Annotated in this window: 42 protein-coding genes and 2 pseudogenes (2 of these 44 running past the window's edge); 13 read left to right on the plus strand and 31 right to left on the minus strand. The window is 72.7% G+C overall.

The genetic code is table 11. From position 1 onward, the window contains the following. From AB0I22_RS19110 to AB0I22_RS19120, 3 genes are all read left to right on the plus strand, one after another. Positions 1–947 carry the 3' portion of a bifunctional FO biosynthesis protein CofGH gene (locus AB0I22_RS19110; protein ID WP_363131973.1) on the plus strand. 1,654 nt of this gene lie to the left of the window's left edge, so the window shows 947 of its 2,601 coding nt (coding positions 1,655–2,601); its start codon lies beyond the left edge, outside the window; its stop codon occupies positions 945–947. Positions 948–1,274: 327 nt separating this feature from the next. Next, on the plus strand, positions 1,275–2,174 hold the full coding sequence (locus AB0I22_RS19115; RefSeq protein WP_363131974.1) for a hypothetical protein: 900 nt from the start codon (positions 1,275–1,277) through the stop codon (positions 2,172–2,174). Positions 2,175–2,488: 314 nt separating this feature from the next. Next, positions 2,489–3,814, plus strand: coding sequence for a hypothetical protein (locus tag AB0I22_RS19120; protein WP_363131975.1), 1,326 nt, complete (start codon positions 2,489–2,491; stop codon positions 3,812–3,814). 21 nt (positions 3,815–3,835) lie between these two features. Here AB0I22_RS19120 and AB0I22_RS19125 read toward each other — a convergent pair whose 3' ends face one another. Next, the gene (locus AB0I22_RS19125) at positions 3,836–4,093 is read right to left on the minus strand and encodes a hypothetical protein (RefSeq protein ID WP_363131976.1); all 258 of its coding nucleotides are present in this window, start codon (positions 4,091–4,093) and stop codon (positions 3,836–3,838) included. A 221-nt stretch (positions 4,094–4,314) separates the two neighbouring features. Here AB0I22_RS19125 and AB0I22_RS19130 point away from each other — a divergent pair, with 221 nt between their 5' ends. Then, entirely contained in the window at positions 4,315–5,433 is a 1,119-nt protein-coding gene (locus AB0I22_RS19130) for an ADP-ribosylglycohydrolase family protein (protein ID WP_363131977.1), read from the plus strand. A 259-nt stretch (positions 5,434–5,692) separates the two neighbouring features. Here the strand turns inward: AB0I22_RS19130 and AB0I22_RS19135 are convergent, their stop codons facing one another. The 3 genes from AB0I22_RS19135 to AB0I22_RS19145 form a co-directional block, all read right to left on the minus strand. Continuing rightward, the gene (locus AB0I22_RS19135) at positions 5,693–6,163 is read right to left on the minus strand and encodes an NUDIX domain-containing protein (RefSeq protein ID WP_363131978.1); all 471 of its coding nucleotides are present in this window, start codon (positions 6,161–6,163) and stop codon (positions 5,693–5,695) included. A 166-nt stretch (positions 6,164–6,329) separates the two neighbouring features. Further along, entirely contained in the window at positions 6,330–7,883 is a 1,554-nt protein-coding gene (locus AB0I22_RS19140) for a sodium:solute symporter family protein (RefSeq protein WP_363131979.1), read from the minus strand. A gap of 388 nt (positions 7,884–8,271) precedes the next feature. Next, on the minus strand, positions 8,272–9,054 hold the full coding sequence (locus AB0I22_RS19145; protein ID WP_363131980.1) for an SDR family oxidoreductase: 783 nt from the start codon (positions 9,052–9,054) through the stop codon (positions 8,272–8,274). A gap of 129 nt (positions 9,055–9,183) precedes the next feature. Between AB0I22_RS19145 and AB0I22_RS19150 the strand changes: the two genes are divergently transcribed. Next, positions 9,184–10,026, plus strand: coding sequence for a hypothetical protein (locus AB0I22_RS19150; RefSeq protein WP_363131981.1), 843 nt, complete (start codon positions 9,184–9,186; stop codon positions 10,024–10,026). Between the two features lie 271 nt (positions 10,027–10,297). Here the strand turns inward: AB0I22_RS19150 and AB0I22_RS19155 are convergent, their stop codons facing one another. From AB0I22_RS19155 to AB0I22_RS19165, 3 genes are all read right to left on the minus strand, one after another. Continuing rightward, a complete protein-coding gene (locus tag AB0I22_RS19155) occupies positions 10,298–10,504 on the minus strand; it encodes a DUF397 domain-containing protein (RefSeq protein WP_363131982.1) in 207 nt (68 codons plus the stop codon). Between the two features lie 192 nt (positions 10,505–10,696). Next, positions 10,697–11,560: a helix-turn-helix transcriptional regulator gene (locus tag AB0I22_RS19160; protein ID WP_363131983.1), complete on the minus strand. Its 864-nt coding sequence runs from the start codon at positions 11,558–11,560 to the stop codon at positions 10,697–10,699. A gap of 465 nt (positions 11,561–12,025) precedes the next feature. Beyond that, entirely contained in the window at positions 12,026–12,805 is a 780-nt protein-coding gene (locus AB0I22_RS19165) for a GPP34 family phosphoprotein (RefSeq protein WP_363131984.1), read from the minus strand. Positions 12,806–13,051: 246 nt separating this feature from the next. On the opposite strand from AB0I22_RS19165, the gene AB0I22_RS19170 reads away from it, so the two are divergent. Together AB0I22_RS19170 and AB0I22_RS19175 are read left to right on the plus strand one after the other, a co-directional pair. Next, a complete protein-coding gene (locus tag AB0I22_RS19170) occupies positions 13,052–15,622 on the plus strand; it encodes a D-alanyl-D-alanine carboxypeptidase (RefSeq protein WP_363131985.1) in 2,571 nt (856 codons plus the stop codon). A 183-nt stretch (positions 15,623–15,805) separates the two neighbouring features. Further along, positions 15,806–17,728 (plus strand): MFS transporter, encoded by a 1,923-nt coding sequence (locus AB0I22_RS19175; RefSeq protein ID WP_363131986.1) that lies wholly within the window; start codon positions 15,806–15,808, stop codon positions 17,726–17,728. 15 nt (positions 17,729–17,743) lie between these two features. On the opposite strand, the gene AB0I22_RS19180 is transcribed toward AB0I22_RS19175, so the two are convergent. The 6 genes from AB0I22_RS19180 to AB0I22_RS19205 form a co-directional block, all read right to left on the minus strand. Continuing rightward, positions 17,744–19,018 (minus strand): ABC transporter substrate-binding protein, encoded by a 1,275-nt coding sequence (locus AB0I22_RS19180; protein ID WP_363131987.1) that lies wholly within the window; start codon positions 19,016–19,018, stop codon positions 17,744–17,746. Beyond that, the gene (locus AB0I22_RS19185; protein WP_363131988.1) at positions 19,015–19,947 is read right to left on the minus strand and encodes a hypothetical protein; all 933 of its coding nucleotides are present in this window, start codon (positions 19,945–19,947) and stop codon (positions 19,015–19,017) included. Before AB0I22_RS19185 ends, AB0I22_RS19180 begins: the two co-directional genes overlap by 4 nt. Then, positions 19,944–21,374 (minus strand): VWA domain-containing protein, encoded by a 1,431-nt coding sequence (locus AB0I22_RS19190; RefSeq protein ID WP_363131989.1) that lies wholly within the window; start codon positions 21,372–21,374, stop codon positions 19,944–19,946. The genes AB0I22_RS19185 and AB0I22_RS19190 overlap by 4 nt, the downstream gene beginning before the upstream one ends. Positions 21,375–21,394: 20 nt before the next feature. Further along, the gene (locus AB0I22_RS19195) at positions 21,395–23,854 is read right to left on the minus strand and encodes a tetratricopeptide repeat protein (protein WP_363131990.1); all 2,460 of its coding nucleotides are present in this window, start codon (positions 23,852–23,854) and stop codon (positions 21,395–21,397) included. 25 nt (positions 23,855–23,879) lie between these two features. Further along, positions 23,880–25,733, minus strand: a complete 1,854-nt coding sequence (locus tag AB0I22_RS19200; protein WP_363131991.1) for a serine protease — start codon at positions 25,731–25,733, stop codon at positions 23,880–23,882. A 120-nt stretch (positions 25,734–25,853) separates the two neighbouring features. Further along, a complete protein-coding gene (locus AB0I22_RS19205) occupies positions 25,854–26,492 on the minus strand; it encodes a C39 family peptidase (protein ID WP_363131992.1) in 639 nt (212 codons plus the stop codon). A gap of 354 nt (positions 26,493–26,846) precedes the next feature. On the opposite strand from AB0I22_RS19205, the gene AB0I22_RS19210 reads away from it, so the two are divergent. Continuing rightward, positions 26,847–27,986: a class I SAM-dependent methyltransferase gene (locus AB0I22_RS19210; protein WP_363131993.1), complete on the plus strand. Its 1,140-nt coding sequence runs from the start codon at positions 26,847–26,849 to the stop codon at positions 27,984–27,986. 416 nt (positions 27,987–28,402) lie between these two features. Here the strand turns inward: AB0I22_RS19210 and recQ are convergent, their stop codons facing one another. Then, on the minus strand, positions 28,403–30,505 hold the full coding sequence (gene recQ, locus AB0I22_RS19215; RefSeq protein ID WP_363131994.1) for a DNA helicase RecQ: 2,103 nt from the start codon (positions 30,503–30,505) through the stop codon (positions 28,403–28,405). A gap of 160 nt (positions 30,506–30,665) precedes the next feature. Between recQ and AB0I22_RS19220 the strand changes: the two genes are divergently transcribed. Together AB0I22_RS19220 and AB0I22_RS19225 are read left to right on the plus strand one after the other, a co-directional pair. Further along, positions 30,666–30,992: a hypothetical protein gene (locus AB0I22_RS19220; protein ID WP_363131995.1), complete on the plus strand. Its 327-nt coding sequence runs from the start codon at positions 30,666–30,668 to the stop codon at positions 30,990–30,992. Positions 30,993–31,110: 118 nt separating this feature from the next. Continuing rightward, the gene (locus tag AB0I22_RS19225; RefSeq protein ID WP_363131996.1) at positions 31,111–31,713 is read left to right on the plus strand and encodes a GNAT family N-acetyltransferase; all 603 of its coding nucleotides are present in this window, start codon (positions 31,111–31,113) and stop codon (positions 31,711–31,713) included. 45 nt (positions 31,714–31,758) lie between these two features. On the opposite strand, the pseudogene AB0I22_RS19230 reads toward AB0I22_RS19225, so the two are convergent. Both AB0I22_RS19230 and AB0I22_RS19235 read right to left on the minus strand, forming a co-directional pair. Continuing rightward, positions 31,759–32,275, minus strand: a pseudogene (locus AB0I22_RS19230) (GNAT family N-acetyltransferase). Further along, complete coding sequence (locus tag AB0I22_RS19235) at positions 32,272–33,264, minus strand: hypothetical protein (RefSeq protein WP_363131997.1); 993 nt, start codon at positions 33,262–33,264, stop codon at positions 32,272–32,274. The pseudogene AB0I22_RS19230 and the gene AB0I22_RS19235 overlap by 4 nt, the downstream one beginning before the upstream one ends. Positions 33,265–33,786: 522 nt before the next feature. Here AB0I22_RS19235 and AB0I22_RS19240 point away from each other — a divergent pair. Further along, positions 33,787–34,233 (plus strand): ATP-binding protein, encoded by a 447-nt coding sequence (locus AB0I22_RS19240; protein WP_363131998.1) that lies wholly within the window; start codon positions 33,787–33,789, stop codon positions 34,231–34,233. A gap of 306 nt (positions 34,234–34,539) precedes the next feature. Here the strand turns inward: AB0I22_RS19240 and AB0I22_RS19245 are convergent, their stop codons facing one another. Next, entirely contained in the window at positions 34,540–34,788 is a 249-nt protein-coding gene (locus AB0I22_RS19245; RefSeq protein WP_363131999.1) for a hypothetical protein, read from the minus strand. A gap of 74 nt (positions 34,789–34,862) precedes the next feature. Here AB0I22_RS19245 and AB0I22_RS19250 point away from each other — a divergent pair. Then, positions 34,863–35,186 (plus strand): annotated as a pseudogene (locus AB0I22_RS19250) (ATP-binding protein); the annotation flags it as partial. On the opposite strand, the gene AB0I22_RS19255 reads toward AB0I22_RS19250, so the two are convergent. The 12 genes from AB0I22_RS19255 to AB0I22_RS19310 form a co-directional block, all read right to left on the minus strand. Continuing rightward, entirely contained in the window at positions 35,183–35,617 is a 435-nt protein-coding gene (locus AB0I22_RS19255) for a helix-turn-helix domain-containing protein (RefSeq protein ID WP_363132000.1), read from the minus strand. The pseudogene AB0I22_RS19250 and the gene AB0I22_RS19255 sit on opposite strands and share 4 nt — an antisense overlap. Before the next feature lie 324 nt (positions 35,618–35,941). Beyond that, on the minus strand, positions 35,942–37,048 hold the full coding sequence (locus AB0I22_RS19260; RefSeq protein ID WP_363132001.1) for a thiopeptide maturation pyridine synthase: 1,107 nt from the start codon (positions 37,046–37,048) through the stop codon (positions 35,942–35,944). Next, positions 37,045–39,459, minus strand: coding sequence for a lantibiotic dehydratase (locus AB0I22_RS19265; protein ID WP_363132002.1), 2,415 nt, complete (start codon positions 39,457–39,459; stop codon positions 37,045–37,047). Before AB0I22_RS19265 ends, AB0I22_RS19260 begins: the two co-directional genes overlap by 4 nt. After that, complete coding sequence (locus AB0I22_RS19270; RefSeq protein WP_363132003.1) at positions 39,456–41,837, minus strand: TOMM precursor leader peptide-binding protein; 2,382 nt, start codon at positions 41,835–41,837, stop codon at positions 39,456–39,458. Before AB0I22_RS19270 ends, AB0I22_RS19265 begins: the two co-directional genes overlap by 4 nt. Before the next feature lie 13 nt (positions 41,838–41,850). Beyond that, positions 41,851–43,380, minus strand: a complete 1,530-nt coding sequence (locus tag AB0I22_RS19275) for a nitroreductase family protein (RefSeq protein WP_363132004.1) — start codon at positions 43,378–43,380, stop codon at positions 41,851–41,853. 3 nt (positions 43,381–43,383) lie between these two features. Continuing rightward, a complete protein-coding gene (locus tag AB0I22_RS19280; protein ID WP_363132005.1) occupies positions 43,384–44,373 on the minus strand; it encodes a lantibiotic dehydratase C-terminal domain-containing protein in 990 nt (329 codons plus the stop codon). Then, a complete protein-coding gene (locus AB0I22_RS19285; protein ID WP_363132006.1) occupies positions 44,366–47,173 on the minus strand; it encodes a lantibiotic dehydratase in 2,808 nt (935 codons plus the stop codon). Before AB0I22_RS19285 ends, AB0I22_RS19280 begins: the two co-directional genes overlap by 8 nt. Further along, positions 47,173–48,876 (minus strand): SagB family peptide dehydrogenase, encoded by a 1,704-nt coding sequence (locus AB0I22_RS19290; RefSeq protein ID WP_363132007.1) that lies wholly within the window; start codon positions 48,874–48,876, stop codon positions 47,173–47,175. The genes AB0I22_RS19285 and AB0I22_RS19290 overlap by 1 nt, the downstream gene beginning before the upstream one ends. Beyond that, positions 48,873–50,612 (minus strand): TOMM precursor leader peptide-binding protein, encoded by a 1,740-nt coding sequence (locus AB0I22_RS19295; protein ID WP_363132008.1) that lies wholly within the window; start codon positions 50,610–50,612, stop codon positions 48,873–48,875. The genes AB0I22_RS19290 and AB0I22_RS19295 overlap by 4 nt, the downstream gene beginning before the upstream one ends. Next, on the minus strand, positions 50,605–52,674 hold the full coding sequence (locus AB0I22_RS19300) for a hypothetical protein (protein WP_363132009.1): 2,070 nt from the start codon (positions 52,672–52,674) through the stop codon (positions 50,605–50,607). Before AB0I22_RS19300 ends, AB0I22_RS19295 begins: the two co-directional genes overlap by 8 nt. A 119-nt stretch (positions 52,675–52,793) precedes the next feature. Next, positions 52,794–52,961 (minus strand): thiomuracin/GE37468 family thiazolyl RiPP peptide, encoded by a 168-nt coding sequence (locus AB0I22_RS19305; RefSeq protein WP_106980492.1) that lies wholly within the window; start codon positions 52,959–52,961, stop codon positions 52,794–52,796. A 21-nt stretch (positions 52,962–52,982) separates the two neighbouring features. Continuing rightward, positions 52,983–54,047: an LLM class flavin-dependent oxidoreductase gene (locus AB0I22_RS19310; protein ID WP_363132010.1), complete on the minus strand. Its 1,065-nt coding sequence runs from the start codon at positions 54,045–54,047 to the stop codon at positions 52,983–52,985. 360 nt (positions 54,048–54,407) lie between these two features. Here AB0I22_RS19310 and AB0I22_RS19315 point away from each other — a divergent pair, with 360 nt between their 5' ends. Next, the gene (locus AB0I22_RS19315) at positions 54,408–56,462 is read left to right on the plus strand and encodes a radical SAM protein (protein WP_363132011.1); all 2,055 of its coding nucleotides are present in this window, start codon (positions 54,408–54,410) and stop codon (positions 56,460–56,462) included. Between the two features lie 15 nt (positions 56,463–56,477). Here AB0I22_RS19315 and AB0I22_RS19320 read toward each other — a convergent pair whose 3' ends face one another. Together AB0I22_RS19320 and AB0I22_RS19325 are read right to left on the minus strand one after the other, a co-directional pair. Beyond that, positions 56,478–57,080 carry a response regulator transcription factor gene (locus AB0I22_RS19320; RefSeq protein ID WP_363132012.1) on the minus strand — a complete coding sequence of 201 codons (603 nt, stop codon included), beginning with the start codon at positions 57,078–57,080 and terminating at the stop codon, positions 56,478–56,480. Continuing rightward, positions 57,077–57,671: the 3' portion of a sensor histidine kinase gene (locus AB0I22_RS19325; RefSeq protein ID WP_363132013.1), read on the minus strand. It continues 557 nt past the right edge of the window; 595 of the gene's 1,152 nt are visible here — the last part of the coding sequence; its start codon lies beyond the right edge, outside the window; it ends in the stop codon at positions 57,077–57,079. The genes AB0I22_RS19320 and AB0I22_RS19325 overlap by 4 nt, the downstream gene beginning before the upstream one ends.

The raw sequence follows: 57,671 nt of genomic DNA on the forward strand, positions 1-57,671 counted from the left end.
TCTGCGCCTTCGCCCAGCGCCGCACCGACGCCGACGCGTACACCCTCTCCCTCTCGCAGGTCGCCGACCGCGCCGAGCAGGCGTGGGAGGTCGGCGCGACCGAGGTGTGCATGCAGGGCGGCATCCACCCGGACCTGCCGGGCACCGCCTACTTCGACATCGCGCGCGCCGTGAAGGAGCGCGTGCCGGGGATGCACGTCCACGCCTTCTCCCCGATGGAGATCGTCAACGGCGCGTCCCGTACCGGGATGTCGATCCGCGAGTGGCTGGCCGCGGCCAAGGAGGCGGGGCTCGACTCCATCCCCGGCACCGCCGCCGAGATCCTCGACGACGAGGTCCGCTGGGTCCTCACCAAGGGCAAGCTGCCCGCCGCCACGTGGATAGAGGTCGTCAAGACGGCGCACGAGCTGGGCATCCGCTCGTCCTCCACGATGATGTACGGGCATGTGGACCAGCCGCGCCACTGGCTGGGGCACTTCCGGACGCTGGCGGAGATTCAGCGGGAGACGGGCGGTTTCACCGAGTTCGTCACTCTCCCCTTCATCCACACCAACGCCCCCGTCTACCTCGCGGGCATCTCCCGCCCTGGCCCCACCACCCGTGACAACCGCGCGGTCACGGCCATGGCCCGGGTCCTGCTGCACCCGCACATCACCAACATCCAGACCAGCTGGGTCAAGCTCGGCACGGAGGGCGCCGCCGAGATGCTCCGCTCCGGCGCGAACGACCTCGGCGGCACGCTGATGGAGGAGACCATCTCCCGGATGGCCGGTTCCTCCTACGGTTCGTACCGCTCGATCCAGGACCTCGTCGCCATCGCCGATGCCGCGGGACGCCCGTCCCGTGTCCGTACGACGCTCTACGGGGAAGTGCCCGAGGAGCGGCAGACGGCGGCGCGCGCCTCCGACGGCCACCTGCCGGAGCTGCTGCCGGTGCTGGGGGACTAGGGACCGCTGTGGCGGCTGCGGCGGTTACGGTTCCGTTGCCGTGCACAAACTGGCTGGAAACCGATGGGTGCATAAGGTGTGCGGATGTCTTGGCCGCAGAATCCGCAGAATCCTCAACAGCCCGATCAGCCTCAGCAGCCGCCGCAGGCCCCACAACAACCTCAGCAACTCCCGCCCCAGCCCCCGCCCCCACAACAGCCTCCGCAGCAGCCTTCGCCGCAGCCGCAGGGTTTCGGCCCGCCGCCGGTGTGGGGGCCGGGAGCTCCGGCGTACGGGCCCCCGGGCCAGGCGCCCGGCCTCGGCGGCCCCGGCCCCGCCGGCCCTGGCATGGGCGCCGCCGGTGTTCCGGGCCCCGGCGGTCCCGCCGGTCCCGGTGCTCCGGGTCCCGGTTCGCAGCCGCCCGGCGGCAGCGGCAAGAAGGGGCTGCTCGCGGCCGTAGGCGCGGTGGTGGCGCTCGCGGTCATCGGCGGCGGGGTGTTCCTGCTGACCAGCGGGGGCGACGACAAGAAGTCCGACGAGGCCGGGGACAAGCCGAAGTCATCCGCCTCCGCCTCCCAGGCCCCGGCCGGCGGCGGGAAAGGCCCCTCGGGCGCGCCGTCGGGCGCGCCCGACGAGGCCACCGGCGACAAGCCGATGGTCACGGGCTGGCAGACGCAGACCCGCGACGAGCACCACTTCCGCTACGACGTGCCCGGCAAGGCCGACAAGTGGCAGACCTTCTCGCCGGACCAGGCCCTCGCCTACAACGACGACCAGGGCAAGCCGATCGTCGTGATGACCGGCACGTCCAACTACCGCGAGGGCGGCTGCGCCTCGACCGCGAACCCCAAGGCGTTCGGCGAGGCGGGCAAGGGCCAGCTCGCCACCGTCGGCACCACGGGCGGCTCCAAAGCGGGCTCCCTCACCGAGAACGCCCGCAACTGGGCCGGAAACTGGGGCTTCGCCGCGTACGGCGGCCCCGGCAACAAGCCGAAGGTGAAGGTCGGCCCCGCCAAGCCGTGGAAGCACAACGGCATCGACGGCTACACCGCCACCGCCGAGGTCACCATCGCCAACCGCGCCAGCAAGTGCGTACCGGCCACCGCCGTCGCGCACAGCATCGCCCAGAAGCTGCCGGACGGCACCATTCACGGCTGGGTGATCTACGCGGACCAGGGCGTCCCCAACGCCCTGTCCAAGGACCAGATCACCAAGATCATGAACACGGTCCGCCCGACGGCCCCTTGACCCCCGTCACCTGTTCCGGGGACGCCGCCCCGGAACAGGTGACGCGTCTCCGCACCGCCGTCGCCCCTGTTCGCGCCCGGAACTCAAGGCGCAGGATTCGGTGCCCGGGATCCGAGCGGTCCCATTGGAACGGTGAGGGAAGATAACCCTCCTACCCAACCCCAAGTAGGCGGTGGACCAGGGGATATGACTTTTGGTGATCGAGTCGCCACGGAGGGATGTGAGCGTGTACGGTGCCGCTCAATGAACGACCCCCGGAGGCGTTGGCGCGCCTGTCGGGGGTCTGTCCACGAGAGATCGACTCAAGGATCCCCATGGCTTCCCCAGACTTTAGCGCCAACGCCTCCGCGACGGACCTTCGCCCCCGGATGGCGGCAGTCGGTTACGGCAAGCGCGCCATTTCCGGCCAAGGTCCCCGCAAGGCGAGCGATTTCGCGCATCTGCCCAAGCGGGAGGCGGCCATCGCCTCGTACATCGACCGGGTGCCCGACGGCACCTGCATCTCCATCAAGGCGCTGGCGGCGCAGCTCGACTACGGGCAGTGCGCCCTCGGCACGGCCCTGCGGCGGCTGGCGCTGGAGGGACACCTGAGGCGGTTCACGGAGCGCCTGGAGGGCGGAAAGCACGTCACCCGCACGTACTTCTCACGAGCGCCGCGCAGCGACGCGTGGTGGGCGGCCTGCCAGCGCGGGCAGGACATGGACGGCTGGCAGGAGCCCCAGGCCCGCCCCCCGTTCGTCCCCGAGGCGGAGAGCGTGCCCGTCCCCGAGGCGGTCGTGGAGACCGTGCCACGGGCGCAGCGCGCTTACGCACTGCTGATGCGGCTCGGCGAGCACGACCGTCGGCTGATGCTCTCCGCCGCCGAATGCCGGGCGCTCCAGCCGCTGGTCGAGGAGTGGCTCAAACGCGATCTGTCCGGGACGTACTTCACGACGCAGATGGTGTCGGGGCTGCCCCCTGAGGTGGGCGCGCCCAAGCGGTTCCTCGAAAAGCGCATCGAGATGAAGATGCCACCCGTACGAGAGGCCCCTCGGCGCACTCCGTTGCTCCTTGAGTGTGTCGTCTGCCGGGCCCCCGGCCGCGCGGAGGCGCTGACGGGCGGCGTGTGCGACGGCTGCTACGGGGGAGTGGAGGGCACGCCTCCGCCGGTGCGGGTCGGGGTGGACAGGGGCGTTCCGGCTGTGGCGAGCGATAGGGCGGTGGCGGAAGGCCGGGCGGCACCGGGCGTTCCGGCCGCACCGGCCGGCCCGTCGGTGGCGGCCGGCCCGTCGGCGGCGAGCGGCCCGCCGGTGGCGAGCGGTGTGACGGTGGTGAGCGGTGTGACGGTGGTGAGCGGTGTGACGGTGGCGAGCGGAGTGACGGCTCGGAGTGGTATGGCGGCCCCGGGCGGAACGGCCGCCTCCGGCAAGGCCACCCCAGGCAAGACGGCCTTCAGCCGGACGGCCCCCGGCAAGGCGGCCTCGATCAAGATCGCCTCGCACTTGGTGGACTCCCTCCCGGACACGTTCCTCCTGAACCGGGCGGTCGTGGACCCCACGGCCCTCGACCGGACGGCCCTGGCACGGGTCGACGCCTACGTGCACCGGCGCGCGTCCGACATCCGCGAGGCCATGCGTGAACGCCGGGCCCGCGCCCAGTAGCGGGGCCGCCCGCCGCCCGCCTCATCCCCCCTCGTTCTCCGTTTCGTGCTGCAAGATGCACTGCTGCCAGCGCGCGAGGGCCTCCTCGCGGTCGCCGCCGCTCTCCTGGGTGGCGGAGATGAGGGCGTCGGCGGCCATCGCCGCCAGCCGGACCGCGATCCGGGAGACGTCGCGGGCGTCCAGCGGCTTGAGGAGCTCCACCGCGCCGTCGCTGTCGCCCGCGAGGGCGCAGGCGACCACGGCCATGGTGATGCGGTCACTCTCGAACGAGTCGGACATACCCAGAGCATGCCCGCCTCCGGGCGCGCTGATCGTCCGGGCGCACTGTCGCCCGTACCGCAGATCGGCCGGAAGCGACCGGTGGCGGTCTATTAAAGTGCTGAGGCGGTTCGGTACCTGACAAGTGCCGGGCGTACGTCATACGGCTGACCATGGCCGATGGAGACAGCCGGCGGGACGGGAACAGCCGACAGAACCAGCCGACGCAAGGAGGCGAAGGCGTGAGCGCGAGCGCGACTACAGCCATATGGGGCCGCGTCGAGCAGCAGGACTTCCGCAGCCGGGTGCGCGGCGCGCTGCTCGGCGGTGCGATCGGGGACGCCCTGGGCGCGGGCATCGAGTTCAACTCCCTGGCCGACATCCGCGCGAAGCACGGTGCGGAGGGCGTCACCGACTACGTACCGGCGTACGGGCGGCGCGGGGCCGTCACCGATGACACCCAGATGACGCTCTTCACGGTGGACGGGCTGATCCGGGCGCAGGTGCGGCGCGACACGGGCGCCTGGCATCCGCCGACCGACGTGCACCGCGCCTATCTGCGGTGGGCGGCCACCCAGCGGGACTGGGGGCCCGACGAGCGCGAGCCGGACGCCGGCTGGCTCGCCCGCGAGGAGTGGCTGTACGCGCAGCGCGCGCCGGGCCGCGCGTGTCTGTCGGGGCTGGGCGACGAGACGATGGGGACGGTGGAGCAGCCGAAGAACCCGGACTCGAAGGGGTGCGGGGCCGTGATGCGGTCCGCGCCGTTCGGGCTGCTGGTCGGCTGGGAGCCGGACTTGGTCTTCCAGCTCGCCGTGGAATGCGGTGCGCAGACGCACGGGCACCCCACCGGCTATCTGGCGGCGGGCGCGTTCGCCGTCATCATGCACGGGCTGGCGCGCGGTGAGTCGCTGGACGGTTCGGTGCAGCGGGCGCTGGCCCTGCTCGCCGCGCGCCCGGGTCACGAGGAGACGACGGACGCGCTCAAGCAGGCGCTCGGGGCCGTACGGCAGGGGCTGCCCTCGCCGGAGCGCGTCGAGTCGCTGGGCGAGGGGTGGACGGCCGAGGAGGCGCTGTCGATGGGCCTCTACTGCGCGCTGGTCGCCGAGGACGTACGCCATGGGCTGCTGCTGGCCGTCAACCACGGCGGCGACTCGGACTCCACGGGCTCCATCTGCGGCAACCTCCTCGGGGCGATGCACGGCGAGACGGCGCTGCCGCCGGGCTGGCTCGCTGAGCTGGAGGGCCGGGCCACGGTGCTGGAGCTGGCGGACGACTTCGCGATGGAGATGACGCAGGGCGCGGCGCTGCACGGCCCGGCGGGTTCGACGGCGGCGTGGCTGGAGCGGTACCCGCGCGCGTAGAACGGCCCAGGTCGACGATGCCTTGTCCGACGCCGGTGCGGGGCGGTGCCCGCGCGCGTAGAACGGCCGGGTGAGCAGCAAGTCGACGTGCTCGCGTAGCAGAGCGGTACCCGCGCGCGTAGAACGGCCTTGTTCCAGCGAGGTCGCGGCCCGCTCGTGCACGAGCGGTACCCGCGCTCGTAGGCGGCCCCATATGTGCCGGGAGTTTGCACGGACCAAGACGAGCGGCACCCGCACGCGTAGAACGGCCGGTCTCCGGCTACCGGTTGCCGCCGCTCGTCGTGGTCCAGCGCGGATCGGCGCGCCCCAGCCACGCGTCCTGTTCGTCGGCCAGCGGCTGTACGAGCGGCAGCGGGCGGAACCGGCAGGCGAAGGCGAGGCCGGCGTCGCCTCCGTCGCCGGTGACGTGATGGGTCCAGGCGTCGGCGGTGTCGGCCGGGGCCTGTAGGTGGAAGAAGGTGGTCCGGCGCGGCTGCCCGGTGTCGGGGTGCGGCTTGTCCTCTACCGCGAGCCGCCGCACCACGGCGGCGGTCGGCAGTCCGGTCTCCTCGGCGACCTCGCGGAGGACGGCTTCCTCCGCCGCTTCGCCGGGACGGACCCCTCCGGCGGGCACTTGGGTGCCCGCCTCCGGTATGCCGATGTGGTCGAAGACCAGGAGTTCGGGGACGGTGTGGTGCCGGATCACGTACGCGGCGACACGGATTCGCGGGCGGGGCCGGGGGAGGGGCATCCCGGCAGTATCGGCGGTCCGGTCCTCTCCCGCCGCTGATTTCCCCGCCGGACCGCTGGAGACCGAGCAGGTGGCGGCGGAGTACGTGCCGGGGCGGTTGCCGCGTACGGGCCCGGCACGTGCCCCGACGCGCCGGGGAGAAGCGTTCGTGGCGCGCCTTCCCGGGCTACTCCGCCGACCTCGCCACCGTACGGTCCGCACGGTCCTGTTCGGGCGTAGCCGCCGCCGCGACCCCGGCCCCGTCGTCGTCGGTGTTGATCTTCGCGATGACGGCGTCCCGCTCCGGGGTGTCCTCCGGCTTGATGAAGCCGATGAGGATGAAGAGGACCAGCGAGGTCGCCACCGGCGTCACGATCTGCACCTGGAGCGAGAGCCCGCCGATGCCGTAGTTCGTCAGCCAGAAGCCGAAGAGGCCGACGGCCCAGCTGATCAGGGCGGCGGTCGGGCCGGACTTACGGAACGGGCGCAGGAGCCCCAGCATGAAGGGGATCGCGATCGGGCCCATCAGTCCGGCGACCCACTTGATGACGATGGTGATGATGTCCTTGAAGGCGGGCGAGTTGACCTGGGTCGCGATGGCCATGGACAGCGCCAGGAACGACACCGTCGTCACGCGGGCCGCGATCAGCCCGGTCCGCGAGGTCCACTGGCGCGCCCTGCGGGAGAGTACGGGCGCGATGTCGCGGGTGAAGACGGCGGCGATGGCGTTGGCGTCGGAGGAGCACATGGCCATCGTGTGGGAGAAGAAGCCGACGACGACGAGGCCCAGCAGGCCGTGCGGCAGCAGTTGTTCGGTGAGCAGCGCGTAGGAGTCGGAGGCGTCCGGCTTCTTGGCGTGGACGAGGAGCGGCGCCACCCACATCGGGAAGAAGAGGACCACCGGCCAGACGAGCCACAGGGCCGCCGACAGCCAGGCGGAGCGCCGGGCGGCGTGGGCGCTGGAGGTGGCCATGTAGCGCTGCGCCTGGTTCCACATGCCGCCGTTGTACTCGAAGGTCTTGATGAAGAGGTACGCGAGGAGGAACGTCACCGTGTACGGCCCGGCCGTCGGGTGGGTGTGGCCGGCCGGGAGCTTGTCCCATACGGTCCACAGCGCGCTGAACCCGCCGAGTTTGCCCAGCACGGTGACGAGCATCGCCACTCCGGCCAGCAACTGGATGATGAACTGCCCCAGTTCCGTCAGCGCGTCGGCCCACAGGCCGCCGACCGTGCAGTAGACGGCCGTGATGACGCCGGTGACGAGGATTCCCTGGTTGAGGGAGGCGCCGGTGAAGACGGACAGCAGCGTCGCGATGGCCGCCCATTTGGCGCCCACGTCCACGATCTTCAGCAGTACGCCCGACCAGGCGAGGGCCTGCTGGGTGGGCAGGTTGTAGCGGTTCTTGAGGTATTCGAGCGGCGAGGCGACGTGCAGGCGTGAGCGCAGCCGGTTGAGGCGGGGTGCGAAGAGGTTGGCTCCGATGGCGATGCCGACGGCGATCGGGAGCGACCAGGTGACGAAGGAAGTGATGCCGTACGTATAGGAGATGCCCGCGTAGCCGGTGAACATCACGGCGCTGTAGCCGGACATGTGGTGCGAGATGCCGGACAGCCACCAGGGCATCTTGCCGCCGGCGGTGAAGAAGTCGCTCACGTCGCCCACGCGCTTGTGGGACCAGACGCCGATGGCGACCATCACGCCGAAGTAGCAGACGAGTACGGCCCAGTCGAAACTGTTCATGCCCCCTCCAGGGGTCCGCCTTGTGAACGGGAGCGCGCTTCGTCAGTACGTCCGTACAGGCGGCGCCCCCGTGCGGGAGCGGGGACTTCCGGGATTGAACCGCTTGTCCGGGTGGCCGGTCAAGGGTGTTCACGGTCAGGGATGTGAACGCAGGTCAGAAAGCAGAACGTTTTTGCTCGTTCTTGACCTCCTGGGGCGTTGTCCCGAACGTGACCCCGACCACACGATGGGCGGGCACTTCGTCAGTGGTGATCCGCCGGTCGGCCGGGCCGGCGGCGGTGACGTACGGGATGCGGTATCCGGTGCGGACCGGAAGCGAGGGGAGGGAGGGGAGGGAGAGGGGAGGATGTAGTCGTGCGTGAGCTGAGGGGCCCTCGGGCGGCCGCTGTCAGCGCATCAGTTCGCCGGCGTTGACCAGCAGCGACTGCCCGGTGATCGCGCGCGCCCGGTCGGAGGCCAGGAAGGCCGCGGCCTCCGCCACGTCCCCGTCCGTCGCCAGCTCCGGCAGTGCCATGCGGCCGGCCAGCCGGCGCAGTACGTCCGCCTCCGGGATGCCCTCGGTGAGCGCCGCGTGCCGTACGTACGCGCGTACCGGCGGGCCCCACATCCAGCCGGGCTGCACGGTGTTCACCCGTATCCGGTGCGGGCCCAGCTCGCGGGCGAGCGAGTACATGGCCGAGACGAGCGCGCCCTTCGAGGCGGCGTAGGCGGCCTGCCGCACCTGGGTGGGGGCCGCGACCGAGGACTGGGTGCCGATCAGCACGACCGAGCCGCCGCGCTCCTTGAGGGCGGGCAGGCAGGCGCGGGTCATGCGCAGCGCGCCGAGCAGGTTCACGTCGAGCACCTGCCGCCAGGCGTCGAAGTCGGCGTCCTCCAGGCCGCCGAAGTGGCTGTCCAGGGCCGCGACATGGACGACGGCGTCGATGCCGCCGAACCGCTCCACGGCGAGCGCGGCGAGGGCGCCGCACTGCTCCTCGTCCGCCACGTCCGTCGCCCGCCAGGCGCTGCGCAGGCCGTCCGGGTTCAGCTCGTCGGCGCATTTGGCCAGTTGGGACTCCGTGCGCGCGCCGAGCGTGACGGTGGCGCCGTCGCGTACGCAGGCCGCGGCCACCTGATGGCCGAGGCCGGCGCCGACGCCGCAGATCACGACGGACTTCCCGGTCAGTGGCATGGGCCCTCCCGGCTCGCGGCACACGATGTGACGGGCAGTCAGGTTAGAGGGTCCGGGCCGGGAATGGCAGAGGGCGTGCGGTGTGCGATGACCATCCCCATCTGACGCAGCATCAGCTATAGCTGTGCCATGACAGACGACACCCGCGGCGAGCTCTACGGACAGCTCGCCGCCACCGGCCCGTACGGCGTACGCCCCGGGCACGCCCTGATCACCATGGTCGAGCCCCACCCGGGCCACGAACACGCCTACAACCGCTGGTACGAGGACGACCACTACATCGCCGGGGCGATGGCGATGCCCTGGATCTACGCGGGCCGCCGCTGGGTCGCCACCCGCGACCTCCAGGCCCTGCGCTACCCGCCGGAATCGGCCGTCGCGAACCCCGTCACCGCCGGCTGCTACCTCTCCACCTACTGGATCACCGAGGGCCGCTACGACGACCACATGCGGTGGACCGTCGGCATCAACAAACGGCTGAATAGCGACGGCCGCGTGTACCAGGACCGTACGCACGTCTTCACGGCCTTCCAGGACCACGAGGCGACCGTGTACCGGGACGGCGCGGCCGGGCCGCGGGACTTCCACGCGCTCGACCACCCGTACGCCGGCCTCGTCCTGGAGGTCGTCGACACGGACGAGCCCGCGCGGCGGGCCGACCTGCTGCGGTGGCTGACCGCCGACTGCCTGCCGAAGCGGCTGGCGGGCTCCCCGGCCGCGATGGCGACCGTCTTCCGGCCGACGCCGCTGCCCGGCGACCGGATGTCGTACGTGAAGCAGGTCGAGGGCGTCGACACCCGGCTGACCGTGCTGTGGTTCCTGGAGCGCGACCCGCGCGAGTGCTGGACCGGGCGCTTCGACGGGCTGGGCGCCGAGGTGGCGGCGGCCGGGCTCGGCGCGCGGGCGGAACTGATCGCGCCCTTCATACCGACCGTCCCCGGCACGGACCGGTACGTGGACCAGCTCCGGTAGCGGTACGCGCCCGGCCCCGGCCGGGCGGAGGGCGGGCGGCCCCCGGCGGGGACCGAACCCGGGGCGCCGCCGCGCCCCGGCCCCCCGGTCCCATGGCCACCCGTCGTACGTCCGTGTGCGCGGACGCGCGGATGGACGCGCACACGGCCGAGCCCCCTCGGCCGGGACGGCGGGCCAGTCGAGAGGGCTCTCTGCGTTGTTGCGGATCGCTGTGCGCGGAATTGCTGTTTCTACGGTGTGCTGCGGTGCTGCTGGAGGGCGGAACCCGTGATCAGAGCTCGTACGTGCCTTCGCCGACGGTGCCGAGGAAGGCGGACCACGCCTCGGAGGTGAAGGTGAGGACCGGGCCCTGCGGGTCCTTCGAGTCGCGGACGTCGATGGACCGGGTCAGGGGGGTCGCCACCTCCACGCAGTTACCGTTCACACCGGAGTACGACGACTTCCGCCACATGGGCTGGGCGCTGTGCGACTGCTTCATGTTCACTCCGCGAAATTGCAGTTCGATGAGAAGCTGTCGCTTCTCGACGTGCTGACGACGCTACGCCGCAACATCGCTGGAGTGCAGAGGAGTTCACCCGACCGGATGGCATATGTCAGTTGAGTCTTCCGTGCCCCGTGGGCAAGGGTGTACGGTACCGCCCTCACGGATCGCCGGGCCCTCGGGCGGCCCTCAGAGCGCGTATTCCTTGGTCACGTCCTGGATGAACTTCCGCGTCTCGTCCGCGTTCAGGGCCTGCGCCCGCAGGTGCTCGTACATCACTCCGTACTTCTGCACGTCCGAGTGCTTCTCCAGATACAGGTCGCTGGTCACGCCCTCGATATAGACGGTGGTCGAGTCCGAGGGATCGTCGAATTCGAGGACGGAGAACGTGCCCGTCATGCCGGGGTGCGAGCCGACGGAGTACGGGAGGATCTGGAGCGTCACATGCGGCATGTGGCTCAGCTCGATGAGCCGCTCCAACTGCTCCCGCATCGTCTGCCGGTCGCCGACGACCCGCCGCAGGGCCGACTCGTCCAGGACGGCCCAGAAGCGCAGCGGCCGCTCCGGGGCGTGCAGCCGGTCCTGGCGGCGCAGCCGCACGCCGACCCGGTTCTCGACGTCGTCCATCGACGCCTCGGGCCACATGCCGCGGATCACCGACTCCGCGTACTGCGGGGTCTGGAGCAGGCCGGGGACGATGAGCGACTCGTAGTTGCGGACCGAGACCGCGTCCGCCTCCAGCCCGATGTAGACGCTGTAGGTGGGGGAGAGGGTGCCGAACGCGTGCCACCAGCCCTGTTGCCGGGACTCCTTGGCCATTTGCATCAGCGATTCAACCAAGTGCTGATCCTGGACCTCGTAGACCCCGCACAGGTCCCGCACATCGCGCTGGCTGATGCTGCGGCGGCCGTTCTCCAGGCGGCTGATCTTCGACTGGGAGACCAGCAGGCGGTCGGCCACCTCCTCCGCCGTCATGCCCTTCTCCTCGCGGAGCCTGCGCAGCTCCTGGCCCAACCGGCGTCGGCGGACGGTGGGATTGACACTGGACGCCACGGGGACGCACCTCCGGCTCCGTACTGCTGAAATCTCCTGCTGCTGTCATCTCCTGCTCGGCAGCCTGCCACCACTCCCGGCCGCCCCGCTGGGAAATGGCCACACGGAGTGCGGGCGCGGTATCCGCGCGTGCACACCCGGGCATACGCGCGCGGGGCGGCGGGCGGCCGTCGTCCGGGGCGGCCGGCCCACCACCCCGCGCGCTGAATGCGGCTCCCGAACCGGGTCATGGGGACTTCGGTGCGGTCGGTGGAGCGGATGTGAAACGGATACTGCCGGGTGGTGCTGTCGGTCCTGCCAGGTGCTGCCGGTACTTCTGGGTGCTGCCTGTCCTGCCTGCCCTGCCTGTCCTGCTTGTCCTGCTTGTCCTGCCTGCCCTGCTGGTGCTGCGGATGCTGCTGAGGCCGCCAGTACCGCCAGGGGCTGTCGGTATGGCTGGTGCGGCCCCGTGCGCCCTTGTGGGGCTCAGCGGGCCCCGACGCGGGCCATGGCCCCGCGGTGCGCCGTCTGGAGGCCGACTCCGGCGGGTTCCGCCGTGGCCCGGGCGGCCGGCTGGCGTCCGGAGACGCCGGGTGCGCCGCCGCCCGCGCCGTTCGTGGCCGGTGCGCGCCGCGGCTGGGCGGCCACCCCGTTCTGCACGTCCATGACGGCGTGCGCCACGAGCCCGCCCATCGGGTCGTGCCTGATGAGATCCCGGAGCCGGGAGCGCGAAGAACGCCCCTCGTTCCCGGGGTAGAGGTGCTTGCCGAGACCGACCGCGTGGGCCAGCGCGGCGAGCGCCGCGGTCCGCGGGTCCGGCGGTACGCCGGTGCGGATCGCACTGTCCAGCCGGGCCCTGATTTCCCGGCTGATGGCCGTCTCCGTCGCCTGATAGCGCGTCGTCGGCAGCACTCCGCACATCTGGCCCGCGACGGCATGGACCATGCCGCACCGCTCCAGATGCGTGAGATACGTCTGGCGGAGCCCAAGCCTGGGCCCGCCGATCCAGTGGACCGCGCGCACCGGGCTGCCGCGTCGCCGCAGCAGTTCGAGCGCGGAGTCCAGCGTCGGATCTCCTGTCGGCCGTGGCATCACCACGGCGATACGATCCCCGTCTGGGGCTATCCGTCCTGCCAGAGCCAGCTCTACTAGCTGGGCCCCGGCAAGGCCGAGGTCGAGCGACTGCGGCTGCGCCGTGGTACCCGTGGCCGGGTCCAAGGCGAGCAGCAGAAGCTCCTCCGGAATTGTTCTGCGGCTCCTGCCCATCCATGCCTCCCCGCGTGGATGAATGACAGGGTGACCCCTCTCACATTCATCTGTCGAGAGCGCGTGGTTGCTTCGGGAGGGAACCGGTAGGTATGTCGTTCTCGTCTAGCAGGTGGGCGACGGCCTCTGACGGTGCGGCTGCACAAAGCTGCGGCGGCGACACAGGACACTGGTAGACATTCAACACGGTTGGCCCGCGGGACGTGGACGCGATCGGGCGTCGGGCGTCCCGCGAGGCATATCGCGATGTATTTCGAGGAGGCATCGGTGGCGGGCGAGTCCCCCGACAGGTCGGAGCAGCGGAAGTCGTCGGGGGAGAACGATCCGGGCGCACGCGACCCGAGGGTCGCGGTCTTCCGGGCGTCGGACTCCGAGTCGGGTTCCGGGTCGGAGTCGAAGGCGGAGGCCGCGGGGCCCGAGGGGTCCTTGGACCCGCGGGCGAACGTGCCCGCCCAGGACCCGGGCGAGGCAGGCGCGGACGAGGAGCACGAGACGGCCCCCGAAGAGCCGGGCGAGGCGCGCCCGGTGACCGGGCGGGACGACGGCACGGCGACGGACACGGCAGACACGGCAGATACGGGAGCCGGTTCGGTGGCGGGCCCGGGCGACGGCGGCGAGCCGGGCGCCGAGCGGGCCAAGGGCGTTACGGGTGCAAAGTCCGCGGCTGCGGACGAGCCCTCGGGCGACTCTCCCGAGGCGGAATCCGGCGAGGAGGCCGCGTCCGGGTCCGAGCCGGGCCAGGGCGAGGACGCTCCGCCGCGTGACGCGCGGTTGCGCGCCGCTGTCGCGGCGTGGGTCGCCAGCGCGGGCACTGAGGGTGAAGACCCTGAGAGTGGTGAGAGCGCCGGGGGAAAGAAGGAAGAGGAAGGTTCCGCCGCCCCTGAGAAGAAGGCGGAGGAGCAGCCGAAGGCCAAGGGCGTCGACCGGCCGACAGCGGTGTTCAACACCCTGCGCTCCAAGGAGACGGAGCAGCCGGAGAAGTCCGACGGCTCCGAGGAGACCGCCGAGCCGAAGGACCCGAAGGACTCGGATGCCCCGGACGACTCGGAGGAGACGCCCAAGGACCGGCCGACGGCGACGCTCAGGAGGCCCGTCGACCGGCCGACGACCACGCTCAAGACGCTCGGAGCCACGGGCGACAAGGGCGGCGACAAGAGCGGCGCCCCCGAAGCCGGCGACGGCCCTGAGAACAGCGGCCCTAAAAACAATAAGGACAAGGGTGGCGACGCCCCGGCCGCGGCCAAGCCCGGGGCCGAGTCCGACTCCGAGCGTACGAGCCAGTTCGTACCCCTGAGGTCCTCGGACGCCCCGCCCGCGAAGCCCGCGTCGGCCAAGCCCGTACCGCCGCAGCCCGCCGCGGCCCCGAACGCCCAGGCGCCCAACGCCCAGGCTTCCAACGCCCAGGCCCCGAACGCCCAGGCCCAGCCGCCGGCCGCGGCGGGGCAGGCCGCCGGGCCGCAGGCGATGCCGCCGTCCGAGCGGACGACGCAGCAGCCGCTGCCCTCCGGCGAGGCCCCGGGCGGCGGCCAGCAGATGCCGCTGGACCTGCTGGCGCAGCTGACGAACACGCCGCCCCCGGCGGAGACCCCGGTGCGCACCGTCGTGCGGCGGTTCAAGATCTGGACCCCGCTGGTCATCCTGCTGCTGATCATCTTCTGCGTGGTCCAGGAGGTCCGTCCGCTGCCGGACGCGACCCTGAGCCTGGGCGAGAAGAAGGCGTACACGTTCGGCGGCGAGAAGTTCCAGATGCCCTGGCCCGACCAGGGGCAGGCCGCCGCGAAGGTGGTGGGCGTGGGCGACATCGGCACGTTCGGCCCGCAGAAGCCGGTGCCGACCGCGAGCGTCGCCAAGGCCATGACGGCCCACCTGATCCTCCGGAACCACCCCCTCAAGAAGGGCGACAAGGGCCCGAAGATCACCATCGACGCGCAGACGGAGAAGGGCGGCACGTCCCAGGACGAGTCCAAGGTGCCGGTGAAGGAGGGCGAGCAGTACACCGAGTACCAGATACTGGAAATGCTGCTGCTCCCGTCCGCCAACAACCTCGCCCACAGGCTCGCCCGCTGGGACGCGCAGTCGGAGGAGGCGTTCGTCAAGAAGATGAACGAGGAGTCCAAGCGCCTCGGCATGACGAACACGACGTACACCGACCCGAGCGGCCTCGACCCGGCGACCAAGAGCACCGCGGTCGACCAGACGAAGCTGGCCGAGGAGGCGATGAAGGACCCGGTCTTCCGTGAGATCGTCGCCATGCCCAACGTCCTGAACGACCCCAAGCTGCCGGACAAGCTGTTCAGCACCAACCACACGCTGGGCTACTACGGGATGAACGGCATCAAGACCGGCTCCAGCACCCCGGCCGGCGGCACGCTGATGTGGTCGGCCAAGCGGACGATCGACCACAAGGAGCGGCTGATCGTCGGGGCCACGATGGACCAGCACGCGAAGGGGATCCTCGACAACAGCCTCCAGCTCGTCCAGAACAACAGCAAGCGGATGGTCAAAGCGGTCGCGGACGCGATGACCTCAGCTGTCATGGTCAAGAAGGGCGACGTGGTCGGCACCGTGGACGACGGTCTCGGCGGCAAGACGCCCGTAGTCGCCACCAAGGACCTGAGGGGTGTCGGCTGGCCCGGCCTCACTGCCGAGCTAGCGATCGACAACGGCGGCAAGGCGGTGCCGCACTCGGCGAAGGCCGGGACGGTCGTCGGCGAGCTGACGGTCGGTACGGGCCCCAACCGGCAGAAGGTGCCGGTGGCGCTCCAGAAGGACCTGGCGGAGCCGTCGTTCGGCGCGAAGCTGACGCGGTTCTCCTGATCGGTCCGGTGACCGGTCGGGTTCACCGATGCGGCGTGGCGGCGGCCCTGCTCCTGGGAGCGGGGCCGCTGTCCTGTAGCGTCGCGTCGGTTGTACGGCTCGACCGGCCGTACCGCCCACTACCGCCGAGGACCGGGACGGCGTGAAGATGGGGAGACCTCGGGGGAGACGGGGAGAGCCGTAGTGACCACCGTGGGGCCCACGCGGCCAGGCAGCACCGGCGATTCGGAAGACGGCCCGCGGGAGCGGCCGGGCGAGGCGGAGCAGCCGGGCGGGGTGGACGAGCCGGAGGCGTCGTCGTCGCCCAAGTCGCCCAAGTCGTCGAAGCCGTCTAAGCCGTCGAAAGCGAGCCGCTGGGCCGACGCGGCCCGGTTCCTGGCGCGCCCCGTTCCCGCTTCCCTGCTCGCCGCCGGGGTGCTGCACCTGCTCTGGGTGTGGCTCTTCGCGAACAGCGGCGGCGACCTCGCGGCGCAGGACGCCTGGGCGGAGTTCGTCGGCCGGCATCCGGCCTCCGCGTACAACCTCGCCTGGTACGGCGGGATGCACCCCGTCTCGTACAGCGTGATCTCGCCGTATCTCATGCACATGCTCGGCGTGCGCACGACGATGATCGTCGCGGGCACGGTCTCGGCCGGGCTGCTGGCGCTGCTGCTGGTGCGCAGCCGTGCCGTGCGCCGGCCGCTGTGGCCCGGCCTGTACGGGGCGTTCGCGCTGACCTGCAACGCGGTCTCGGGCCGGGTGACGTACGGGCTCGGCGTGATGTTCGGGCTGGCGGCGGTCGCGGTGATCTTCGCGTGGCCGGTGCGGTGGCGGTCCGTGCGGTGGGAGCACAAGTGGGCGCGGGCCGCGCTCGCGGGGCTGCTGGCGGCGCTGGCCACGGCGTCGAGCCCGGTGGCCGGGCTGTACGTCGGGTTCGTGGCGGCGGCACTGTGGCTCGGCAAGCGCCGGCCGGCGGCGTACGCGCTGGGGCTGCCCCCGGCGGCTGTGGTCGCGCTGTCCGCGTGGCTGTTCCCGTTCTCCGGGCAGCAGCCGATGTCGTTCCCGTCGGCGGTCCTGCCGCTGCTGAGCGGCGTCTTCGGGTTCGTCTTCGCGCCGAAGCGGTGGCGCACGGTGCGGATGACGTCGGCCCTGTACGTCCTCGGGGTGCTGCTGGTCTGGCTGATCCCCTCGCAGATCGGCACCAACATCTCCCGGCTCGGGATGATCTTCAGCGGGGTGCTGCTGGTCGCCGTGTGGACCGGGACCGAGCGGCCGCCGCGCCGCGAGCTGCTGCGGACGGGCCGGGGCCGCAAGTGGATCGCGATGATCCTGGCGCTGGTGACGGTCACGGCCTGGCAGCTGGCCAACTCGATCGGCGACGCCGTCAACACGACGCCCGCCGCGTCCTGGGCGCGGGAGCTGGCGCCGCTGGTGGACCGGTTGCAGAAGGTCGACGCCGAGCGCGGCCGGGTCGAGGTCGTGCCCGCCCGCAGCCACCGGGAGGCGTCCGCGCTGGCCCCGTACGTGAACCTGGCGCGCGGCTGGAACCGGCAGGCGGACCGGGAGCGCAACCCCCTCTTCTACGAGGAGGGCATGCTGACCTCCGCCAGCTACCACGAGTGGCTGGGCCGCTGGGCGGTGCACTACGTGGTGCTGCCGACCGGCGAGCCGGACAACGCGGCCGAGGCCGAGGCGAAGCTCGTCGCCGCAGGTCAGCCGTATCTGCGCGAGGTGTGGTCGGACGCCAACTGGAAGCTGTACGAGGTGAGCGCGCCGACGCCGCTCGCCGACCCGCCGGCGGTGGTGCGGCGCGCGGACGCGGGCGAGCTGACCGTCACGGTGAAGAGCGCGGGGCCGGTGCGCATCCGCATCCCGTACTCGCCGTGGCTGGGCCTCGTCGACAAGGACGGCAAGGCGGTCGAGCCCCCGAAGGAGGGCAAGCACCACGAGCCGCCCGTCAACGTCAACGGCTGCCTGACCAAGCAGGTCCAGATTCCCAAGGACGAGCGGGAGCCGGAGGACGCGTGGACGGTGCTGCACGCGCCGCACGCCGGTACGTACCGCGTCGCCGCCCCGTACAAGTTCCCGCGCGGGACGATGTGCCCGGAGGGCATGCCGCTTCCGTAGCTCCTGCCCGGCGGTTCATCCGCAGATGTGCGGCAGCCAGGGCGCGTCGCGCACCCGCTCCCGGACCCGGTCGAGTTCGCGGAGCAGGGCGGTCAGGTCCTGGCCGGGGTCGCTGAGGAATTTGAGGACCGCCCGCTGGAAGGCGGTGCGCAGCGGCGGCGGCATGGAGTCGGAGGCGTCCAGGCAGCGGGCGCCGGGGGTGCGCAGTTCGGCGGCGGCGCGCCGGGAGGCCGCGTCGGGGTAGTGCACGGAGCGGGGCAGCGAGGTGTTGACGAAGAACGGGGGGCGGGCGCCCTCGGGCGGGTCCGCCGTCCACGCCGTGCGGGCCCGGTCGGACGCGAGGTAGCGCATCAGCCGCTCGGCCTGCGGGGTGGCGTGGAACATCGCGGCGAAGTCGGCGGAGACCTCGTGCGCGGTGGAGCGGCGGTCCGCGCCCGGCAGGACGCGGGCGGAGTCGGTGAAGTCCGCTGCCAGGCCGCGGGGGTAGGAGCCGCGGATGAAGGTCCCCTGGTGTTCCATGGCGCACTTCGGCGTGGGTCCCGACATGCGCTGTCCCGCGCCGCCGAAGCCGAGCCGCAGCGCGTCCTTCGCGGCGCCGTCCCGGAAGACGCCGCGGAACGTCTTCCAGGCCGCCGCCAGTTCGGGCGAGGTCCACGGCAGCTCGCCGGCCGCCCACTTCTCGTACACGCCGCGGCCGCGCTGCTGGAGCAGGATGTCCTCGATCCAGTCGGTGCCGGGCCAGCCGGAGGCCGCGCCGTCGCCCATGCCCGCGCACCAGCTGCGGCCGTCGGCGGCGAGGGCGGCCAGTTCGCCCGGCTCGTGGCGCTCGGTGTCGTACCAGACGATGCTCTTGAGGTCGGCCTTCACCGGGAAGGCGTAGGCGTGGCCGTCGAACTCGGGGGTCCACAGCGGGTCGAAGGAGTCCCATCGCGCGCGGTCCAGGACGCCGTCGAGGCTCTTGAGTGCCTTCTTCCGTACGGCGTAGTCGGCGACCTCGCCGGCGCTCGGCAGGATCGCGACGTCGGGCGAGGCGCCCGCGCCGACCTCGGAGAGCAGTACTTCGCGCAGCGCGGTGGTGCCCTGGTAGTCGACGTTGACGCCGCTCTCGGCGGTGAAGTCGGCGAGCACCTTCCGGAACGCCGTGCCCTCGGCGCCGGTCCAGGTGGCGAGGACGGTGACGCTGCCCGCGGCGCGGGAGCGGGCGTCGCCCGCGCCGATGGCGCACACGGTCAGCAGCCACAGGACGAGTACGGCGGCGGTGACGTTGCGGGGCCGGGGCGCGGTGGTCATCGGGGCTGGAACCGGTACTCGTCGATGCGGGGCTGCATCCCGGCGAGCACCAGCGCCGCCAGGGCCGTGCCGCCCAGCGGGATCAGTCCGACGACGCCCGCGCGCCAGTGGGTGTCCTGCATGGTGTCCTGCACCTCCGGGAGGACTTGGGGGGTCGAGGAGCTCGCTGTGCGGGTGGTCAGGAGGGTACGGGCCGACTCCAGCCGGTCCTGGGTCTGGACCGTGAACAGGGCCAGCGGGAACAGGACGGCCAGGAGCGCGGTCGCGGTGGCGAGGAAGGGGTTGACCAGCCGCCTGAAGTGCCGGCGCAGCCGGCGCTGGGTGTCCACGAGCAGCAGGGCGAGGGCGGCGAAGAGCGCGCAGGCCGCGATCCAGGCCAGCCACAGCACCCAGCCGAAGGACGCCTGCCGGTCCAGCACGCCCAGTTGCCGCCGCTGGAGGGCTTCGAGGCGGTCGAGGATGCCGCTGCTGCCGCCGGACCGCAGCATGTCGCGGGCGTAGCCGAGGTAGGCGTCGCGCAGGACCGGGTTGTCGCGGTTCACGTACGCCTGCTGGACGAGGTCGGCGTAGGAGGAGACCAGGCCGGTGGTGGTGCGCAGGTTCTGGCGGCCGGGGTCGCCGGCGACGGTGCCCTTGACGGCCTGGGCGAGGTTCTGGTCGGCGGTGGACAGTGCGCTGCGGTAGTCCTCGCCGGGCCCTTCGATGTCGGCGGTGTCGTGGCCGAGCCCCTGCCGGGCGCTGTCGTAGGACTTGGCGAGGGTGTCCCGTACGGACGAGATCTGCACGATGGCGGGGGCCGTGCCGCCGGTGACGGCTCCGGAGTTGCGGCTGACGCCGTAGTAGGCGGCGAGCAGCACGGCGAAGGCCAGCGCGGTCAGCGTCAGCAGGGTGGTCAGGCGGCGGACGAGGAAGGCGCGGGTGCCGCTCATGCGGGGGGCTCGGCGCGCAGCGGGCTGTCGCACTCCTCGCAGTACGCGGCGTCGCCGGGGTTGACGCGCCCGCACACGGCGCAGGCGGCGTCCGGCGGGGGCGCCGCCGGCAGGCCCTGGGGCGGCTCGTCCTCGGCGGCGGGCGCGCGGCGGCTCTCGTCGTTGATGACGAGGATGGAGTTGAGGTCGAGGCCCTGGATGCCGTCGAGCAGCTCCACCTCGCCGGCGGCCGCGTCGACGATCCGTACGAGCCGGGCCAGCCGGGCCAGCACCCTGCGGTCGCCGGTGGCGTGGGCGAGTTCGGCGGCCCGGCCCCACAGCCGCCGGGCCGTCTCGCGGTCTCCCCGGTCGTACGCCCCGCAGCCCTCGGCGACGGCCTCGGCCAGCTCGGCCTGGGCGTCGTAGTGCGCGACGCTGGGGTCCGCGGAGAGGAAGGGCGGCGGGTCCTTGGTCCAGCGCACCAGGACGGAGGCCGCCTCGGGCGTCGGGGGCGCGGCATCTCCCGTCAACTCCAGCTGTACTGAAGCGAGTTCGACGTCCTGGTCCACCGGGTCGCCGGCCGGGTCCGCCGCCAGGCACACGTGGTACTCGCGGACCTCGTCGCCCCAGGCTGCGGCGCGGTACGACCAGGTGCGCCCGTCGGCGTACGCGCCCTGCCCGGTGAGGTCGGCGCGGGTGGGGTGGACCTGTCTGACGAACCGCAGTTCGCTGCCCGCCCGGTGCCGGATGACGAGGCGCACCTCCGCGAGGGCCTTGGCCATCGCGCTGCGCACCAGCGTCCGGAACTCCGCCTCCAGGTCGGAGTCGTCGCGCACCGCGTCGGCCCGGCCGTGCAGATCGGCGGCGATCCGCCGCAGTTCGGCCTGGTCCCAGTCCTCGCCGATGCCGCGCGCGTCGCAGATGAACCGCTCGGCGCAGTCGGTCAGCACCTGGTCCAGCCGGCCGGGCGGATCGTGCTCGTTCTTGCCGTCGGTCAGCAGCAGGGTGTGCCGGATCGGGACGCGGTGCGCGGCGTGCAGCTCGCCCGCCCGCTCCAGCCAGCTGGCGATCGCGGTGCCGCCGACAGCGTCGAGCCGGTACGCGGCGCGGACCGCCCGCTCCCTGGAGTCGGGCCCGGCGACGGCGAGTTCGCCGTCGGCGGGGAAGGCGACGCGGGCGTGCTCGGTGCCCTCCACGATGGCGAAGCGGGTGCCGTCGCGGAGCAGCTGGACGGCCGCGGCGGTGGCCCGCCGGGCGGCGGCGATCTTCGTCGGGGGCCAGCTCATCGAGGAGGAGCAGTCGATGACGATGACCTCGCTGGCGTCGGTGTGCGCCGCCGCCGGGCCGAGGCCCCGGGCGGCGACCGTCACGATGGCGTGCATCTCGCCCCGCCCCGCCGCGGCCGGCAGGTACTTGTTCTGGTGCACGCGCACCGTGATCTCGCTCATCTGCTCCCCGTGTCGTCCGGTCAGGCCCTCGTCAGCGGGCGGATGGAGTTGGCACGGTCCACGAGGGCCCCGTGCTCGTCGGCGGTACGGGCCTGGCGCCGGGCGATGCGCCGCAGCGAGGCTTCGAGCAGCGAGCGGAGCGCCGCCTCGGGGTCGGGGCGGGCGTCCGCCGCGCGGCGACGGCCGCGGCGGGGCCGCCGACGGTCGGGCGGCGCGAAGCGCGGGGCGGCGAACAGCGGGGCGGCGAAGGCGCGGGCGGCGGCGCGGACCTCGTCGGCGCCGTGCGTACGGGCCCAGTCGAGCGCGACCTGGAGCACCTCGGCGTTGAGCCGGTCGCGGGCCTCGCCGGAGGGCTGCCCGTCGTCGAGGTCGAGGCGCGGCAGCCGGCGCACCGCGTCCTTGAAGTCGTCGACGGACGGCAGCCGGAACGGGGCCGGGCCGAGCCGCCCGGCACGGATGCGCACCGCCGCGAGCTGCGCGGCGTCGTAGTGGCGCGAGACCATCGGCACCCCGTCCAGCACCGCCACCGCCGCGTCCCGCTCGCCGGTCGCGAGCCGCAGCCGGGCCAGCCCGAAGGCGGCGCTGCCCTGCGAGCGGTTGCGCTGCCATACGGCCTGGTAGAACCACTCGGCGGAGGCCAGATCGCCCAGCCGCTCGGAGCAGTAGCCGAGCGCGAGCTTCGGCGCGTACTCGCCCGGCAGCACCCGGTAGACCCGCCCGAACTGCCGTGCCGCGACCTCCACTTGGCCGCGCGCCAGCAGCATCAGCGCGCGGTGCCAGCTCAGCCGCCAGTCGTACGGGGCGTCGGCGCCGCCGATGACGCGGCGCGCCTTCGCCAGCCGCCGGGCCGCCATGGGCAGCCGGCCGAGCTCCAGGTGCGCACGGCACTGGCGGAACTGGATCTCGGGGGACTCGGGCTCGTACCGGGAGGCGTTGAGCTGCTCGATGAGGCGGCGCGGCCCGGCGTCGGTCGGGGTGATCAGCAGTGGGGTGCCGGGGTCCTTCGGGTCGGGGAACGGCACGGGCAGGCCGAGCGGCACCCGGTCGGGGCCGGGCAGCCCGTGCCCCAGCGGCCGGGGCCCGGACGCGCCGCTCTCCAGCCAGTGCTCCAGCGGCGGGATGCGGCCCAGGGAGGCGTCGAGGAGCGCCGCGGTAGGGGCGAAGAGGGTGGACGGCTCGGGGTGCTCCTCCGCCATCCGCAGCGAGCGGGTCTCCCGCAGGATGCCGCGCAGCTGCTCCGCCATCTCGTGCGCGGAGGCGAAGCGCCGGCGCGGGTCGTGGGCGGTGGCGCGGGCGATGGCGTGCTCGTAGGAGGTGGCGGCGAGGCCGGGCGGCTGCTGCTCGGGCCGCTCGGCCCGCAGCGAGAGGTCCTGGAGGGTCCGGCCGACGCTGTAGATGTCGGAGCGCGCGCCGAGCCCCGCGAAGCCGTGCCGGATGACCTCGGGCGGTGCGTAGTAGGGGGTGATGACGGGGCGGCCGTCCTTCTTCGCCCGGCCGGGCCGGTGCGTCGCCCCCAGATCGATGATCTTGATCTTTCCCTCGTGGTGCATGACGTTGCCGGGCTTCATGTCGCAGTACACGAGCCGCTCGCCGTGCAGGTACTCCAGGGCGTCGAGGATGAGGCAGCCGTAGGTGAGGATGTGCTCGTAGAGCCGGGGCCCGTCGTACGGGGGCTCGGCGTGCGCGATGAACTCCTTGATCTGGGCGAGCGTGGTGCCGCCCACGAACTCCATGACGATGTAGCCCGTCACCTGGTGGCTGTTGCGGGCGGGGTGGGTGACGTAGTTGATGATGCGGACGATGTTGGGGTGGTCGAGCATCGTCAGATAGCGGCGCTCGTCCAGCGCCATGTCCAGCGACGCCCGGTCCTCCGTATGGATCAGCCCCTTGATCGCCACGGGCTGGTCGTCGAGCTTGGTGTCCTCCGCGAGATAGACCCAGCCCATGCCGCCGAAGGCGATGCAGCCCACCACCCGGTACTGGTCGCCCAGCAGATCGCCGGCGCGCAACTGCGGGGTGAAGTCGAAGGGGCGGCGGCAGTTGCGGCAGTACCCCGAGGTCAGCCCCGGCTGCCCGGCGTAGGGCGCGCCGACGACGAAACCGCAGCCCTCGGTGGCGCACAACTGGCCCCTGGCGGGCGGCCGGGGATCGTCCAGGACGAGGCTCTCGCGGGAGAGGAGATCGACGTACGGCAGCTCCAGCAGGCTGCCGCCCGCGTCCCTGACCGCGAAGAGCCGTGCCGTGCGCTGCCGGGCCCGCGCGGCCGTACGGGTGGTGGCGGTCTCGATGAGGGCGGCGGCGCCGGTGCCAGGGGGCGATGGCGATGACGAGGGGCCGGGCGGGGCGGCGGGGGGACGGAGGGGCTGCCGTCCGCAGTCGGAGCAGAAGCCGTTGGGCTTGATACGGCCGGGGCAGGGGGGACGGTCGCAGGCGGGCGAGGAGGGCGTGGCGGAGGGAGTGGCAGAGGGGACGTCCGTCATGAGCGGCCCTCTCGGGAAGCGGCTGTCATGGGCGGCCTTCTCGGGGAGCGGCCGGGGGGCGGGCGTCGGGCGGGTCGTCCGGCTCCGGCGGCCCGCCGTGCTCGGCGCGGCTCACGGCCCGAGCGAACCCGTACACGGCCCGCTCGGCGGCCTCCAGACCGAACGGCCGGGCGTCCAGCGCCCGCCGGGCCGCGCGGCGCAGCCGCACCATGTCCTCCCGCTCGGCGGGCCCCAGCGCCCCCAGCTTCGCGACGGCCGCGCTGAGCAGCCCCTCCAGATCGCCGCGCGCGAGCTCCAGCTCCGCCGCCGCCCGCCCCCGCTCCGCTTCGGCCCGCCGCCCCGCCTCGGCCTTCGACAGCACGGAGGCCACGGCGTGCTCGAAGGCGGCGAGCTTCGGCAGTACGCGGTAGCTGCGCAGGTCGGGGTCGGCGCGCAGCAGGCTCCGGGTGATGTGCAGTTCGCCCACGTAACCCCGCGCCTCCTCGCCCGCCGACCGCACCCGCTCGACCTGCCCGGCCAGCCACGCCAGCCAGGCGTCCACCCGCTCCGGGTCGGGCCGGAACAGTTCCTCGGCGAGCGCCAGCCCCGGGGCGCGCGGGTCGTGGAAGACGATCAGCAGTTTGCCGCCGCGGGACGCGAGGAGGCCGAGGAGGCGCAGCAGCGCCTCCGGGTCGGGCGCCCGGTCGACGCCGACGGCCACGACGGTGAGGGGGACCGTGCCCGTACGGATGAGGTCGGCGGGCGAGGCGCCGTTGTGCGTTCTGAGCCCCATGCGGTCGGCGACCAGCCGGGCGAGGTCGGGCGCGGTCCAGTCCGGCGCGACGATGGCCAGGTCGACGCTGCCGACCGGCGGCACGGTGCCCTGCGGACGGCGGGTCACGCGCGGCAGCGAATGGCCCCCGGACAGCTCGCGGCTGGCGAGGGTCACGGCGCGGCGGAGCGTCTCGTACTTGTCGCTCTCCTCGTCGGTGATGACGAGGGACTCGACGTCCATGAGCCCGTCGGCGCCGCCGGTGCCGGCGAAGCCGCCGGGCCGACTGTCGATGGTGTCCCCGCTGTTTGCGCCGTTCCGTACGGGTCCGTCCCCGCCGGGCAGGCTGAGGCTGCCGCGCCGCAGCCAGCGGGCGAGGCGGCGGGCGAGCCGCACGTCCTGCGCGCCGTCCGTCAGTTGGGACACCAGCCGCCGGTCTATGCCCTGCCTGCCGTGCACCCACTGGGTGACGACCGGGAGGTGGTACAGGATCGTTTCGGTGGGGATCATGTACGAGAGGGACCGGCGCTGCCCGGTCGGCACGGCGTCCGCCGGGTCGTCGTAGCGGCTGACCACCATGCCGATGACGTGCCCGGTGTCGCTCACCTCCACCGCCGAGCCGCTGAACCCGCGTCGGACCGTGTCCGCCGGGGTGTCCGGCGTCATCTGCACCCACTCGGACTGCGGCCCCGCCCGCCCGTCGAGCGTGGCCCGGAAGAGCATGCCGTGCTCGTTCGAGCCAGGGAAGCCGTACATGTTGACGGGCCGCCGCCAGGTCGGCGGCAGCCGGTGCAGTGAGGTGGCGTATTCGGGCGGCTGCGGGACGCTGAGCCTCAGCAGCGCCACATCCGCGCAGTGATCGGCCTGTTGCGGCTTCCAGCCGTCCTCGGCGACCCGGGCGGGCACCGGCCGCGCGTCGCGCACCGCCGCGAGTTCGACGAGCACCTCGGCGTCCGGGTCCGGCTGCCCGTACTGGTCGGTGATGACGTGCGCGCAGGTCAGCACCGTGTCGGTGTCCAGAAGAATTCCCGCGCCCGTGACGGCGCGCGATGCTCGACTACGGATGCGTACCCGCCAAAGCCCGCTGTGCGGGGACTGGTTGGCGGGGAGTCCCAAGTCCGCCCCCATGCGACGACAGCATACGCGCGCCCGTGCCCGAGTGGCGCGGCCCGACTCATGAGGCACTTGACAGGAACGCCGGGGGCGGTTCGCGGGGCGGCGGCGCGCCTTACGCCGACGAGGGAGAGGTCAAGCGTGCGGGCCGAGCACGACCCCGCGGCCGGCGTAGAAGTGCCCCAGCTCGGCCCACGGCACGCGGGCGAACTCCTGGGACTCGTCCGGGAATCCGGACGGATTGTGGATGAGCAGGTGCCCGTCATCGGCCCCCACCGCGAGCACCAGATGCCCGCCGCGCGTCGTCGGCCGCGCGCCCGGCGTCCGGATCGAGGGATGTACGGACAGCATGACGAGCCGCCCCGCCGACAGCTCGTCGCGGATCTCCGCCGTGGACAACTCCGGGCGCGACTCGGCGAACAGGCCCCAGCGCCGCTGCGCGTAGGCGGCGAACGGCGCGTAGATCAGCCCGTCCACGCGGTCCGCGTGCCGCACGTACGCGCCGGCCTCCCGGCACTCCTCCGCGAGGGGGACGGACGGCGGCGCGCCGCCGCGCCAGTGGTCGAGCGCCATCCGCAGGCAGGCCATCCCGCACATCCGCCAGGACCAGAAGCCGTACTCCTCGGCCGTGGCCGCCCCGGACTTCTGCCACAGCGGGTCGTCGGCGGCCCGTACGTCGCCCGCGATGATCGCGGGCACGAGACCGGGGGACTCCCACTGGGCGTAGTAGGGGACGGGATGGCGTATGGCGCGGGGCGCGTCGACTGCTGTCATGGCCGCCAGTCTGACCGACGCCGGTCCTGACCGGTGGGGAGGGGCGCGGCGGACTGACCAGCGGACCGGCGGCCTCGCGCGCCCCCGCACCGAAAAAGTGGTCGTCACACCTTCCGCGATCGGCCAGAATGTAGTGCTCTGCCGGACTTCGACGCGCGGTACCGGCCCGGTCGGCCGCTTCGGCCTGCCCGCCGACCGTACGCGCGGCCGCGGCGGCGCCCGGTGCCGCGGTCGGCCCGGGGGTTCGGGGGCCGTCCCCGGGAGCGCGGCGCACCCATGAGAGGCCCTCCGCTGAGCACGCACCAGAGCACGCATCAGAGTTCGCATCAGAGTCCGCATCAGAGTTCGCCTCACATGATCCGCTGGACCGACCGGGACGAGACGCGGCGCTCGGCCCGCTGGCGCTCCGAGAGCGCCGCGCCGCCGCCCGCCCGGATACGGCTCGCGGACGACCGTATGACGGCCGACGAGGCGTACCGGCTCGCCTGCGAAGGCACCGCACTGCTGTGGGACGGCGACTTCCAGGGGGCCCGGCAGCTGCTGGGCGCGATGGCCCGGCGCGTCGACCGCGGCCCGCGCCGCAACCGTTCGGCGCGCCCGCCCGCCGCCTCGCCCGCCGAGGCGTTCCACCGGCACCGCCAGGCGCAGCACCGGCGCGCCCGCGTACTGGGCATGCTGCTCGTGCCGATCGACGACGGCCACGCCATCGCGCTCCGCCGGGCGCCGGACATACGGGAGGCGTGCGCGCAGGCGTACGGTCCGCCGGACGGCCCCAGCGTGGCCTCGCTGCGGGAGGTGCTGGGGCTGATCGGCGCGTACGAGTGGCGGCGCGGCGGCGTGCCCGTACCGGCGCTGGGCGGTGACCGCGTCCACCCGCACTACGGGGTGTTCTCGCCGGTCAGGGGCGAGTACATCGACCTGGTCGCCGACGCCGCGCTGCCCGCGGGCACCACCCTCGCGTACGACATCGGCACGGGCACGGGCGTGCTCTCGGCACTGCTGGCCCGCCGGGGCGTGCGGCGGGTGGTGGCGACCGACCTCGACCCGCGCGCGCTGGCCTGCGCGCGCGAGAACGCCGAACGGCTGCGGGTCGCCGACCGCGTCGAGGTGATACGCGCCGACCTGTTCCCGCCGGGCCCGGCCCAACTGATCGTCTGCAACCCGCCGTGGGTCCCGGCCCGCCCCACCTCGCCCGTGGAGCACGCCGTGTACGACCCGGACAGCCGCATGCTCCGCGGCTTCCTCGACGGCCTCGCCGCCCACCTGTCACCGGGCGGCGAGGGCTGGCTGATCCTGTCCGACCTGGCCGAACACCTCGGGCTGCGCACCCGCGAGGAACTGCTGACCGCCATCGAGGGCGCGGGCCTGCGCGTGGTCGACCGCACGGGCGTCAAACCCCGCCACGGCCGCGCCGCCGACCCCGACGACCCGCTGCACGAGGCGCGCGCGGCCGAGGTCACGTCTCTGTGGCGACTGGCGGCGCGGGAGGGCTGAGGGGGGTCGGGGCGGCGGCCCCGGTCGGCCACCTGGTACCGGGCGGTGGTCCTGGCATCGGGCGGCGGGCGGTGGTCCCCGCCGGGGCTGCGGGTCCGGCCACCCGGTACCGGGCGGTGGTCCTGGCGCCGGGCGCAGGGCGATGGTCCTGGCTTCGGGCGGTGGTCCCGGCCGGGGCGGCGGGTCCGGCCGGGACCGTGCGGGACGCGGCGGGTCCGGCCAGGGCCGCGAGAGACGCGGGGTCCGGGCCGGGGCCGTGCGGGAGGCGATTGCCCGGCCGGGACCGTGCGGAACGGAACGCCGCGGTCAGGCTGGGGCCGCGAATGACGTGACGGTCGGGCTGGGACCGCGCGTCAGCCGCGTGGCCCGGCCGGGGCCGTACGGGACGCGGCGGTCCGGCCGGGGCCGTACGGGGTTCAGAAGCCGAGGTCTTCGGGCTCGTCCGGTTCGTCGAAGTACGGTTCGTCGGCGTCGGTGGGCCAGCCCGCGTCGGCGGATCGGGCGGGCCGGGCGGCGGGAGCGGGGCGCGCGGAGGCGGTACGCGGCCGGGCGGGGGCGTCGGGCGCGGAGTCGGCCGGAGGCGTGGCCGGGGCAGGTCCCTCGGCTCCCTGCACCCCTCCCGTCCCTTCCGCACCCTCCGTCCCGGCCAGCAGGTCCAGGATCTGCTGCCCGTACTTGGCGAGCTTGTTCTCGCCGACGCCGTTGACCGAGCCGAGCGCGGCCAGCGACGCCGGCGCGGCGGTCGCGATCTCGCGCAGCGTGGCGTCGTGGAAGATCACGTACGCGGGGACGCCCTGCTCCTTCGCGGTGGCGCCGCGCCAGGCCCGTAGCGCCTCGAAGACCGGCAGGGCGGCCTCCGGCAGGTCGACGGGGGCGCGCTTGGCGGACCCCGAGCCCTTCGCGGCCTTGCCGGGCCGTGCCGCGGGCTTGGGTTCGCGCCGCAGCATCACCTGACGCCGGCCGCCGAGGACCTCGGAACTGTCGGCGGTGAGCACGAGGGTGCCGTAGTCGCCCTCGACGGTGAGCAGCCCCTGAGCCAGCAGCTGGCGCACCACGCTGTGCCACTCGGGGCCGCTCAGCTCGGAGCCGATGCCGAAGACCGACAGCCCGTCGTGGTCGTGCTGGATGATCTTGGCGGTCTTCTTGCCGGTCAGGATGTCCACGATGTGGCCCGCCCCGAACTTCTGGCGGCGTTCGCGGTCCAGCCGGACCACCGCGGAGAGCACCTTCTGGGCGGGCACCGTGCCGTCCCAGGACTCGGGCGGCGACAGGCAGGTGTCGCAGTTGCCGCACGCGGTGCTCTGCTGCCCGAAATAGGCCAGCAGCTGGACGCGGCGGCACTCGACCGTCTCGCAGAGCGCCAGCATGGCTTCGAGGTGGGTGGCGAGCCTGCGCCGGTGGGCCTGGTCGCCCTCGGACGTGTCGATCATCCGGCGCTGCTGCACGACGTCCTGGAGCCCGTAGGCGAGCCAGGCGGTGGAGGGCAGGCCGTCGCGCCCGGCGCGGCCGGTCTCCTGGTAGTACCCCTCGACGGACTTGGGCAGGTCGAGGTGGGCGACGAACCGCACGTCCGGCTTGTCGATGCCCATGCCGAAGGCGATCGTGGCGACCATGACCACGCCGTCCTCGCGCAGGAAGCGCGCCTGGTTCTCGGCACGGACGCGGGCGTCGAGCCCCGCGTGGTACGGCAGGGCCTGGATGCCCTCCTCCGCGAGGAAGGCGGCGGTCTTCTCCACCGAGGAGCGCGACAGGCAGTAGACGATGCCCGCGTCGCCGGGGTGCTCGGTGCGCAGGAGGTCGAGCAGCTGGCGCTTGGGGGCGTTCTTCGGCGCGACGCGGTACTGGATGTTGGGGCGGTCGAAGCTGGCCACGAAGTGGCGGGCGTCGTCCAGCCGCAGCCGGGAGGCGATCTCGCGGTGGGTGGCCTCGGTGGCGGTGGCGGTCAGCGCGATGCGCGGCACCTCAGGCCAGCGCTCGTGCAGCGCCGAGAGGGCCAGGTAGTCGGGGCGGAAGTCGTGGCCCCACTGGGCGACGCAGTGCGCCTCGTCGATGGCGAAGAGCGAGATCGTGCCCCGGTCGAGGAGCCGGAGCGTCGACTCGACGCGCAGCCGCTCGGGCGCGAGGTAGAGCAGATCGATCTCCCCGGCCAGGAACTCGGCCTCGACCAGCCGCCGCTCGTCGAGGTCCTGCGTGGAGTTCAGGAACCCGGCCCGCACGCCGAGCGCGCGCAACGCGTCGACCTGGTCCTGCATGAGCGCGATGAGCGGCGACACGACGATGCCGACGCCCTTCCGCACGAGCGCCGGGATCTGGTAGCAGAGCGATTTTCCGCCGCCGGTCGGCATGAGGACGAGCGCGTCACCGCCGCCGGCCACATGCTCGATGATCTCTTGCTGACTGCCCCGGAACGCGTCGTAGCCGAAGACGCGGTGCAGCACTCGCAGGGCTTCGCTGTTCTCGGGCGCGTCGGGGGCGTCGGGCGCCTCGGGCGCGTCGGTGCCGATTTCCAGGGCGGTCATGCAGGCCATGGTAGGAGAGACCGCTGACACTCAGGTGGCCGAACGGGATGCCGGGACGGGACGGTACGCCGTCGGCGGCGCTTTGCTCGCTAATGCTGGAAAATAGGTGGTAGGCGCTGTTGATGCGGCTATGCAGGGTTATGTCTGGAAGGTGTGGGCGATGGACTGGACGACGTGGACCACGACGAGCGTCATCGCGGGCCCTGGCGGCGTCTCGACGGACGAGGCGGGCACGCTGACCGGGGACATCACGGTGCACACGACCTGGCGCGACGGCCTGGCGTACCTGGCCGTGCAGCACAGCTCGGCGCTGGACTGGTACACGATGACCGGCAGCCCCGCGCACGTACCCGACGAGAAGTCCAGCCGCGCGCTGCACCAGGCGGCGGTGGAGGCGGTACGGGCGGGCGGCGGCGCGGTGGTGCCGGCCGCGGGAACGGCTCCGGACTCGGGAACGGATTCGGGAACGGATTCGAAGGAGGCCTGAGGCGGCGGGCACGGGGCGGGGGCCTTGATCGTTGTCCGGTCGACGGGCGGACGGGCCGGGAAACCGACCGGGCCGACGAGCCCGCCGAGAAGCCGGAACGAGTGGAAGGCCCGCCCCTATGTCCCTCACCGAGGATGTGCGCGTACGCCCCGCGACGGGCGACGACGTGCCCACCGCCGTACGGACGCTGACCCGCGCGTTCGCCGACTACGCCTATACCCGCCACGTGATCGCGGCCGACGACCACGAGAGCCGGCTGGGGCGCATGGACGAGCTGTTCCTGTCCCGCATCGGCCTGGTGTACGGCCGCGTCTGGGTGGCCGACGAGGGCCGCGCCGTGGCGGTGTGGACCACGCCGGAGCAGGACCCGAGCCCGGGCTTCGCGGAGATCGGCGCGGAGATCGGCGAGCTGGCGGGCGACCGCGCGGCGGTCTACGAGGCGGTCGAGGCCGCGCTCGCGCCGTACCGCCCCACCGAGCCGGTGTGGTTCCTCGCCACGGTGGGCGTGGACCCCGAGTCGCAGGGCCGCGGCCTGGGCAGCGCGGTGCTCCGGCCCGGCCTGGAGGCCGCGGCGGCGGCCGGATACCCCGCCTTCCTGGAGACGTCTGGCGAGCGGAACGTGAGGTTCTACGAACGGCTCGGCTTCGCGGTCACGGCGGACGTGCCGCTGCCCGACGGCGGCCCGCGCACGTGGTGCATGCGGCGGGAGGCGCGGGGGTAGGGGGCGGGGACGCCGCCGCTACGGATACGCGCCGGGCAATGCGGGTCAGCGGCTGGCTCGGACCATCACGGTGAGGGCCGGCGAGGCCGGTGACGGCTGGCTCCGGCCGATGTCCATGTACCCCCATGACTCGTAGAGGGCGTGAACCTTTCCGTCGCCGGCGGCGGGGTTGACCATGAGGGTGGCGTACGGCTCGTCGCGGCTGGCCAGGAGGGCGTCGTGGATGCGTCGGGCGGTGCCGGTCTTCCGCCAGGTCGATCGGACGCCGATCTCCTTGATGGCCACCGCCGGGCGCTCGGTGTACCTGTCCGCCGGCGCCGGGCTGGTGCGTTGCCAGTACCGATCGCCGTGTTCGATCGTGTTGCCGTAGGCGTAGCCGACGGGAAGTCCGTCCGCGTAGGCGAGAACGGTTACGAACCTTGGCGCTCACCGAAAGCGGTAACCGCGTACTTCGGCAGGTGCAGCAGCGGGGCGCGCACGTCGGCGTTCACGTAGAGAGGATCGCTGCGGACGGAAGAGGTGCGAAGAACACGCGCAGTCCGGCGGAGGGCGCCGTGGTCATGCGGTCGTCCTCCAAGTCGCCGCGTGCTCGGTCCAGGTCTGCACGGCGGTACTTCCTGGCGCGGTGGCACACAGCGTGGTGCCGAACCCTCGCAGCATGTGTGCTACCCGAGCGTGCTGGGCGGCGACGTCGGTGGGGACCTTCATTGCTGTGGCGATGGCCAGTTCGGTGTCTCCTTGGCCGAGTTGGGCGGTGGCGAGGCGCGCGGTGTTGATGGCGCGGTCGCGCCGCATCTGAGGACGGAGCAAGGCCAGGCTCCGGTGGGCATGCGTTTCAGCTCGTTCGAAGTTTCCGAGGCGGAAGTGTGCGGCGAGCGCCAGCGTTTCGAGCTCTGCTCCATTGCGTACCGCAGTCATCCACACCGGCCGAGCGAGAGCCGGATCGGCACGTTCAAATGCGTCCTGAGCGCAACCTAGGGCACGCTGCACGGCTGCGGTATCGCCGAGGAGGCCGAGAGTGGCGGCCTGGCGGGCATGGCCCAGGCAGGCGAACAGGGGGTCGCGGCGTGTGAGACGCAGGTTGCGGGCAACGTCGTTGGCGGCCAACGCGTCTTCGGGCCGGCCCATGTGCCGGTACATCGTTCCCGCGTGACTCCAGATACGGAACTTGATCGCCGAGTCGCCGGAGATCTCGGCGAGGGCCTGGGCCTCGCGCATGTGCGTCTTGGCGTTGTCGAAACGGCGGCCATCGATGGCAGCCCACATCGCGGAGGAACGGAACGCCGCAGCGGAGGCGTAGAGGCTGTTGCGTACGCGCTGGGTGGCGCTGCCCGAGTCTTGCAGGTCAAGTGCCTCGTCGGCGAGGACGGCGGCCTGCTGCTCGATGCCCAGCCGCCCGCCGTGATGATGGTCGCTGGAGATGATCTGGACAAAGCGCTTCCGTAGACGGTCCACATCGCTCATGCCGATGCGGCGCGGTGCCGCGGCACCGGGGGCGGTTGCCGCGGCGGCCGCCGCGGCGATGCCGCCGACGAGGGTGCGACGCTTCATGCCGGTCTCCTGCCGCACTGAGGTTGAGGCGGACGGGGCCCTGCGCCGCGGCACGAACCCTAGGGCTGTCGCGGGGCGGCCGGTGACATCTTCAAGTGCCTTGCGGGTGGCCGACTTGGGCCATGTGACCCTCCCCGCCTTCCAGTTCCGAACCGATGAACCGTCGAGGCCGCCAAGTCGGCCCGTCAAACGACCCACGGCTCTGTTCACAGCATCAGCGAAGCTGTTGGAGCTGTAACCGTGTTCGGTCATCCACGCCTCAAGAGCGGCGTTACGCGTGGTGTCCATCTGTGCACGGTAGCTCTCGCGCCATCCATTCGTCAGGTGAATACGAGGTCAAATCGCCCTAAGTGGGGCCTCAGATGCCTGTCTCATCACCCTGACTGGGCCGGCCTGATCCAGGGTTATCTGTTTGCTGGTCGCCCGTCATCGCCGTACGGGCGACTGTTGACGGCTCGGTCCGCCCCGAGGCTCTTCGGGAATGCGGGTCGGGCGCCGAGACGACACGAAGGCTCCACCGCAATGACGAGTCTCAGTAAGTCTGTTCAGGCCGCCTGCGCCGGCCGCCCCGTCTACAGCCAGACCTTCCCTTGCGAGCCGCCCACGGCCGAGATCGGCCGCAAGATCGTCCGGGATGTCCTCGGCGTGTGGCATCTCAAAGACCTCTCCGACCGTGCCGCCTTGGTCGTCACGGAACTGATCGCGAATGCTGTCGGCCACACCCCGTGTCGCGAAATCCGCCTCGTCGTAGGAAGGCCGTCGTCGGCATGGGTGCGCGTCGCGGTCGTGGACCGGGAGCCGTCGCGTCTGCCGGCTCTCGGTCGGGCCGCGTTCGATGACGAGTCGGGTCGCGGTCTGCTTCTCATCGACTCACTGGCCGACCGCTGGGGCTGCGACCTGCGCGGCTCAGGGAGGCGCCCATGGGGCAAAGAGGTCTGGGCAGAGTTCCGTATCGAGGACGACGGGTGAACGTTCTGGCCGCGATGCACCAGGGCCTCCCGGAGTTCGTACGCCTTCGGCCTCGCCAGCAGATGGCCATGGACTGCGCCCTTTGCGCCCGCCCGCTGGGGGCGAACGGGCGGGTGCTCGGCGAGGTGCGCCATCTGGGACTGCCGTTCCGGCTCTGGGGTTGCGCGCCGAACTGCCGGGCGTCATAGCGGCCGGCTGGCCAGCTGGGTATGGAGGGAGTCTCACTGGAGGGCAGGCATCACGAGGCCAGCGGCACGGGGGAGGCGGGAGGCGCGAGGGCTGTAGAGGAGGCAGTCGGCAGCGCCTCTACGGCTGCGCCGGTCCGTCCTCGGCGACCTCGATGCCGTACGCCTGGACCAGTTCCTCCAGGCCGCCCTTGTGTCCCTTGCCGCCGATGGCGAAGTCCCAGTCGCCGCCGGCGCAGACGAGCGCGCACACGTCCAGGGCGACGCCGCCCGACCGGTACATGCCGAGGATGTTGTACTCGTCCTCGTCCGACGGGTCCTCGACCGGTAGACCTGGACCCCAATCACCGCCCGGCAGGCGCGACCCCACGACAGGCTGAAACGCACCGGTCGCCGCCGATCCCGTCGTCTCGCTAACATTAATGTTACTAACATTGACGTTAGTATCTTGCCGCCACCAGCGCGTCGCCCGGGGCGGACCTGGAGCGGCTCGGCCAGGACGCCCGGTCGTCCAGCCTCCCGCTGGCGAGCCTGGTGTCCGAGGCCCGCCCGGCGAGTTGGGACGCGGCCTTCGACGTACTGGCGGCGGCGCTTCCGCAGGACCGGGCGAGCGTGGTGGCCATGGACGAGGTGCCCTACCTGATGGACGGCGCGGGCGCGTTCGAGGGCATGCTCCAGCGGGCCTGGGACCGGGTGCTGGAGAAGAAACCGGTGCTGCTGGTGCTCATCGGCTCCGACCTGTCGATGATGGAGGCGCTGAACAGCTACGAGGCCAGAGGTACGGGGGAGGCGGAATCGGCTCTGGGGTTCGCGTCGGTACAGCTGTGCCGGCGGTCGTACTCCGCCTGGTGGGCCCGTATCTCGTCCGCGTTCGCGCCCACCCAGGCGTATACCTGGCCGAAGACCTCCCAGATGGATTCGCCGAGGGGGGTGAGGGAGTACTCGACCCCGACCGGGGAGGTCGGCAGGACGCGTCGTCTGATCATGCCGTTGCGCTCCAGGCGGCGGAGGGTCTGGGTCAGGACGCGTTGGGTGACGCCTTCGAGGTGGCGCTTGATCTCGTTGAATCTTCTGGGCTCGTCGAGGACGGCCAGTACCGTCATCGACCACTTGTCGGCGATCTGGTCGAGGATCGGGCGACTGGGGCCATCGGAGCGGTAGAGGGCGTCGGGGGCGTTACTGCTCTCCAGAGTGGTCATGTCAGTACCTTTCGCGATCCTTAAGATGCTGAAAGCGCCTTGTTCCATTGAGGTGTTCATGGCGTGACTTGCGGCCGGGACGCACTCGTGATCATTCTCAGCGTCGCCGCCGCGAAACTACCGACCCGCCGGGCCCCGGCCGCCCGCATCGCCGCCCGCATCGCCGTCACTCCGCCACCGCCCCGCCACCGCCCCGCTACCGCTCGGCCTCCGACCGTACGGCGGACGCGTGTGATGCACGATGCGCGAGGTGCTCGCGAGGTGGTTTTATGTGTTTGATTTTGCGTGGTCTTGGTGTGGGGAACGCGGGGGAAGGCGTACGGGCTACAGGCGGCCGCCGCTGTCGACGAAGCCGATCAGGTCCTGGATGCGGTCCATCGCGGTCACCCCGTGCACGTCCTCGACGGCGCGGGAGACCACGTGGCAGATCAGGTTGCGCTCCAGTTCGCCGAGGCCGAGCCGGTACATGTTGAGGTACAGCCAGTTGAGGACCACCCGGTACTGCTGGAAGGTGTTCCAGCCGCCCAACTGGTCGGCCGCCGGCCGGTGGCCGCCGAGGGCCTGGTGGAACGGGCTGCGGTCGGACCAGGCGCTCCAGGTCGAACCCCACGCCTGCGGGGCGCCGTTCTCGTCCGTGTTCAGCGCCAGCTCACCGGCCTCTATCAGCCGGTTGGCCCGGTCGCGGTAGCCGAGCAGGATGTCCAGGAGGGCGGGGAACGGCAGGGCGTCGTGGTAGTCGGCGGCCGCGGTCAGCTCGGTGACCCGCCGCCGGAAATGCTCCGCGTTGGCGTCGTAGACGCGGTCGAACCGTACGCGCAGCGCGTCGGGCATCTTCGCCAGGTAGGCGTCGGCGTGGCCGCGGAAGGACAGGTAGCCGTAGGTCACCGGCGGGAGGAAGCGGTGCGCCGCCGCGATGAACAGGTCGACCGCGAGCGCCATCTTCGACCCGCCGCCGCGGGCCCAGTCGAGGATGGAGAAGACGACGTCGTTGGTGTCGACGTAGTAGTCGGCGAGCAGGTCCGCGGCGGCCTGTCCGCCCAGTACGCCGAGGCGCCGGTCGTAGGGCTCCGTCTCGACCGTGTTGTTGGCCGCCCAGGGCGTCAACGGGCCCTGTTCCCGCTCCTGTTGGGCGAGGCGTACGTGCTGGGTCCGCGTCGCCCGCTCGTCCAGGGCCGCGGTGGACGGGCGCGTCCGCACGTACTCCTGGAGTATTCCGGCGGCGGCCGGCGCGACGACGTCGTGGAAGGCCTCGGCGCTCGCCTGGACCGGGATGCGGACGTGCGGCCCGCGTCGCCAGTGCGGCTGGTAGTACACGCGGTCCACCGAAGGGGCCACCGCCGCGATGAACGGGCGTACGGCGTCGAGCAGCAGATCGGTCCGGTCGCTGTCGTGGTGGAAGACGTTCACGCTGCGCCACAGGGGCTCTGTCATTTCCCGGCTCCTTCACGGCAGTTCAGCTCGATCACGTACTCGGTCACTCTCGGCAGGCCCTGGTGGTCGGCGAGCGCGGCCTCGGGCCCCGGCGCGACCTCGTAGAACAGCGCCGCGCTGCCCGGCTCCCCGGCCAGGCGCTCGAAGGCCAGCATGAGCGGCGGCGAGCCGATGTCGACGTACATCGGCTTCCGGGTGCGGTCGCCCGCGGCGGCTCCCGCCGCGATGGCGTCCATCCGCAGCACGGACACGAAGAAGCGGGGCGGTATGCCGTGCTCGGTAAGCCAGCTCGCCGCCGTGAGCAGGAAGTCCGCGTCGGACTGGCCGGGCGCGCGGCGCGGCAGGGTGCCCGCCTGGGCCACCCAGGCGGCCCGCCGGAGCACTACGCGCCCGATGGCGAGCCGCGGCGCGTGCAGTACGCGGCCCTGCCCGCGCCCGGCGCTCGCGTCGTGCCGCAGCGGCTGGTCGGGCCGCAGCAGGATGGGGTTCTCGCCGAACGCCTCGATCAGCAGGGCCATGACCGGCGGGAACTGCCGCTCGTAGGAGAGCCCGCCGTGCACGGGGCGGACGGCCGTACCGCCGTCGAACAGGGCCGGGAGCCCGTCGTCGCCCACGCCGACCGTCAGCCGGGCGGGCGGCGGGTAGTCGAGCCGGTCGGGCAGGGCGAGTTCGCGCTGGTTCAGCGAGGTGGCCAGGGTCTGGTCGAACTCCGCGTACATCGGCTCGCCCGGGTGCGCCGCGTCGACCGGCAGCGGTTCGCCGTCCGATACGTACCGCAGCAGGCGGCGCACCTGGGAACGACCCCGGCCGAAACCGGAGTTCACCGCGTTGACGATCAACTCGCCGTCAGATGAGTTGTATTGGATGTACGCGGCTACGGAACCGACCGGGCGCACCCAGTCCGGCAACGCGTCGAGCGCCCGCTCCAGCCGCCGCCGGTCCGGTAGCGCGCGCCGGACGTCGGCGATCAGGCCGACCAGGCTGCGCACCTCCGCGACCGGGCTGGCCGCGAGGGTGCCCGTGAGCCCGGACATGTCGAAGGCGACGGCGGCGGGGTGCAGCCGCATGGCCTCGTGCCCGTCGCGGACCAGCTCGGCGTAGAACCGGTCGAACGGCACCGGCGCCTCCGTGCCGAAGCGCTCCCGTACGAACGCGGCGACCGCCAGCTTGAAGGGCAGCGTGTGGTCGAAGACCGCGAGCAGCCGGCAGGCGGCGGTCAGGTCGTCCAGCAGGCCGCGCCACACCGGCAGTCCCGCTTCGACCACGACGCCGGGGACTACCGACTGCTCGGTCACGACGTCCCGCAGCTTGCCGGTGATGCCGTGGTCCAGGAGCCGCTCGCGCAGGGCCGGTCCGAGCGCGACCCGTTCCGTACCGCTCGCGCTCCCGTACGCGCGCAGCGCCTCCCGGAGCGGGTCCAGCGCGGGGGAGCGTTCCGCCAGCCGGCCCAGCGGGTCGACTCCGTGCTCGTCGAAGTCGGGCCGCGTCAGGAGCAGCCCGGCCGCCATGAGTGAACGCACGTACCCGGCCGCCTTCTCCGGCGGCGCGGGCAGGCCCGCCGCCAGCGCGTCGAGCGTCGGCCGCCCGGTCGCGGCGCGCAGGCAGTGCCGCAGCGCCGGGGTCAGCGGCAGGCTGAGCAGTTCCTCGGCCGGCGCCGGGCCGAGGAACCGGACGGAGTCGGCCACGACGCGCGCGCTCGGGTTCACCCGGACCGTCACCTCGGTCAGCGCGGCGGCCAGCGGGGCGAGGGCCGACAGGTCGAGTTCGACGACCGAGCGCGCCCGCTCGGTCGCGGTCCAGCGCAGCACCGGCCCGTCCGGTACGTACCGGCCGAGGCCGCTGGCCGTGAAGGTGCTGAACGGGCTGGTCTTGACGGCGGCCCGCGCGGCGTAGACGGCCAGCCGGGTCAGCTCCTTCCGCCCGGCCCGGCGCCGTGCCACCGCGTGCAGGGTGGGGCTGGCATGCGCGAGGCCCTGGCCGAAGCGGGGATCGGCGCTGATCTCCCGCAGCCGGGCGTGCACGGAGCGCTCCGCCTCGGCCAGTACGGTCGGCAACCCCGACCGATCGGCCCGGTGCCGACGCACGGCGAGCCCGAACTCGGCTATGGCGGCGTGGAGTTCCGTGCCCAGTGCGGCGGCGGCCAGTGGATCGGCGAGCAGCCGCGCGGGATCGCGCAGTTGGTGTACGGCCCGCCGCAGCGCGACCAGCTTCGGTTTGGCGGCCGGTTCGCGCAGGGCCCCGATCGCGGCGTGGCAGCGGTCGGACAGCTCCGCCGCGCGGGCCGTCAGCTCGGCGGCCGTACGTGCCGTCGTCGTCAGCGCGTGCCGCAGCCGCTGGTCGGCGAGCTGGTCGAGCACGGTCGCGGGGAGGCCCGCGACGCGCACCCCGAACGTGGTGGCGTGATGGGTCACGGGAACGGGTGGGGGTAGGGGTTGAGGTCGGCGTCCGCCAGCGGGCGCGGCGCGTACCCGAGCCGGTGGGGAACCTCCCGCAGCCGGGGCAGCCCGGTGGTCCGTCGGTTGCGGTGGCCGAAGGCCATGGGCAGGGCGCCGGGCGCGATCACCTTCACGCACGTCAGGCCGGCGGCCTCGTGCAGCGGCGACGTCTGGTCGACGACCACGACGTCCATGCCGCCCGCCAGCATCCGGCGGGTGGCCTCGGCGAGGTCGTCCCGCAGGTCGGTGTGGAGCGGCCAGGGCCCGTGGCCGTGCCTGTCCGGGCGGGGGCCGTTGGCTTGTGGGTCTGAGCCCGGCGCGCGGCCGGTCCGGTCCGGGCCGTTGGCTGGTGGCTTCGAGCCGGACCCGCTGTCGAGCCTGTCCGGGCCGGGGCCGCCCCCTTGCGGCTCCGAACCGCCCCCGCCCTGGCCCTCGCGCCCGGCCCGGTCCCAGCCCCCGCGCCCGGCCCGGTCCCAGCCCTCGCGCCCGGCCCGGTCCCAGCCCCCGCGGCCCAGCCGGTCCTCGCCCCCGCGCCCGCCCCGGTCCTCGCGCCCGACCCGGTCCCGGTCCTCGCCCTCGCGCCCGACCCGGTCCCGGTCCTCGCCCTCGCGCCCGGCCCGGTCCCGGTCCTCGCCCTCGCGCCCGGCCCGGTCCCGGTCCTCGCCCTCGCGCCCGGCCCGGTCCCAGCCCCCGCGGCCCAGCCGGTCCCCGCCCCCGCGCCCGACCCGGTCCCGGTCCTCGCGCCCGACCCGGTCCCGGTCCTCGCCCTCGCGCCCGACCCGGTCCCAGCCCCCGCGGCCCAGCCGGTCCCAGCCCGTCACGCGGTCGCCGTCGAGCAGGAACGAGAAGCGTTCGTACGCCTCCGGCGTCGCGGCGCACAGCGCGTGGTCGGGCATGACGCGCACCAGGTCGGGGTCGGCGGCCATCCGCCGGGCGCGGTCGGCCTCGGCGCGGTATCTGACCAGTTCCTGTTCGACGATGGGCGCGAGTTCCCCCAGCGCGGTGAGCACGGCGGCGGCCGGGTCGAGCGCCGATCCGCTGGTGCAGACGACCTTCGGCCGGGTGCCGTCGCCGGTGGTGTCCTCGGCCAGCACCCAGAACGCGGGGATACCCTCGGCGAGGGTCATGTCGAAGACCCGCACCCGGTATCCGGTGCGTTCCAGGCGTTCGACGACGAGCTTGACGCGCGGGTCGGGAGCGCGGGCGAGGTCCACCTCCGGCACGGGCAGCCGGGCGTACCAGGTCATCAGGAACGCGTCGCGCTCGACGACCTCCAGGATGCCGTGCAGGATCGCCTCCTCCAGGCAGCCGCCGAGCGCGCAGCCGTTGGAGATCTCGAAGGTGAACGGCTTGTCCGGCCGGTCCGCGCCGGGCCGCAGCGCCGTCCGGTAGTAGGCGTGGCTCTCCGGTACGAGCACGGGCCGGGCCTCGCGGAACGAGTACCCCCACACCCAGGACACCACCGCGTCCTCGGTGAACGGCTGGTAGGGGCAGTCCGGCTCCAGGTAGCGGTCCGGGGGGAACAGGCCGAGCGACCGCGGGTCGAGGGCCTCCTCGGCGAGTTCGGCGTAGCTGCCGCGTACGGTCGTCCGCTTGCCCCAGGGCCACTGGCCGCCGAGCCGTTCCAGCGCCTCGGCGACGGCGGTGGTCCGGCAGGAGGCGAAGTCGCGGGCGCGCCCGAACCCCGCCTCGCCCCGGTAGCCGTACTCGGTCAGGACCGCCTCGGCCAGCGGGAACAGCGCGTCGCGCAGTCCGCTGGGCGGGGCGACCACACCGGTCTCGGCGTCCACGTAGAGCCCGGTCAGCCGGGACTCGGAGAGTTCGCCGACCCTGGTGGCGTCCGCCCGGGGCTTGGGCCGCGACCGGGGCGTGATCGCGGCGCGTACGGCCGTGTCGTCGGGCAGCGCGCCGCAGACGCGGCAGAGCGGGTCCGGCAGGAACGCGTGCCGGGTCAGGGACAGGTCCCGCAGGCCGAGGTACCAGCAGCAGTCACCGGCGGCGCCCGCGTGCGCCAGTTCGCGCACGGTGTCGGCGGCGAAGCCCGTGAGCCAGCTCGACGGCCGCGACGCGATCCGGTCGGCCTTGCTCAACTCGGCCTCGTGTACGTCGCGTTGGGGCGCGCTGGACCGCCAGGTCTGTACGCACCAGACGCAGCCGGGCTCGCCGGGGCGGACGACCGGTCCGACGACGACCCGGTCGAGTTCGGTCCACACCGGCAGCCACGGCCCGCCCCGGTCGTGCGCCGCGGCCCAGCCGCCGGTGTCCCAGCCGTCGCGCGCCACGACCAGCATCGGCGGCGGGCGCAGGGCGAGGGCGTCGGCGAGCAGCCCGTCGCCGATTACCGTGTCGCTCACGTGTGGTTCTCCCTCACCAGGTCAGCCGGAACTCGGGGCGCGGCCCGGCCGGGTGCTCCGTGCCCAGCTGGGCCATCAGCAGGCTCCGCTTGCGCCCTTCCAGGCCGAACCAGCCGTCCAGCAGATGCGTGAGCACGTCGTTCTGAATCCGGCTCGCCACATCGATCGCCGCGGCGGCCAGGCAGGCGCGGTGCAGCGCGGCTCCGGCGGCGGCCTGCTGCACGCGGTACCAGCGGGCGCCGAACCGTTCCTCCGCCGCTTCGGCGTCCCCCACCGGCAGCAGCCACAGATTCCCCGTCCGCGCGCCCTGCTGGGTCAGGGCGGCCAGCGCCGCCTCGCGCAGCCGCTGCCGGGGATCGCCCTCGCTCACCAGCTCCAACTGGTGCTCGCCGGGCAGATAGCGGTAGGCGCCGGACGGGACGCCGGTCACGTCGGCGACGACGCAGTAGAACTCGACCAGGTTCACCGGCAGGTCCCAGCGCGGCTGCCGGCCGTAGGCGGTCAGGATCGTGGCCAGCGCGCCGGTCGACATCGCCGCGCCACTGAACCCGCGCATGGCCGCGTGCCGGGTCAGGGTGCCGGCCGCCAGATCCGGGACGGCGTGCGGCAGATCGATCCGCTTGCTCTCCGCCACGGGAGCGGGCGGGGGCGGGGGCGACGGCTCCGACCCCGCCTCGCGTACGGGCGCGGGCGCCGTCTCGGGTACGGGCGCCGGCTCCGCCCCCGGCTCGGGTACGGACGCTCGTACGGGCGTGAGCGGCAGCGGCTCCGGGCCGGGGCGGCTCTGCGCGAGTACGGCCGCGTGCGCGCCGGCCGCGCGCGGGAAGGCGGCCAGCGACGGGCCGCCGAACGCGGAGGGCACCGGCGGCACCAGCTCCACGACCGCGTGCACCCCCTCCTCCCGCGGATCGAGCCCCAGCAGCTCGGTGACGTCGGCGTCCGGGAAGCACAGCCGGGCCGTGGCGTCCTGGCCCTCCGCGACCACCAGCGCCTGCGCCACCTGGATGCCGGACTCCAGGCAGGCGAGGCGGTAGTACATCTCGCCGTACTTGGCGGCCAGCCGCCAGAACACGTTGGTCTGCACGAGGACCGTGGCGGCCGGCCGGGACGCGACCCAGCTCCGGTAGTCGCCCGCGCGCAGCCGCACCAGGTCGTGCCGGGCCGGATCGTAGTAGTGGACGCCGGTGGGCGCCTCGGAGTCGGGTCCGGCGATCACGTACCACTCGGCGCTGTACCGGGCGCCCCCGGACGGCGTCGGCCGCCGGGTCACCAGCCACTGGAGCGGATCGTCGTCCGGGATGGCCTCGAAGCTGTCGGTGAAGGGCAGCATGTCCAGCGGGGTCAGCCACTGCGACCGGGTGATGCCGCCCAGGTCGGCGAGCAGCCTGCCGAGCCGGTGCCCGGACTTCTCCGGGGGCCAGGGCAGGGGGTGCCGGGGTGCGCCGGGGTAGCTCTTGACCAGCCGGGGCGGGTACGCCTGCGGGTTCGCCACCTCGGTCGGGGTGTGGACTTCGTCCTGGTAGCGCGTCGCCTCATCGCTCACGGGTCACACTGCGCACAGGTCGAACGCGGTCCTGGTCAGCAGCAGCCGCAGGTGGGTCTCCTGGGCGAGGCCGATGCCGAGCCGGTTGCACATGAGGTGCGCGCACCGTTCCACGATCAGCTGCGGCACCAGGTGGTTGATGTGCTCCAGCACGTCGGCCGGGGCGTCGAAGACGGGGTAGGAGTCGAGTTGGGCGTCGAGGCGGCCCAGCAGCTCCAGTTCGACCAGGGTGTCGTTGAGGTCCCGTACGGTCGCGAGCCAGTTGCTCGCCACGGACCCGTCCGGCAGCGCCACGCCCCGCGTCGACGCCCACACCGCCTCCAGCCCGGCGCGCAGCTGGGCCTTGTTCGCCTCGAAGTGCCGCTCGAACTCCTCCGATCCCAGCAGCTTCGCCGCCGTGCCCCCGCTCTCCACCATGAACCGCGTCTGGTAGGCGAGTTCGGGCAGGATGCCGGTGAACAGCGTGCGGTTGCCGCACAGCATGGCGTAGGCGTCCATGGCGCGCTGCCCCGGCGTGCGGCCGCGGACGATCAGTTCGAGGGCCACCGCGCTGGCCGCCATGAGCTGCTTCTCGACCGCTTCCAGCGCCCGGCCCGTGCCGAACACCGCGGTCTCCGGCACGTAGTCGATGAACGCGACCGAGTTGTCCGGGTGCAGCACGGTGTCGTAGTCGGCCATGCGCTCCACCGCGGCGAGCGCGGGCGCGGACTCGGCGTAGTCCTCCGCGCTCATCGAGGACCGCGACGGCGACGCGCGGTAGAACTCGGCTGCCGTCTCCTCGATGGCCGTACGGACCTCCTGGACGTGTTCCGGCGCGGCGAGCACGCGCAGCCGGACGTGCGGTCCGCCCTCCCAGTAGCGGAGGAAGAAGAAGCCGTCCGCGTGTCCGGCCCGGCGCAGCCGCTCGACCGCGGGCCTGACGGCTCCGACGATCAAGGCGTCCTGATCGCCGTGGTAGAAGAGGTGGGCGCTGACCCAGCGGCGCTCAGACATATCTGACTCCAGGCTCGTTGAGTTCCACGATGTACTCGGCGACGCGCTCGCCGCGGACCTGGCCGGGGTCCGGCACCATCTCGCTGATCTGCACGATCGCGTTCGGCTCGGTGAGCCGGCGCTCCAGTCCGAGCAGCAGGAGCATGCTCGCGAAGTCGACGTAGTTCGGCTTGACGCCGTTGTTCGGGCCCCGGCCGTTCTCGCTCGGACCGCCCTGGCCGTTCTGACCGCTCTGACCGCCCTGGCCGTTCTGGCCGTTCTGACCGCCCTGGCCGTTCTGGCCGTTCTGACCGCTCTGGCCGCTCTGGCCGCTCTGGCCCAGCGTCGCCGAGTCGAGGACGGTGACGAAGCACCGTTCGGGGATGCCGTGTTCGGCCAGCCAGCCGGCGATCCTCAGCAGCCAGGCCGCGTCGGTCGCGGCGTCCGCGCGCCGGGGCAGCCGGTCCGCGCGGGTCAGCCACATCGCGCGCCGCAGCACGACCTTGCCCACCATCAGCCGGGGCAGGCGGCGCACGCCGCTGTCCGCGCGCGGGTCCGAGGTCATGCGCAGCTCGGTGTGCGCGCCGAACCAGGTGTTGGACTCGCCGAACGCCTCCACCATGAACCGCGCGGCGGGCGGCAGCAGCCGGTCGCCGAGGCCCGGGTGCACCGGGCAGATCGGCCGGCCGAGCCGCCGCGACACCAGCGCGAGCAGCCCGTCGCCGCCGCGCCGCACGTACAGGTCGTTGACCGGCAGCAGGTCCTCGCGCTCCCGCACGCTGCGCACACCGGGGTAGTCGACGGCCAGCCGGACGCCGGGCTTGCGGACGTTGACCGCGGACCGGGCCACGGCCTCGAACTCGGCGAAGAGCACGTCGTCGCGGCCCGCGGCCAGCCCCGGTTCGGCCGGTGCGCCGGCGTGCAGGTCGAGCCCGTCCAGGATCTGCCGGACCCGGTTGCGGCCGCGGCCGAAGCCGCAGTTGATGTTGTTGACCACCAGCTCCGGGCCGCCGTGCGCGTCATCCCCGCGCTTGTCCTCACCGCGTTCGTCGTCACCTCGCGCGGCGTCCGCGAGCTGGCAGTAGATCGCCACGGACGTCGGCGTACGGACCCAGGACGGCCACTCCTCGGCCAGCGCGCGCACCTCCTCGGGGCCGACCCGCACCACTCCGTCCGCGTCGGGCGTCCGCCCGCCCAGCAGCCGCTTGCCCGCCGCACGGAGCCGGTGCAGTTCCCGTACGGCCTCGACCGGGCTGTCCTCGCCGGCGAACCGGCTGAGCGCCGGGCGGCGCGGCCCGCCCGCGGCCGGGTCCGACGAGGCCGCGGCGGACTGCTCGGCCAGCACGTCCCGGTAGAACACCACCAGCGGGACCTCCGCCCCGGCCGGGTACCGGCTCCGGAACAGCGCGCCGAGCGCGAGCTTGAACGGCAGATCGGGCCCGATCAGGCCGAGCAGCGTGCGTACCGCGTCGAGGTCGTCGAGCAGCGGCTGCCAGCTCTTCCGGTCGAGCACGGCCGCCGTGCCGGGGTGCACCGCGTTCTCGTAGAAGCTGTACCGCCCGAACTCCTGGGTCAGCTTCGGGCTGTCCAGGTGGGCGTGGTCGCCCACCTCGCGCAGCGCCGCGTCCAGACCGCGGATCACGGCGTCGCGGACCGGTACCCGGTCGCCGGGCGCGGTGATCGTCGGATAGCTCGACAGCGCCTCGTGCACCCCGTGCAGCGTCCGGTCCAGCCGGGCCAGGCCGGGCCGCCCGAGCCGGCGCAGCCAGGCGCGCAGGTCGGCCACCGGGTCCGGGGCCTGGTCGGCGAGCGGCGGCACCAGCTCCAGCACGCCCAGCGTCACCAGGCGGCGGAGGAACACGTCGACCTGCCGCTCGTCGGCGGCCCGGGCCAGCAGCCGGTCCCGCAGGCCGCCCAGCGTGCTCTCGTGCCCGGTCAGTTCCAGCACCCGGCGCAGGGTCGGGGTGAGGGCGAGGCTGTGCACGTGCTCGACCGGGCGGCGGCCCAGGAACACCAGCACCTCGTCGGCGACCGTGGCGCTGGGGTTGATCCGGACGCGGCAGTCGCCGGCGACCTCCGGGCGTTCGTAGACGGCGCGCGCGATCCGGTGCAGCGACCCGATGCTGATCTCGGTGGCCGTCGCCGCGGCGATCCCCAGCCGCGCCGGCGCCCCCACGACATCGTCGGACCGGCTCCAGGCGGCCAGGCCGCTGCTGGTGAACGTGGAGTACGGGCTGGTCTTCGCCGCGGAACGGGCGAGGTACTGCGCCAACCGCAGCACGCTCTGGCGCTGCGGCGCCCGCCCGGTGTCGGACCACTTGCGCAGGGCCCAGAACATGTCCGGGTTGGCGTGCACGAGGCCCAGTTGGAACGCGGGCAGCGCGGCCGAGGCGCGCAGCGACTCGTAGCTCGCGGCCTGGTCGTCCTTGAGCTGCTCCTCCAGCGCGCCCAGCAGGCCGTCGCGGCGGGCGAGCCGCGCCAGCCATTCCCCGACCGGGGCGACCAGGCCGGCCGGCAGGTCGGCCAGGCGCGCGGGATCGACGCGGCGGCCGCGGTGCACGGCCCTGCGCACCGCGACGAGCCGCGCCTTGCGCTCCCCGTCGCCCGCGGCGCCGATCGCCGCGTGCAGCCGGTCCGACAACTCGCCCCTCGCGATGTCGATTTCGGCGCGCAGCCGTACGAGCTCCTGGGCGGTCTCCCAGCTCCGCGCGCAGCGCAGGCCGTCCAGCGCGGCGACCGGGCTGCCGGCCAGGCGCACCACGGCGGCCGGGCCGAGCCGGTAGCGCGCGGCGTCGGAGCGGGCTTCTTTCAGGCTGTCCATCAGTTCACCGCCTCGGGTTCGACAGGAACGATCACCCGTCCGCCGGGCCCGGTCCGGGCCAGCAGGATCTGGAAGACGGGGGTGTGGCGCCGCTCGGTGAGTCCGAGGGCCGCCCGGACCCCGTCGGCGTGGTACGCGTTGACGATCCGGCCGGACAGGCCCTGCGCCGCGGCGGCGACGCACACGCGGTGCGCGAGCAGCCCGGCCTCCTGGTTCAGCACCCGGTAGCCGCGGTCGCCGAACGTGCCGAACGCCCAGTCGCGGTCGCCCACGAGATGGACGACGGCGTTCATGCCCCGGAAGACCGGCCCGGGGATGGTGACGCGCTCGATCGCGGTGAGGGCGTCGACGCCGGGCTCCGCGGGGGCGACCGGGAGCAGCGCGCCGGTGTCCGGGTCGAGTCGGTAGGCGCCCGCCGGAATCCCGACGAGATCGCCGACCGTCAGGAAGATCTCCAACGGGGCCGGCGCGCCCGCCGGGACGGTGTCGGTGGCGACCCCGGCGCGGATACGGGCGAGCCGCGTCCACAGTTCGACCCCGTCGACCTGCGAGGAAACCGGCCGGAAGATCCCGGGGCCGGAGTCGCGGGCCCGCAGGACGGCCGCCAGGTTCGCCTCCGGGACCACGGCCTCGGGCAGCGGCAGCGGGTCGGCGGCGTACGCACCGGCCGCGTACGCACCGGGCGCGACCGGAAGGGCCGTGGTGAAGGCCGCGGTGTCCGTGCGCCGGGACGCGCGATCGACCTCGGTCAGCGTCGGGCAGGTCCGCGCGACCTCCAGCCCGCTGCGCACCACGGTCGGCCGGATCGCCTCGACGGTCGCGGCCAGCGCGGCGGCGGTTTCCGTGACGGGTTCGCGTCGTGGGTTGGTGGCGGTTTCTGTGACGGGTTCGCGTCGTGGGTCGGTGGCGGTTTCCGTGACGGGTTCGCGCCGTACGCCTGCGGCCGTCTCTGCGACGGGTTCGTGCTGTGCGTCCGCGACCGTCTCCGCGACCGGCTCGCCCCGTACGTCCGCGGCGGCGCCGTGCAGCGGCAGGACCAGCAGGGCCGGTTCCTCGTCGCCGTCCAGTCCGAGCAGCTTGCCGACCGGCTCGTCGAGGAACTGGTGGTGCACGTGCGCCCGTAGCCCCATGGACCGTGCGACCAGGTCGAGGTTCCCGGCGAGCAGCCCGGCCTCCTGCGTGCACAGGCGGTAGGCGTACTCGCGGTAGATGTACGCGACCTTGTTGAACAGCGCGGAGAGTACGAACACGGCCTCGGGCAGCGCGCCTTGGGCGCCGGCCGCCCTGGTCAGCAGCCGCCGGTGGTCGCCGTCCCGCAGCCGTACCAGCGCGTGGTGCGGCGCGTCGTAGTGGTAGACGCCGTCGGCCAGGCACACGTACAGCTGGACGCCGAACAGGCAGCGCGCGGACGCGACCATCCGGTGGTAGGGCCAGGTCCCGTTGGTGTCGAACTCCTGCCGGGAGATGCCGTAGCCGTAGCGCAGCAGCGTCGAGAGCGCCGTCTCGTCGAACGCCGCGACCTCGGACAGTTCCCGGGGCGTCGCGGTCGTCAGCGGGCGGCGGGGCAGGCCGCGGTAGAGCTTGAACTTCAGCGGCTCGTCCGGGTTGCCGTACTCCGACCGCCGGTCCGCCATCGCCTCGGCGAGGTCTTCCAGGGTGACCCGCCAGAACTCGCGGCCGACGCCGTCCTCGCGCCCGGTCATGGGAACGGGTGCGGGTGGGGGTTGAGCGCGCGGGGGAGACGGGGCAGTCCGGTCACCCGCCGGGCCGCGTGTCCGAAGGTCATCGGCACCGACCCCGGTGCCATCACCTTGACGCATGTGAAGCCTCCCGAGGCCTGTTCCGTGGAGGTGGTGTCGACGGCGACGACGTCCATGCCGGCCGCGGCGAACCGCCGGACGGCCTCGTCGAGGTCGGCGCCGATGTCGGTGCTGCCGGGCCAGCGCCAGCGTTCGAGCCCTTGCCGCCAGGTCGACGCCGCCGGGTCGTCCAGCAGGAAGGAGTACCGGTCGAACGTGTCCGGGTTCGCCGCGCAGAGCAGGTGGTCGGCCATCGAGCGGACCTCGTCCGGATGGCCGGTCAGGTGCTGGGCGCGGTCCTGCCAGCCCGGGTCGAGCGCGAGGATGCTCACGTACTCGACGGTCTGGCTGAGTTCGTGCAGCGCGGCCAGGATCGCCTCGGCCGGGTCCAGTCCGCTGCCGCCGGTCGAGACGGCCTTGGGCCGTCGCCCGGTGCCGGTGACGTCCTCGGCGAACGTCCAGAAGGACGGGATGCCGTGTTCCCGCGTGCTGTCGAAGATCCGTACCCGGTAGCCCCGCCGTGCGATGCGTTCGGCCACGAGCGGTATCCGGCGGTCGGGCACGGCGGCCGGGTCGATCTCGGGCAGCGGCGTACGCGCGTACCAGGCCATCAAGAACGCGTCGCGCTCGGCGACTTCGAGGACGCCGTGCAGCACCGCCTCCTCGTAGCAGCCGCCGAGGGCGCAGCCGCTGGAGATCTCGCACGCGAAGGCGGGGGCGCCGCCGCCGGACTTCGGCAGCCGGTAGTAGACGAAGTCCTCCGGTACGAGCACGGGCCGGTCCTGGCCGAACGACCAGCCCCACACCCAGTCGGCCACCGCGTCCTCGGTGAACTCCCGGTACGGGAAGCCGGGGGTGCGGTACCGGTCGGGGGGATACAGGCCGAGCGAGCGCGGGTCGATCGCGTCGTCGGCCACCTCCGCGTAACCGGCCCTGACGCTCGTACGCCTGCTCGTCGCGTACGCGGCGAGCCGTTCCAGCGACTCCGCCACCGCGATGGCCCGCGCGGACGTGAAATCCCGCGTACGGCCGTAGCCCGCGGCCTCCACTGAGCGGCCGGGCACCGCCATGACGGCCTCGGTGAACGGAAACGCGTGCTGCGTGTAGGAGGTGACCGAGGGGATCAGGCCGCTCTGCGCGTCGACATAGGCCGCGTCGAGCCCGGCCGGGTCCAGCCGGCGGACGCGGCTCGACCCGGGCGAGAGCTTCGGCCGCGCCTCCCGGACGATCCGCGCACCCTGCTCGGTGTCGGCGGGCAGGGCGGAGCACTTGGGGCAGCGCGGATCGGGCAGGAAGGCGTGCCGGGACATGGCGAGCGTGGCTGTGTCGATTATCCAGAACTGGTGGGTTGGCGGCACGGGTTGAGGCTTGGCGGGCGGCTCAGGTTCGGCCCCGGCCTTGGGTCCAGCCCCGGCTTCGGTCTCGGCCCCGGTCTTGGGGCCCGCCTCCGCCAGCTCGGTGACGGTGTCCGCCAGGAAGGTCGGCAGTTCGCGGCCGCGCACCTCGGCGGCCATCTCGGCGGTACGTTCGACCGTCGCCGAAGCGGTGCGCCGGGTGCGCAGGCACTCCGGGCAGCCCGGCGCCCACGGTCCGACGATCACCTGATGCGGTTCGAGCAGTACCTGGGGCCGATCAGCCATGGACGACCACGGCTCGCGCCACGAACGGACACATCCGGGCGAGGAGCGGGTCGTGGTCGAGCGGTACCGCCACCACACGGCCGCCTTCGCGCGTCAAGCTCGTCACGGCGTCTTCGAGGGTCACGGAGTCCGGCCGCGCTCCGGGTCCGCCGCGCAGGCCGACTGGCAGGTCGGGTACGGGCGTGGGCGCGTAACCGGGCTGGTCGGCGGCCCGGGACTGGTAGGCGAGCAGCGTCCGCTCCAGCCCCTTCTCCAGCGCGGCGTCGACGTCCAGGTCGCTCACGTAGGCGACGGTGGCGTCCGGAGTGCTGAACGCGAACGTGGGCAGCCCGAGCAGGGCGGTCAGGTCGTGGACCTGGACGCGCAGCTCGACGATCTCCAGCAGCTTCACGTAGCGCGCGGCGCGCGGAGTCAGCTCCGCGTCGGCCAGATCCAGCCGGGGGAAGGGCCCGGTGGCGTTCGCGAGCGCCGTGACAACGCTGTCATTCGCTGCCGCGACCACCGCGGCGCGCACGGCTTCGGGCCAGTCACTGCCGGAGGCCGCGGTGGCGGTGGCGGTGGCGGTTGCGATGGCGGCGGGGGCCTTGGCCGAGGCAGGGGCTTCGGCCGGGGCGGGGAAGACCTCCGCGGCGTCGACCGCGACCGGCTCACCGGTCAGCACGTCCAGGCCGTACAGCCGATCGCCCTTGCGGGGATCGTGCATGACGGCCGCGTACCGCTCGAACGCGTGCCGGACGGCGCGCTGTCGCGACTCGACCACGTTCTCGCCGCAGCCGTACACCGGGAACGGCCCGCCGGCCAGGCCGACGGGGTCGGAGACCACGACCTCGCTGACGAACAGCGGCAGTTGCTCGTAGTCGCGCTCGGTGATCTCGGCGAACACGCCGGTCCGCGGGTCGACGCAGTCCACCGCGCGCCGGGCCAGCTCCTCGTCGTCCACGGGCGGCGCGGTCGGCAGCGCGGTCAGCCGCGCCGGGTCGTCGGGGACGGCGGGCCGCGCGAGCGGGTGCGGCAGGAAGGGGTGCTTCGCGGTCTCCAGCGTCTCCAGGTCGAACCGGACCAGGTGATCGGCCCCGGTGTCCTGGTCGATGCCGGTGAGGTGCCGGAACGCGGCGAAGCACAGTTGGTTGGCGACCAGCGCGACCGTGGGGCCGCGCAGGAACTCGCTCACCGGGGCCTCGGGATGGTCGTCCAGGTCCGCGCCGGCGAGGTCCGGCGCGAGCGCGCGCAGCCGCCGCCAGGCCGATTCCCAGGCCGTGGCGTCGCCGTCCTTGCCGGTCACCGGGCCGATCCACGCGTCGTCGCCCACCACGACCGCCTGCGCGGACGCGGCGCCCGCGGCGGCGGCGCTACGGGACAGCCGCCGGGCGCGTCCGATCATGGGGCGGTCCGCTACGTGCAGCACCATGGCGGCACCGTCCGCGAGCCGGTCGACGGGGCCGAACTGCCGCCCGCCGGCATCCGGGGCGGACGACTGCCCTTCGGCGTCCAGATAGCCGTAGTCGATCCGCTGCTCGGGGTCCTGCTCGCGGGCCGCGGCGAGGTGTTCGGCGACGCGGTCGCGGTCGAACGGCGACTCGGCGAACGGCGCGAGCGACAGGGCGCGTACCCCGGAGCGCAGTTGCGAGTTGGCGAGGGCCTGGAGCAGCGGGCCGGACCCGGCCAGTACGAGGGCGCTGTCGCGGTATTCCTCGAAGCGCAGTTCCGGCGACTCCACGAAGTACTCGATAAAAGCGATGTTGGCCGCGTAGGTCTTGGCGACGTCGGCCGGCAGCGTGTGCGGGCGGTCCTCCAGTACGTTCTTCACGTACCCCTTGCCGAGCAGCAGCATCGTCAGCTTGGCCAGGCCGGAGCGGCTGGACTCCGGTACGGACGCGCACAGTTCGCCGAGTGTCCTGGTGCCGTCCAGCATCGGGGCGATCCGCTGAATCCATTCGTAGGTCGACGCGCCCTTGAGTATCGACCCGCCCAGATTGCTGCGGATGTAAGCGCCTTCCGGCACGCGCATGACGTATACGTCGCCACGCAGTCGCGGCCGTATTCGCTCGACATTGGCTTCCATGAACACCGCTTCTTCACGCATTCTCGATGTCTGGTCAGGAGGAGGACCGAGAGCCACCCGGTCCCCGTTCACAGCGCGCACCGGCTAGAGCACATGTGCCCGGAACATCAGCACCCGGATCAGGTGCAGGAGCAGCACGGGCAGCAGCAGCAACAGCTGCTCGCACCACCGGAAGCGGACAGCTCGGTCAGACCGTAACCGGCCGTCACCGACTCGGGCACGACCTCGCCCAGATCCACCAACTCGAAGGCGCTGTCATCCAGCACCAGGTCGTCGAATCCCTCCATGTCTTTCACCTCTTTTCCTTTTCAGAGTGTTTTTACTTCGGGCAGCACCTTGTCGCAGAAAAGCGACAAGCTCTGCCCAGCCTCGGCGAGCGGCATCGCACCGAAATCGATCTGCCACAGGATCTCGTCGACGCCGCCGATGTCGTCGTTGAAAGCGCGGATACGGTCGATGACGGTGGCCGGCGAGCCGGCGATCACACCGCCCTCGGTGATCAGCTTCTTGGGCTGGAGGCCGCGCAGCATCCAGCCGAACCCGGAGTAGCCGCGGTAGGCGGAGGACTCCCGCCGGTCCCACGGGCTGACGGCCTCCGCCCACACGTCCAGGTAGCGGCGCAGGTAGGTCTCGGCGATCCGCTCGGCGTGCTCGTCGGTGTCCGCCACCACCAGCGGCAGGCTGGCCGCGACCCGGGGGCGGGGGCCGGACGTGCCGTGGGCTGCCTCGAACGCGTCGCGGTAGAGGCCCAGGTGGCCGCGGAACTCGTGCGGCGAGATCATCGGGGTGATCAGCAGCCCCAGTCCCTCGGAGCCCAGCCAGCTGAAGCTCTCCGGGGTACGCACCGCGGCGCCCCAGACCGGCGGGTGCGGCCGCTGGGTGGGCCGCGGGAGTCCGGTCACGTCGCGGTAGGAGAAGAACGGCGTCTCCTCGCTGACTTTTTCCTCGGTCCATATCCGCAGCACCGCGCGAATGGTCTCGCGGAATCGGTCGACGCTCTCGTCCATCTCCAGACCCAGCGCGTCGAACTCGTCGGGCAGATATGCCCGCGCGAATCCCACGTCGAGCCGGCCGCCGCTGATCGCATCCACTTGCGCCGCTTCCGCGGCCAATTGAATCGGGTGGTGGAAGACCGGCAGGACGCAGCCCGTCATCAGCCTGACGGAATTGGTCCGGGCGGCCACCGCGGAGAGGAATCCGAAGGGGCTCGGGCAGTATCCGCCGTAGTAATGGAGGTAGTGCTCGGTCATCTTGACCGTGTCCAGGCCCCCAAGCTCACCCTGGACCGACAGTTCCAGCGCGTCGCTGAAGTAGGTCTGCGGAGATTTCGTCTCCGGAGTGCAGTCAGGAAGAAAGGAAAGCCCGAAGCGCACCGATACCACTCCCTAGCAATCGGCTATTCACCAGATCGACATCTGGTTTATGCCCCTCACGGTTCGGGGCCACTCGGTGCCACCGATTCGCGGCTGACGCTACATCTGGCCCTCTAGGTCGTCAATATCCATCGACGCAGTGGTCTGAACCTGAAAATTTTTTAAGGTTCGCCCGGTATCCTCAAAGATACCTACGCTACAAAGCGTGCGTTATTGACAGGTCCATCCAATACTGCAAGCGTGGCCGTCCGATGCATACTGCAAGCGTGTGCATCCGGTGCGCATCGCCGCGGGAATGCTCCGCGCCGCTGCGGTAATCCTCCGCGCCGCCACTTAAAACCTGCTCGACGGATGTTAGCCATGACCTCCACATTGGATACGCTCCACGTCGCCCAGGCCGGCGAGCAGTCGACGCCGGCGCCCGCCGCCAAGAAGTCCGTACAACTCGTCGAGTTCACCGCGATGCACGGTGTCCGGTACAGCGTCACCCTCGGCTACCTCAAGGCGACCGCCGTCGCCGACCCCGTCCTCGACGAGTCCTGCGAGTTCCGGATCTGCGTGCGCGAACAGAGCGGCGGGGACCGGGCGACGGCCGACCTGCTCGACTCCTGGGACGAACCGTTCGCCGTCGCGCTGACCGTCTTCTTCTGGAACCGCGCCCAGTCCCTGGAACTGGCCCGGCAGGTCAAGCAGCGCTGGCCCCGCTGCCGCGTCGTCGTCGGCGGCAACGATGTCAGCCACCAGCAGGAGCCGCTGTTCGCCGAGGCCCCCTGGGTGGACGTCCTGGTGCACGGCGAGGGCGAACTCCGCTTCCGCGACCTGATGCACTGCCTGCTCGCCGACGGCGACCTCGCCACGATCCCCGGCATCAGCCACTGGTCCGGCGGTGCCGTCGTCACCAACCCGGACGCGGACCGCATCACCGATCTCGACCAGGTCGTCTCGCCGATCCTCACCCCGGTCTACTCCGACGAGGAGATCACCGGCTCGTCGATGATCGTCTACGAGACCAACCGCGGCTGCCCGTACAAGTGCGCGTTCTGCTACTGGGGCGGCGCGACCAACTCCAAGGTGCGCCAGTTCGACCTCGACCGGATCTTCGCCGAACTCGGCCGCCTGATCCGGCTGATGCCCACGGACGCGACGCTGTTCATCGCCGACGCGAACTTCGGCATCCTCGCCCGCGACCGGCAGATCGCGGAGCGCATCGTCGAACTCACCCGCCGCTACGACAAGCGCCTGATCATCAGCACCAACTGGGCGAAGAACGGCAACCAGCGCATCGTGGAGATCGCGAGCATGCTGCACGCCGCCGACCTCACCGGCGCCATCACGCTCTCCGCGCAGTCCTTCGACGCGGACGTACTGAAGATCGCCAACCGCGCCAACATCCGTACGGACCACTACCGCCGGCTGCTGTCCCGGTTCCGCGAACTCAACGTCCCCACCTACACCGACCTCATCTGGGGCCTGCCCGGCGAGACGTACGACTCGTACCTCAAGGGCGTCGAGGAGGTGCTGACCGCCGGCGGATCGCCCGTGATCTATCCGCTGCTGCTGCTCAACAACACCGAGTACTCGCGGGAGTCCTTCCAGGACAAGCACGAACTGACGACACGTCGGATGCCCGGCGACGTCACCAACCCCGAACTCATCGCCGACGTCGTCGTCGGCCACGAGTCCATGACCGCCGAGGAATGGGCGCGCGGCATGGAGTTCCGGGTGGCCATGACGCTGTTCCAGAAGATCCTGCTGCGCTGCGCGCTGCGCGTCGTCCACGCGACGACGGGCGTGCGCCTGGTCGAACTCTGCCGGCGCGTCTGGACGTTCCTGCTCGACGACTGCGCCGACCCGTTCCTGCGGGCCGTCGCCCGCAACGTCCTCGCCGCCCACCGGGAACCGGCCGCCCTGGACATGGAACTGCTCAAGACGGTCATCGGCGACCACATCGTCGTGCCCGAGGAAGTGCACTTCCAGGCGCTGCTGTGCCGCGCCGTCGCCACCGAACGCGCCACGGCCGACCTGCTCACCGCCGCCGTCGACGCGCTCTGCGACGGGCTGGCCGCCGATGGGTACGAGGTCGACCGGGTACTGGTCGACGGCGCGCTGACGCTCGACATCGCGGCGACGACGATCCTGCGCGCGAGTCTGCGCGGAGAGCTGGCCGAGGCGGAGTTCGCCATGCCGCGGCAGGGCTGGAACCGGCTGGTCGAAGACGGCGACGTACCGTCGAACCTCGACGCGAGCGGGCAGGGGGACACCGTGCGCGGCACAGTGTGGGCGCCGGCGCGCTGGGTCCACTACCCGATCAGCGTGTACGCGCTGTCCATCTGGCATGGAACGGGCCGCCCGCTGCACGACGCGCTGTTCGCACTGCCGGACAGGCTGCCGGGAAGCCTGCCGACGGTGGCCTGATACGGGGCGCGCGTCCTACAGCCAGCCGCGGTCGAGGGCGGTCCGGGCCGCGTCCGTCCGGTTGCGCGCGCCGAGCTTGGCCATGGCGGTGGACAGGTAGTTGCGCACGGTGCCCTCGGCCAGGCAGAGCCGCGCCGCGATCTCGGCGTTGCTCGCCCCCTCCGCGACCTGCCGCAAGAGCTCGCGCTCCCGGTCGGTCAGCGGGTCGGCCGCGTCCCACGCCGCCACCGCCAGCTCCGGCGCGACGACCCGCTCGCCCGCGTGCACCCGGCGCAGGGCCGTCGCCAGCTCGCCGATCGGCGCGTCCTTGAGCACGTACCCGGCCACCCCGGCGTCGACCGCGCGCCGCAGGTAGCCGCTGCGGGCGAAGGTGGTCACGATCAGTACGCGCGTGGGGTCGCCCAGCCGGTTCAGCTCGGCGGCCAGGTCGAGACCGGTACGGCCGGGCATCTCGATGTCCGTCACCAGGACGTTCGGCCGGTGCTCGCGCACCGCGGCCAGCGCGTCGTCGCCGTTGGTCGCCGTCGCCACCACCGTGATGTCCGGCTGGAGGTCGAGCAGGGACGCGAACGCGCCCAGCACCATGCCCTGGTCCTCGGCCAGCACCACCCGGATCACCGGGCCGCCCCGATCGGCACCGTGATGGTCAGCGTCGTACCGGCCGAACCGGTGCGCTGCACCGCGCCGCCGAGCTTCGCGATCCGCTCGCGCAGCCCGTTCAGCCCGGTGCCCTCCGGAGCCGTACCGCCGATCCCGTCGTCCGCGATCACCAACCGCACCCGTTCCTCGTCCGCGTCCAGCCCGATGTGACAGATGGAGGCCCGCGCGTGCCGGGCCACGTTCGTCACCGCCTCCCGCAACGCCAGCCCCAGCTCGTGCTCGGCCGCCGCGACCAGGATCAACTTGTCGTCGTAGTCCACCCGCAGCGACACCTTGGTCCCGGCCAGCGCCCGCCGCGCCGCCTCCAGCTCCGCCCGGATATTGGTCTGCCGCCAGCCGGTGACCGTACTGCGCACGGCGGCCAGGGCCTCCCGCGCGTTGCGCTCGATCTCCTCGGCCTCGGCGCGCGCCCGCCCCGGGTCGACCGGCACCAGCTCCTTGGTCAGCTGCGCCCGCATCACCACCGCGGTCAGCGAATGCCCGAGCAGATCGTGCAGGTCCCGCGCGATCCGCTCGCGCTCCGCGATGGCCGCCAGCAGCTCGGCCTGC

Source organism: Streptomyces sp. NPDC050610, assembly GCF_040654875.1.
Taxonomy (GTDB): Bacteria; Actinomycetota; Actinomycetes; order Streptomycetales; family Streptomycetaceae; genus Streptomyces.

Coding starts and splice junctions, on each gene's coding strand:
- AB0I22_RS19305 (WP_106980492.1), bottom strand. CDS start 52,961: ATGGAGGGATTCGACGACCTGGTGCTGGATGACAGCGCCTTCGAGTTG.
- AB0I22_RS19225 (WP_363131996.1), top strand. CDS start 31,111: ATGTCCCTCACCGAGGATGTGCGCGTACGCCCCGCGACGGGCGACGAC.
- AB0I22_RS19240 (WP_363131998.1), top strand. CDS start 33,787: ATGACGAGTCTCAGTAAGTCTGTTCAGGCCGCCTGCGCCGGCCGCCCC.
- AB0I22_RS19170 (WP_363131985.1), top strand. CDS start 13,052: ATGTATTTCGAGGAGGCATCGGTGGCGGGCGAGTCCCCCGACAGGTCG.
- AB0I22_RS19260 (WP_363132001.1), bottom strand. CDS start 37,048: ATGACAGAGCCCCTGTGGCGCAGCGTGAACGTCTTCCACCACGACAGC.
- AB0I22_RS19295 (WP_363132008.1), bottom strand. CDS start 50,612: ATGGCTGATCGGCCCCAGGTACTGCTCGAACCGCATCAGGTGATCGTC.
- AB0I22_RS19125 (WP_363131976.1), bottom strand. CDS start 4,093: ATGTCCGACTCGTTCGAGAGTGACCGCATCACCATGGCCGTGGTCGCC.
- recQ (WP_363131994.1), bottom strand. CDS start 30,505: ATGACCGCCCTGGAAATCGGCACCGACGCGCCCGAGGCGCCCGACGCC.
- AB0I22_RS19315 (WP_363132011.1), top strand. CDS start 54,408: ATGACCTCCACATTGGATACGCTCCACGTCGCCCAGGCCGGCGAGCAG.
- AB0I22_RS19285 (WP_363132006.1), bottom strand. CDS start 47,173: ATGGACAGCCTGAAAGAAGCCCGCTCCGACGCCGCGCGCTACCGGCTC.
- AB0I22_RS19155 (WP_363131982.1), bottom strand. CDS start 10,504: ATGAAGCAGTCGCACAGCGCCCAGCCCATGTGGCGGAAGTCGTCGTAC.
- AB0I22_RS19190 (WP_363131989.1), bottom strand. CDS start 21,374: ATGAGCGAGATCACGGTGCGCGTGCACCAGAACAAGTACCTGCCGGCC.
- AB0I22_RS19115 (WP_363131974.1), top strand. CDS start 1,275: ATGGGCGCCGCCGGTGTTCCGGGCCCCGGCGGTCCCGCCGGTCCCGGT.
- AB0I22_RS19235 (WP_363131997.1), bottom strand. CDS start 33,264: ATGAAGCGTCGCACCCTCGTCGGCGGCATCGCCGCGGCGGCCGCCGCG.
- AB0I22_RS19165 (WP_363131984.1), bottom strand. CDS start 12,805: ATGGGCAGGAGCCGCAGAACAATTCCGGAGGAGCTTCTGCTGCTCGCC.
- AB0I22_RS19205 (WP_363131992.1), bottom strand. CDS start 26,492: ATGACAGCAGTCGACGCGCCCCGCGCCATACGCCATCCCGTCCCCTAC.
- AB0I22_RS19195 (WP_363131990.1), bottom strand. CDS start 23,854: ATGACGGACGTCCCCTCTGCCACTCCCTCCGCCACGCCCTCCTCGCCC.
- AB0I22_RS19180 (WP_363131987.1), bottom strand. CDS start 19,018: ATGACCACCGCGCCCCGGCCCCGCAACGTCACCGCCGCCGTACTCGTC.
- AB0I22_RS19135 (WP_363131978.1), bottom strand. CDS start 6,163: ATGCCCCTCCCCCGGCCCCGCCCGCGAATCCGTGTCGCCGCGTACGTG.
- AB0I22_RS19185 (WP_363131988.1), bottom strand. CDS start 19,947: ATGAGCGGCACCCGCGCCTTCCTCGTCCGCCGCCTGACCACCCTGCTG.
- AB0I22_RS19220 (WP_363131995.1), top strand. CDS start 30,666: ATGGACTGGACGACGTGGACCACGACGAGCGTCATCGCGGGCCCTGGC.
- AB0I22_RS19145 (WP_363131980.1), bottom strand. CDS start 9,054: ATGCCACTGACCGGGAAGTCCGTCGTGATCTGCGGCGTCGGCGCCGGC.
- AB0I22_RS19280 (WP_363132005.1), bottom strand. CDS start 44,373: ATGTCTGAGCGCCGCTGGGTCAGCGCCCACCTCTTCTACCACGGCGAT.
- AB0I22_RS19150 (WP_363131981.1), top strand. CDS start 9,184: ATGACAGACGACACCCGCGGCGAGCTCTACGGACAGCTCGCCGCCACC.
- AB0I22_RS19300 (WP_363132009.1), bottom strand. CDS start 52,674: ATGGAAGCCAATGTCGAGCGAATACGGCCGCGACTGCGTGGCGACGTA.
- AB0I22_RS19210 (WP_363131993.1), top strand. CDS start 26,847: ATGATCCGCTGGACCGACCGGGACGAGACGCGGCGCTCGGCCCGCTGG.
- AB0I22_RS19255 (WP_363132000.1), bottom strand. CDS start 35,617: ATGACCACTCTGGAGAGCAGTAACGCCCCCGACGCCCTCTACCGCTCC.
- AB0I22_RS19140 (WP_363131979.1), bottom strand. CDS start 7,883: ATGAACAGTTTCGACTGGGCCGTACTCGTCTGCTACTTCGGCGTGATG.
- AB0I22_RS19120 (WP_363131975.1), top strand. CDS start 2,489: ATGGCTTCCCCAGACTTTAGCGCCAACGCCTCCGCGACGGACCTTCGC.
- AB0I22_RS19290 (WP_363132007.1), bottom strand. CDS start 48,876: ATGACCGGGCGCGAGGACGGCGTCGGCCGCGAGTTCTGGCGGGTCACC.
- AB0I22_RS19200 (WP_363131991.1), bottom strand. CDS start 25,733: ATGGGGGCGGACTTGGGACTCCCCGCCAACCAGTCCCCGCACAGCGGG.